At 63.7% G+C, this 57671-nt stretch carries 46 protein-coding genes and 4 tRNA genes; 23 read left to right on the forward strand and 27 right to left on the reverse strand.

Features of this window, described 5'->3' with window-relative positions; translation table 11 throughout:
- Position 1: 1 nt before the first annotated feature.
- The 4 genes from R2R70_RS07760 to R2R70_RS07775 form a co-directional block, all read right to left on the reverse strand.
- Positions 2-73: transfer RNA gene (locus R2R70_RS07760), tRNA-His, on the reverse strand.
- Positions 74-141: 68 nt separating this feature from the next.
- Positions 142-216: transfer RNA gene (locus tag R2R70_RS07765), tRNA-His, on the reverse strand.
- Positions 217-309: 93 nt separating this feature from the next.
- Positions 310-386, reverse strand: a tRNA-Arg gene (locus R2R70_RS07770).
- An 86-nt stretch (positions 387-472) separates the two neighbouring features.
- Positions 473-549 (reverse strand) — tRNA-Pro (locus tag R2R70_RS07775).
- Between the two features lie 604 nt (positions 550-1153).
- On the opposite strand from R2R70_RS07775, the gene folD reads away from it, so the two are divergent.
- Positions 1154-2023 (forward strand): bifunctional methylenetetrahydrofolate dehydrogenase/methenyltetrahydrofolate cyclohydrolase FolD, encoded by an 870-nt coding sequence (gene folD, locus R2R70_RS07780; protein WP_054555494.1) that lies wholly within the window; start codon positions 1154-1156, stop codon positions 2021-2023.
- A gap of 85 nt (positions 2024-2108) precedes the next feature.
- On the forward strand, positions 2109-2819 hold the full coding sequence (gene mtnN, locus R2R70_RS07785) for a 5'-methylthioadenosine/S-adenosylhomocysteine nucleosidase (RefSeq protein WP_303570971.1): 711 nt from the start codon (positions 2109-2111) through the stop codon (positions 2817-2819).
- Positions 2820-2938: 119 nt separating this feature from the next.
- On the opposite strand, the gene cysS is transcribed toward mtnN, so the two are convergent.
- Together cysS and R2R70_RS07795 are read right to left on the reverse strand one after the other, a co-directional pair.
- A complete protein-coding gene (gene cysS / locus R2R70_RS07790; RefSeq protein ID WP_410977881.1) occupies positions 2939-4321 on the reverse strand; it encodes a cysteine--tRNA ligase in 1383 nt (460 codons plus the stop codon).
- Positions 4322-4523: 202 nt separating this feature from the next.
- Positions 4524-6203, reverse strand: coding sequence for a glutamine--tRNA ligase/YqeY domain fusion protein (locus R2R70_RS07795; protein WP_043331306.1), 1680 nt, complete (start codon positions 6201-6203; stop codon positions 4524-4526).
- 238 nt (positions 6204-6441) lie between these two features.
- Between R2R70_RS07795 and R2R70_RS07800 the strand changes: the two genes are divergently transcribed.
- Both R2R70_RS07800 and R2R70_RS07805 read left to right on the forward strand, forming a co-directional pair.
- The gene (locus R2R70_RS07800; protein ID WP_043331309.1) at positions 6442-6936 is read left to right on the forward strand and encodes a peptidylprolyl isomerase; all 495 of its coding nucleotides are present in this window, start codon (positions 6442-6444) and stop codon (positions 6934-6936) included.
- Positions 6937-7088: 152 nt separating this feature from the next.
- Positions 7089-7862: a UDP-2,3-diacylglucosamine diphosphatase gene (locus R2R70_RS07805; protein ID WP_054555497.1), complete on the forward strand. Its 774-nt coding sequence runs from the start codon at positions 7089-7091 to the stop codon at positions 7860-7862.
- Positions 7863-7963: 101 nt separating this feature from the next.
- Here the strand turns inward: R2R70_RS07805 and R2R70_RS07810 are convergent, their stop codons facing one another.
- The 3 genes from R2R70_RS07810 to R2R70_RS07820 form a co-directional block, all read right to left on the reverse strand.
- The gene (locus tag R2R70_RS07810; protein WP_131432499.1) at positions 7964-11878 is read right to left on the reverse strand and encodes an AAA family ATPase; all 3915 of its coding nucleotides are present in this window, start codon (positions 11876-11878) and stop codon (positions 7964-7966) included.
- A 78-nt stretch (positions 11879-11956) separates the two neighbouring features.
- Complete coding sequence (locus tag R2R70_RS07815; protein ID WP_410977742.1) at positions 11957-12778, reverse strand: tRNA-(ms[2]io[6]A)-hydroxylase; 822 nt, start codon at positions 12776-12778, stop codon at positions 11957-11959.
- 7 nt (positions 12779-12785) lie between these two features.
- On the reverse strand, positions 12786-13280 hold the full coding sequence (locus R2R70_RS07820) for a DUF1289 domain-containing protein (RefSeq protein ID WP_410977743.1): 495 nt from the start codon (positions 13278-13280) through the stop codon (positions 12786-12788).
- A 419-nt stretch (positions 13281-13699) separates the two neighbouring features.
- Here R2R70_RS07820 and acnB point away from each other — a divergent pair, with 419 nt between their 5' ends.
- Positions 13700-16303, forward strand: a complete 2604-nt coding sequence (acnB, locus tag R2R70_RS07825) for a bifunctional aconitate hydratase 2/2-methylisocitrate dehydratase (RefSeq protein ID WP_043331313.1) — start codon at positions 13700-13702, stop codon at positions 16301-16303.
- Positions 16304-16462: 159 nt separating this feature from the next.
- On the opposite strand, the gene R2R70_RS07830 is transcribed toward acnB, so the two are convergent.
- Positions 16463-17083: a porin family protein gene (locus R2R70_RS07830; protein WP_107336268.1), complete on the reverse strand. Its 621-nt coding sequence runs from the start codon at positions 17081-17083 to the stop codon at positions 16463-16465.
- 424 nt (positions 17084-17507) lie between these two features.
- Here R2R70_RS07830 and rraA point away from each other — a divergent pair, with 424 nt between their 5' ends.
- Entirely contained in the window at positions 17508-18008 is a 501-nt protein-coding gene (rraA, locus tag R2R70_RS07835; RefSeq protein ID WP_043331314.1) for a ribonuclease E activity regulator RraA, read from the forward strand.
- Positions 18009-18099: 91 nt separating this feature from the next.
- On the opposite strand, the gene R2R70_RS07840 is transcribed toward rraA, so the two are convergent.
- On the reverse strand, positions 18100-19380 hold the full coding sequence (locus R2R70_RS07840; RefSeq protein ID WP_199852301.1) for a cation:dicarboxylate symporter family transporter: 1281 nt from the start codon (positions 19378-19380) through the stop codon (positions 18100-18102).
- Positions 19381-19799: 419 nt separating this feature from the next.
- Positions 19800-22187, reverse strand: coding sequence for a phosphoenolpyruvate synthase (ppsA, locus tag R2R70_RS07845; RefSeq protein WP_043331316.1), 2388 nt, complete (start codon positions 22185-22187; stop codon positions 19800-19802).
- A gap of 395 nt (positions 22188-22582) precedes the next feature.
- Between ppsA and R2R70_RS07850 the strand changes: the two genes are divergently transcribed.
- Together R2R70_RS07850 and R2R70_RS07855 are read left to right on the forward strand one after the other, a co-directional pair.
- Positions 22583-23416 carry a pyruvate, water dikinase regulatory protein gene (locus R2R70_RS07850; protein ID WP_043331317.1) on the forward strand — a complete coding sequence of 278 codons (834 nt, stop codon included), beginning with the start codon at positions 22583-22585 and terminating at the stop codon, positions 23414-23416.
- Between the two features lie 102 nt (positions 23417-23518).
- The gene (locus R2R70_RS07855; protein ID WP_043331318.1) at positions 23519-23806 is read left to right on the forward strand and encodes a pyrimidine/purine nucleoside phosphorylase; all 288 of its coding nucleotides are present in this window, start codon (positions 23519-23521) and stop codon (positions 23804-23806) included.
- Between the two features lie 160 nt (positions 23807-23966).
- On the opposite strand, the gene R2R70_RS07860 is transcribed toward R2R70_RS07855, so the two are convergent.
- The 7 genes from R2R70_RS07860 to R2R70_RS07890 all read right to left on the reverse strand — a co-directional run bounded on the left by R2R70_RS07860 (position 23967) and on the right by R2R70_RS07890 (position 31844).
- Positions 23967-25346 (reverse strand): MATE family efflux transporter, encoded by a 1380-nt coding sequence (locus R2R70_RS07860; RefSeq protein ID WP_410977744.1) that lies wholly within the window; start codon positions 25344-25346, stop codon positions 23967-23969.
- A gap of 120 nt (positions 25347-25466) precedes the next feature.
- Positions 25467-25880 (reverse strand): rhodanese-like domain-containing protein, encoded by a 414-nt coding sequence (locus R2R70_RS07865; RefSeq protein WP_107336265.1) that lies wholly within the window; start codon positions 25878-25880, stop codon positions 25467-25469.
- 63 nt (positions 25881-25943) lie between these two features.
- Positions 25944-26858 (reverse strand): 3-hydroxyisobutyrate dehydrogenase, encoded by a 915-nt coding sequence (gene mmsB / locus R2R70_RS07870; protein WP_107336264.1) that lies wholly within the window; start codon positions 26856-26858, stop codon positions 25944-25946.
- Positions 26859-26943: 85 nt separating this feature from the next.
- Positions 26944-28128: an enoyl-CoA hydratase/isomerase family protein gene (locus tag R2R70_RS07875; RefSeq protein ID WP_410977745.1), complete on the reverse strand. Its 1185-nt coding sequence runs from the start codon at positions 28126-28128 to the stop codon at positions 26944-26946.
- A complete protein-coding gene (locus tag R2R70_RS07880) occupies positions 28125-28943 on the reverse strand; it encodes an enoyl-CoA hydratase (RefSeq protein WP_054555504.1) in 819 nt (272 codons plus the stop codon). The genes R2R70_RS07875 and R2R70_RS07880 overlap by 4 nt, the downstream gene beginning before the upstream one ends.
- A gap of 53 nt (positions 28944-28996) precedes the next feature.
- A complete protein-coding gene (locus R2R70_RS07885) occupies positions 28997-30163 on the reverse strand; it encodes an acyl-CoA dehydrogenase family protein (RefSeq protein ID WP_216059944.1) in 1167 nt (388 codons plus the stop codon).
- An 85-nt stretch (positions 30164-30248) separates the two neighbouring features.
- The gene (locus tag R2R70_RS07890) at positions 30249-31844 is read right to left on the reverse strand and encodes a CoA-acylating methylmalonate-semialdehyde dehydrogenase (protein ID WP_410977746.1); all 1596 of its coding nucleotides are present in this window, start codon (positions 31842-31844) and stop codon (positions 30249-30251) included.
- A 314-nt stretch (positions 31845-32158) separates the two neighbouring features.
- On the opposite strand from R2R70_RS07890, the gene R2R70_RS07895 reads away from it, so the two are divergent.
- The 3 genes from R2R70_RS07895 to R2R70_RS07905 all read left to right on the forward strand — a co-directional run bounded on the left by R2R70_RS07895 (position 32159) and on the right by R2R70_RS07905 (position 35694).
- On the forward strand, positions 32159-32680 hold the full coding sequence (locus tag R2R70_RS07895) for a MerR family transcriptional regulator (RefSeq protein ID WP_410977747.1): 522 nt from the start codon (positions 32159-32161) through the stop codon (positions 32678-32680).
- A 324-nt stretch (positions 32681-33004) separates the two neighbouring features.
- The gene (locus R2R70_RS07900; protein ID WP_410977882.1) at positions 33005-34702 is read left to right on the forward strand and encodes an AMP-binding protein; all 1698 of its coding nucleotides are present in this window, start codon (positions 33005-33007) and stop codon (positions 34700-34702) included.
- The gene (locus tag R2R70_RS07905; protein ID WP_410977748.1) at positions 34699-35694 is read left to right on the forward strand and encodes a methyltransferase domain-containing protein; all 996 of its coding nucleotides are present in this window, start codon (positions 34699-34701) and stop codon (positions 35692-35694) included. Before R2R70_RS07900 ends, R2R70_RS07905 begins: the two co-directional genes overlap by 4 nt.
- A 454-nt stretch (positions 35695-36148) precedes the next feature.
- Here the strand turns inward: R2R70_RS07905 and R2R70_RS07910 are convergent, their stop codons facing one another.
- From R2R70_RS07910 to R2R70_RS07920, 3 genes are read right to left on the reverse strand one after another with little or no spacing between them, the layout of a single operon-like run.
- A complete protein-coding gene (locus tag R2R70_RS07910) occupies positions 36149-37111 on the reverse strand; it encodes a biotin-dependent carboxyltransferase family protein (RefSeq protein WP_410977749.1) in 963 nt (320 codons plus the stop codon).
- Complete coding sequence (locus tag R2R70_RS07915) at positions 37108-37854, reverse strand: 5-oxoprolinase subunit B family protein (protein ID WP_410977750.1); 747 nt, start codon at positions 37852-37854, stop codon at positions 37108-37110. Before R2R70_RS07915 ends, R2R70_RS07910 begins: the two co-directional genes overlap by 4 nt.
- The gene (locus tag R2R70_RS07920; RefSeq protein ID WP_054555509.1) at positions 37854-38621 is read right to left on the reverse strand and encodes a 5-oxoprolinase subunit PxpA; all 768 of its coding nucleotides are present in this window, start codon (positions 38619-38621) and stop codon (positions 37854-37856) included. The genes R2R70_RS07915 and R2R70_RS07920 overlap by 1 nt, the downstream gene beginning before the upstream one ends.
- A gap of 282 nt (positions 38622-38903) precedes the next feature.
- Between R2R70_RS07920 and R2R70_RS07925 the strand changes: the two genes are divergently transcribed.
- From R2R70_RS07925 to R2R70_RS07945, 5 genes are all read left to right on the forward strand, one after another.
- Positions 38904-39344 (forward strand): VOC family protein, encoded by a 441-nt coding sequence (locus tag R2R70_RS07925; RefSeq protein ID WP_054555510.1) that lies wholly within the window; start codon positions 38904-38906, stop codon positions 39342-39344.
- Positions 39345-39476: 132 nt separating this feature from the next.
- A complete protein-coding gene (locus tag R2R70_RS07930; RefSeq protein ID WP_410977751.1) occupies positions 39477-40388 on the forward strand; it encodes a LysR family transcriptional regulator in 912 nt (303 codons plus the stop codon).
- Positions 40389-40612: 224 nt separating this feature from the next.
- Positions 40613-41632 (forward strand): TRAP transporter substrate-binding protein, encoded by a 1020-nt coding sequence (locus R2R70_RS07935; protein WP_410977752.1) that lies wholly within the window; start codon positions 40613-40615, stop codon positions 41630-41632.
- 260 nt (positions 41633-41892) lie between these two features.
- A complete protein-coding gene (locus R2R70_RS07940; RefSeq protein ID WP_043331335.1) occupies positions 41893-42450 on the forward strand; it encodes a TRAP transporter small permease in 558 nt (185 codons plus the stop codon).
- Between the two features lies 1 nt (position 42451).
- Positions 42452-43756: a TRAP transporter large permease gene (locus R2R70_RS07945; protein WP_043331336.1), complete on the forward strand. Its 1305-nt coding sequence runs from the start codon at positions 42452-42454 to the stop codon at positions 43754-43756.
- A gap of 400 nt (positions 43757-44156) precedes the next feature.
- Here R2R70_RS07945 and R2R70_RS07950 read toward each other — a convergent pair whose 3' ends face one another.
- The 3 genes from R2R70_RS07950 to R2R70_RS07960 form a co-directional block, all read right to left on the reverse strand.
- A complete protein-coding gene (locus tag R2R70_RS07950; protein WP_165873989.1) occupies positions 44157-44330 on the reverse strand; it encodes a hypothetical protein in 174 nt (57 codons plus the stop codon).
- A 238-nt stretch (positions 44331-44568) separates the two neighbouring features.
- On the reverse strand, positions 44569-46146 hold the full coding sequence (locus R2R70_RS07955; protein ID WP_410977753.1) for a glycine betaine ABC transporter substrate-binding protein: 1578 nt from the start codon (positions 46144-46146) through the stop codon (positions 44569-44571).
- Complete coding sequence (locus R2R70_RS07960) at positions 46143-46883, reverse strand: ATP-binding cassette domain-containing protein (protein WP_153636301.1); 741 nt, start codon at positions 46881-46883, stop codon at positions 46143-46145. The genes R2R70_RS07955 and R2R70_RS07960 overlap by 4 nt, the downstream gene beginning before the upstream one ends.
- 520 nt (positions 46884-47403) lie before the next feature.
- On the opposite strand from R2R70_RS07960, the gene R2R70_RS07965 reads away from it, so the two are divergent.
- From R2R70_RS07965 to R2R70_RS07990, 6 genes are all read left to right on the forward strand, one after another.
- Entirely contained in the window at positions 47404-48573 is a 1170-nt protein-coding gene (locus R2R70_RS07965) for an isovaleryl-CoA dehydrogenase (RefSeq protein ID WP_410977754.1), read from the forward strand.
- 56 nt (positions 48574-48629) lie between these two features.
- Positions 48630-50237: a carboxyl transferase domain-containing protein gene (locus R2R70_RS07970; protein WP_153636303.1), complete on the forward strand. Its 1608-nt coding sequence runs from the start codon at positions 48630-48632 to the stop codon at positions 50235-50237.
- An 83-nt stretch (positions 50238-50320) separates the two neighbouring features.
- Entirely contained in the window at positions 50321-51160 is an 840-nt protein-coding gene (locus tag R2R70_RS07975) for an enoyl-CoA hydratase-related protein (RefSeq protein ID WP_410977755.1), read from the forward strand.
- Positions 51161-51376: 216 nt separating this feature from the next.
- Complete coding sequence (locus R2R70_RS07980) at positions 51377-53647, forward strand: acetyl/propionyl/methylcrotonyl-CoA carboxylase subunit alpha (protein ID WP_410977756.1); 2271 nt, start codon at positions 51377-51379, stop codon at positions 53645-53647.
- 5 nt (positions 53648-53652) lie between these two features.
- Positions 53653-54579 carry a hydroxymethylglutaryl-CoA lyase gene (locus R2R70_RS07985; RefSeq protein WP_410977757.1) on the forward strand — a complete coding sequence of 309 codons (927 nt, stop codon included), beginning with the start codon at positions 53653-53655 and terminating at the stop codon, positions 54577-54579.
- 234 nt (positions 54580-54813) lie between these two features.
- Positions 54814-55149, forward strand: coding sequence for a zinc ribbon domain-containing protein YjdM (locus R2R70_RS07990; protein ID WP_043331342.1), 336 nt, complete (start codon positions 54814-54816; stop codon positions 55147-55149).
- A gap of 204 nt (positions 55150-55353) precedes the next feature.
- On the opposite strand, the gene R2R70_RS07995 is transcribed toward R2R70_RS07990, so the two are convergent.
- Positions 55354-55722: a hypothetical protein gene (locus R2R70_RS07995; RefSeq protein ID WP_410977758.1), complete on the reverse strand. Its 369-nt coding sequence runs from the start codon at positions 55720-55722 to the stop codon at positions 55354-55356.
- Positions 55723-56188: 466 nt separating this feature from the next.
- Between R2R70_RS07995 and R2R70_RS08000 the strand changes: the two genes are divergently transcribed.
- A complete protein-coding gene (locus R2R70_RS08000) occupies positions 56189-57043 on the forward strand; it encodes an SDR family oxidoreductase (protein WP_410977759.1) in 855 nt (284 codons plus the stop codon).
- A 159-nt stretch (positions 57044-57202) separates the two neighbouring features.
- Here R2R70_RS08000 and trxC read toward each other — a convergent pair whose 3' ends face one another.
- Complete coding sequence (trxC, locus tag R2R70_RS08005; RefSeq protein ID WP_043331344.1) at positions 57203-57640, reverse strand: thioredoxin TrxC; 438 nt, start codon at positions 57638-57640, stop codon at positions 57203-57205.
- Between the last annotated feature and the right edge of the window lie 31 nt (positions 57641-57671).

Below are 57671 nucleotides of genomic sequence, written 5' to 3' on the forward strand. Positions count from 1 at the left end.
GGGTGGATGATGGGGTTCGAACCCACGACCACCGGAGTCACAATCCGGGGCTCTACCACTGAGCTACACCCACCACTTCTGGAGGTTGGACAGAAAGCCTGCCGTCTCCATCTCGTTGATACTGCTCAAGCTGACATGCAATGGGGTGGATGATGGGGTTCGAACCCACGACCACCGGAGTCACAATCCGGGGCTCTACCACTGAGCTACACCCACCACTGCATGAACATCTTCACATCGTCTGGTCGCAGTCATCAGGCTCAATGAAGAGCATTCCGACATCCACTTCGATGACAAACGTCATCTCGATGGCACGCCCAGCAGGACTCGAACCTGCAACCTACGGCTTAGAAGGCCGTTGCTCTATCCGGTTGAGCTATAGGCGCAGAAACTAATGCTGCGAGTCAACCTCCGGACAAAGCCCTGAATACTGTTTCAGAAGACCGAAGCCTTGCGATACGTTGTATTCAAGTGGTCGGGATAGAGGGATTCGAACCCCCGACATCCTGCTCCCAAAGCAGGCGCGCTACCAGACTGCGCTATATCCCGAAACCGTCTTCAACCGACCGTCGAACCCCGTCGATGCGAGGCGTATTCTACCGAACTTTCGTCTGCGGTCAAGCCCTTACGTGAATTCTTTCCAAAAGAATCGTTTGCCCCTCGCGCTGTCATGCCAATGTCATGTCGCGGGCTTTCATCCCTGCAGCCTCCAACATCTCTCCTTGCTGATACAAGGCGCCACGCCTTTCATCGCTTCTGCCACTGACGCAGTGATGACTTGCGACGGCTGAGCGCCGCCGGTGGACTGACTATCGTCTTCACGCTTTCTGCCTCTATGCCATCCGCCCTCTCCCATCTACCCCACCCTTCTCCTTACCCCGCTCTCTGCTTCACCCTTTGTCTCTCCCTTTGCTTCTACCTCTGCTGCGCCTCTACAGAGGGAGCGTCAAGGCGACAACCGCATGACATGACCCCACTCTCGCCTGCCTCCTGGCGCCGTCTTCTGCACTGTCGGGCGCCTGCGAAAGACCTGACGCCCATGACAGCTTTCGACCAAGGTCGTCATTCGGCGTTGACTGGAGGGCAAGGCATGCGAAAATTGGCCATCGTTGTCCCTCCTGCATTTATCGCCCACGAGAAGGAATGATCGCTGATGTCAGCACAACTGATAGATGGCAAGGCCATTGCCGAACGCGTACGCCAACAGGTAGGCCGTCAGGTCGATGCGCGTCGTGATGCCGGTGAACGTATTCCGGGGCTTGCCGTCGTGCTGGTCGGTGAAGACGCGGCGTCCGAGGTCTATGTCCGCAACAAGCACCTCGCCTGCGAGAAGGCTGGCATTCTCTCCACCCAGCACCGCCTGTCCGCTGACACCACTCAGCAGGAACTGGAAGCCCTGGTCGACCAGCTGAATGACGACACCAGCATCGACGGCATCCTGGTGCAGCTGCCGCTGCCGGCGCATCTCGATTCACGCCCGATTCTCGAGCGCATCCGTACCGACAAGGACGTGGACGGCTTCCACCCCTACAACCTCGGTCGTCTGGCGCAGCGCCTGCCGGTAATGCGCCCCTGCACCCCCAAGGGCATCATGACGCTGCTGTCCGAGAGCGGCCTGCAGGTGCGCGGCATGGACGCCACCATCGTGGGCGCCTCCAACATCGTCGGTCGCCCGATGTCACTGGAGCTGATGCTGGCCGGCTGCACCACCACCGTCTGCCACCGCTTCACCAAGGACCTGGAGAGCAAGGTCCGCCAGGCAGACCTCGTCGTGGTCGGCGTCGGCAAGCCGGGCCTGGTCAAGGGTGAGTGGATCAAGGAAGGCGCCATCGTCATCGATGTGGGCATCAACCGCCTCGACAACGGCTCGCTGGTCGGTGACGTGGAGTTCGCCCCGGCAGCGGAGCGCGCAGGCTGGATCACGCCGGTACCGGGCGGCGTCGGCCCGATGACCGTTGCCTCGCTGCTGGAGAACACCCTGTTCGCCGCCGAGCTGCACGATGCCCAGCTGGCCGGCAAGTAAGCACGCACCCTCTCGCTGACACCTCCCCTGGCCGCGGGGCATCGCATGACAGGATGCCCCGCAGGCCCTGCTTCAGGATTTCACCATGCCCCTCAAGACACTTGGCATCATCGGCGCCATGGCCGAGGAAGTCGCCATCCTCGCCGAGCTGCTGGAAGACAGCACCACGACTCAACATGCCGGCTCCACCTTCCACGTCGGCCAGCTGCACGGCCTCAAGATCGTGCTGCTGCAGTCCGGCATCGGCAAGGTCAATGCCGCCGTGGGCGCCTGCCAGCTGATCGAACGCTACCAGCCGGACGCCATCATCAACACCGGTTCCGCTGGGGGCTTCGCGTCTGATCTGGAGATCGGCGACGTGGTCATCTCCAGCGAAGTGCGTCACCACGACGTCGATGCCGTGGTGTTCGGCTACGAATACGGTCAGGTGCCGCAGATGCCGGCCGCCTACCCGTCAGACCCGGCACTGGTGAAGATCGCGCGTGAGTGCGTCGAAGCCCAGGGCGAGATCAAGGCGCGTGAAGGCCTGATCTGCACCGGCGACATCTTCATGGCAGACCCGGAATTGGTCGCGCTGACTCGCTCGCGCTTCCCGGACATGCTGGCCGCCGAGATGGAAGCCGCCGCCATCGCCCAGACCTGCTTCGTCTATGAGATGCCGTTCGTGGTCATCCGTGCGCTGTCTGACATCGCCGGCAAGGACAACAACAGCCAATCCTTCGAGGAATTCCTGCACGTCGCCGCACGTCAGTCCTCGCGCATGGTCGAGGCCATGATCAAGCGCCTCGCCAGCTGATCAGCAGCCGCCCGACGGCGACCCCGCCCGACTGGCCATAAAAAACCGCCGCCCCTCTCGGGGCGGCGGTTTTTTTCGCGGTGACATTTTCGCGGCGACAATGCGTCATGCCAACGGCATCAGCCTTCCAGCACCCAGGTCGTCCCCTCGCGGGAATCCTTGAGGATGATGCCCTGAGCGGCCAGCTCGTCACGGATACGGTCAGCACCCGCGAAATCCTTGGCCTTCTTGGCGGCAGCACGCGCCTCGATCTGCGCCTGGATCTCGTCTTCCGACAACGCCAATGTGGCAGTATCGCCCTTGAGGAAGACCGCCGGGTCCTGGCCGAACAGCCCCAGCAGGCCGCCCAGCGCGGTCAGTTCGAAGGCCAGCGCCGGCGCCTGCTGCGGTGCCTCCTTCTTGGCACGGTTCAGCTCGCGAGCCAGCTCGAACAACACCGACAGCGCACCGGCCGTATTGAAGTCGTCATCCATGGCAGCCACGAAGCGTACCCGCCAGTCGCCTGACACCTCGCCCTGTTCGGGCGTGACGTTCTCCAGCGCATTGTAGAAGCGCTCCAGCGAACGACGCGCCTCATCCAGCGAGTTGGCTTCATAGCTGATCGCACTACGGTAGTGGCTGGCCACCAGCAGATAACGCACCACTTCCGGGTTGTGCTGCTCCAGCACATCACGAATCGTGAAGAAGTTGCCCAGCGACTTGGACATCTTGTCCTGCCCGACACGCACCGCGCCGGCGTGCATCCACACGTTGGCATACTGCTGGCCAGTGGCGGCTTCGGACTGGGCGATCTCGTTCTCGTGATGCGGGAAGGTCAGGTCAGGCCCGCCGCCGTGGATATCGAAGGTGTTGCCCAGGCAGCAGGTCGACATCGCGGAGCACTCGATATGCCAGCCCGGACGGCCCGCGCCCCAGGGAGACGGCCAGCTGGCCTCGCCCGGCTTGGCGGCCTTCCACAGCACGAAGTCGAGCGGATCTTCCTTGGCCTCTTCCACTTCCACGCGCGCGCCGGACTGCATGTCGTCGAGCTGACGGTTGTTGAGCTTGCCGTAGCCCTCGAAACGACGCACACGGTAGTAGACATCACCGTTGCTGGCCGCGTAGGCAAAGCCCTTGTCGACCAGCGTCTCGGTCATCGCGATGATATCGCCGATGTGCGCGGTCGCCCGTGGCTCGCGATCAGGACGCAGGATCCCCAGACGCCCCTCGTCTTCGTGCATCGCCTGGATCATGCGCTCGGTCAGCGCCTCGAAGGCTTCGCCATTCTCGTCGGCACGCTTGAGGATCTTGTCGTCGATATCGGTGATGTTGCGCACATAGGTGACGTCATAGCCACGCGCACGCAGGTAACGCGTGATGATGTCGAAGGCCACCATCACACGCGCATGGCCGATGTGACAGAGGTCATAGACCGTCACGCCACAGACGTACATGCGCACCTTGTTGCCTTCCAATGGCACGAAGGGTGCCTTGGTCCGGCTCAGGGTACTGTAGATGGACAGTGTGCTCGCGGCATCTTCGAGTGAAATCATTCAGTCATCGCCCTTGGCTACTTTGCTGACAGTGCGCTGTCAGCCTTGCGAAATGGAGCGGCCCGCAGGCCGGTCATGCAGCTTCGTCATCGAAGGTACAGGATCAGCCTGCGGGCCGTGAAGCGGGTCAAAAGTCATGCCAGCAGACCTCCCGCAGGAGGCCTGGCTGCCATCAACCCTTCTTCTGGGCCTTGGCCCAACCGTCCTTCAGGCTGACGGTACGGTTGAAGACCAGCGCGCCATCGACGCAGTCATGGCGGTCGGCGACGAAGTAGCCGATACGCTCGAACTGGTAACGCGTTTCCGGCGCGGCATTGCGCAGGCTCGGCTCACCGAAGCCCTTGACGATACTCAGCGAGTTCGGATTGAGATGCTCAAGGAAGTCGACATCCTTGTCACGGTCCGGCTCGGCTTCCAGGAACAGGTTCTCGTACTGACGCACCTCGACCGGCACCGCGTGCTCGGCGCTGACCCAGTGGATGACACCCTTGACCTTGCGGCCTTCCGGGTTCTTGCCGAGGGTATCGAGGTCGACACTGCAACGCAGCTCGACGATCTCGCCGGCCTCATCCTTGATCACTTCATCACAGCGGATGACGTAACCGTTGCGCAGACGCACTTCCTTCTCGGGCGCGAGACGGAAGAACTTCTTCGGCGCGTCTTCCATGAAGTCGTCGGCGTCGATCCACAGCTCACGGGTCAGCGGAATCTGGCGCGTGCCCATGTCGTCACGTGCCGGATGGCCCGGCACCTCGAAGACTTCCTCATGACCTTCCGGCAGGTTGGTCAGCACCACCTTGAGCGGATTGAGCACGCACATGGCCCGCAGCGCGTTGTCTTCCAGGTCGGAACGGATGGCGTGGTGCAGCATGCCGATCTCGACCATGCCGCCATCCGCGCGGCTCACGCCGATCATGTCGCAGAACTTGCGAATGGAAGCGGCCGTGTAGCCACGACGACGCATGCCCGAGATGGTCGGCATGCGCGGGTCATCCCAGCCATCGACGACGCCTTCGTCCACCAGCAGCTTCAGCTTGCGCTTGGAAGTGACGGTGTAATCCAGGTTCAGACGCGCGAACTCGATCTGACGCGGCGTGACCGGTACCGGCAGGTTGGCGAGGAACCACTCATACAGCGGGCGATGGTCCTCGAATTCCAGCGTACAGATGGAATGCGTCACGCCTTCCAGCGCATCGGACTGACCATGCGTGAAATCGTAGGACGGGTAGATCTTCCACTTGTCGCCGGTCTGGTGATGGCTGGCATGACGGATACGATAGAGGATCGGATCACGCAGATTGATGTTGGGCGCCGCCATGTCGATGCGGGCACGCAGCACCTTCTCGCTCTCGCCGAATTCGCCCTTCTTCATGCGCTCGAGCAGATCGAGGTTTTCCTCGGGGCTACGCTCACGGTAAGGGCTCGGGCGACCCGGCTCCTTCAGCGTGCCACGATATTCACGAATCTCGTCCGGCGACAGGTCATCGACATAGGCCTTGCCTTCACGCACCAGGTGCTGGGCCCAGGCATAGAGCTGGTCGAAATAATCGGAAGCGAAGCGCACCTTGCCGGCCCACTCGAAGCCCAACCATTCGACGTCTTCCTTGATGGCGTCGATATAGGCCTGCTCTTCCTTGGCCGGGTTGGTGTCATCGAAGCGCAGGTGACAATCGCCACCGAGCTGCTGCGCCAGACCGAAGTTCAGACAGATCGACTTGGCGTGCCCGATATGCAGGAAGCCGTTGGGCTCCGGCGGGAAACGCGTGACAACCTTATCGGCACGGCCGGCCTCGAGTTCTTCGCGGATCTGGTTAAGCACGAAGTTCGGGGCGCTCTGGGTCTCGGTACTCATGAAGTTTCGCTGCACCTCTGTGTGGTTCCTGGGCGTCGTATTGCGGGTCGTCATGTGGTTGAACGAACGTGCGCAAGGACAACAAGACGGATGATCGGGGCTGCATCCACGCGCCTGCCGCCCGCTCAGGCTTTCGTGTCTGGATGCAAAGCCGCTATTATAGCGCGACGCCCGCAGGCGATGCCATGAAGCCGCGCCTGCCTGACACTTGAGCAAGACAGATGACCGGGAAGCCCGAATGATCGTTCTTCACACCAACTACGGCGATATCACCCTCGAACTCAACCACGAGAAGGCCCCGAAGACCGCGGCCAACTTCGAGCAGTACGTGCGTGAAGGCCACTACAGCAATGTCCTTTTCCACCGCGTCATTCCGGGTTTCATGGTTCAGGGCGGTGGCTTTGACACCGACTTCAACCAGAAGCCGACCAATGGCGTGATCGAGAACGAAGCCGACAACGGCCTCAAGAACGACCGCGGCACCGTGGCCATGGCTCGCACCATGGATCCGCATTCCGCCAGCGCCCAGTTCTTCATCAACGTCAATGACAACGACTTCCTGAACTTCACCAGCAAGACCAGCCAGGGCTGGGGTTACTGCGTGTTCGGCAAGGTCGTCGAAGGCATGGACGTGGTCGAGAAGATCGAAGCGGTCAAGACCACCCGTCGCGACGGCCACGCCGACGTGCCGGCAGAAGACGTGATCATCACCAGCGCTGAAATCACCGAATAAGCGATTTCGCCTGATCACGCCGCAAGGCGTGCCTGCCGCCCGGCCTTGCCTCGTGATCGCGAGTGCCAGGCTGGGCGGTTTGCGTTATGAACTCCCACGGCAGTGCGCCCTTGCGATGCCCTGCTGACCGCCCACCTTCGCGGACCCCGACCATGAACACGACTGCCACCACCCTCTTCATCTCCGACCTGCACCTGCAACCCGACACGCCCGAGATCGCCCAGGGCTTCCTCGACTATCTGGCACGCCTGGCTACCTGCCAGCCTGCCGTCGAGCGTCTGTTCCTGCTGGGTGACATCTTCGAGGTCTGGGTCGGCGATGACTATCGCAACGACTTCACCGACAGCATGAGCGCTGCGCTCAAGCGCATCGCCGAGCGCGGCACCGCGATCTTCTTCATGCACGGCAATCGCGACTTCCTGGTCGGCGAGACCTTCGCGGCCGAGGCCGGCGTGACGCTGCTGCCCGACCCAAGCGTGATCGAGCTGGACGGCGAGCGCGTGCTGCTGATGCACGGCGACAGCATGTGCACCCGCGACGAGGCCTACATGAAGTTCCGCGCCATGACCCGCGACCCTCAGTGGCAGGCGCAGATTCTGGCCATGCCGCTGGAGCAGCGTCTGGCGCTGGCCCAGTCATTGCGCATGCAGTCCGGCGAGACCAACAGCGAGAAGGATGAGGCGATCATGGACGTCACGCCCGAGGAAGTGGTGCGCGAGATGCGTGAGCATGACGTGCGCACGCTGATCCATGGCCATACGCATCGTCCGGCGGTGCATGAACTCGAGATCGATGGCGAGCCGGCGCGCCGCATCGTGCTCGGCGACTGGCGCCCGACTCAGGCCTTCGACATCATCGCCCGTGGCCAGGGGCCGGAGCTGCGTGAATTTGCGCTGCCGCTGGTCGATGCGATCACCCACGGCTGATCGCTTGCACACACCAAAAAGCCCCGCTGCCGATCACGGCAGCGGGGCTTTTTTCTTACGCTCTCACAGTATCAGGCGCTTCGCTGCGCCAGACGCTTCGCTCAGGCCGGTGACGATGCCTTGCGGCGCGCACGCCCCTCGGCAATCTCCACCAGCTGATGCCAGCCCAGTACCGCAGGGGCATCGGCGCTCGGCAGCTCTTCCAGCAATACCTTCAGACGCTGACACCGCTCGGCATCATGGGCATCGACCAGACGCAGCCAGGTGGCAAGCCCCATGGCCTCATGGTGAGTGTTTTCCTGCTCGATGGAGTAGGACAGCCCCTGCTCGATCAGGGAGCGCACCTTCTCCAGCGGCAGCCCCTGAGCACTGCGCAGGCTCGCGACCAGATAGCTGACTTCTGACAGGTAGAAGGAATTGCGCTCCTGGGCGACCAGCAGCACCTTCTCCATGTATTCCTCGGCGGCAGCGTGCTCGCCCAGCGCCATCACGGCGTCCATGTACCACAGGTTGGGCCGCTGATGACGCTCGCGTCCGGTCAGCTCCGCGAACTCGTTCATGCTCGACTGCAGCATGGACAGGCCATCGCGGTCGCCATTCATCGCCCGCGCCCAGCCCAGCACACCATGCGCTGCCATGTGCCACAGGTGAAGGTCCGCTGAACGCGTCACTTCCAGGGCCCGCTCGGCGCGCTGGGTCGCCAGATGGGTGTGGCCCAGCTGGCGATACAGAGAGGTGGAGAACATCAGCGCCATCGCCAGCGAACCGGGCTGACCGATCTGCTCGGCCATGCGAATCGCCGCCTCGGCCTGCTGCTCGGCCTTCACGTAGTCGCAGCGCAGGCACGATGTCCAGCTCTGCAGACAGGAGGCCGCCACCTGCGGGTGATCGCTGAACGGCAGCCATTCAAGCACCATCGGATGGTTGACCGGATCGATCTCATCCAGGTGCTCGCCCGCCACACGCACGCGACCGGCCCAGAACTCGCAGTGGGCACGCGCATAATCGGCCAGGCGACGATAGCGATCATCGGAAAGCTCTTCCGCCAGCTCGCTGAGGCCCGAGGCCAGCGCGAAGGCATCGGCGTGGGCATGACGCTCGCTGCAGCCGACCCACAGGCCCCATTTGACGATGAAGGCCTGCTCGAGGTCCGGCTCGTCGTCCTCGACCAGCGCAGGGCTGCTGAGCAGGTTGCGTGCCTGCACGAAGCTCTCGTGGGCGATGCGTGAGCCATGGCCTTCCAGCGCGAAGCCGGACTGGCCACGTACCGTCAGCAGGCTGACTTCGCGCTCTTCCTGACCATCGACATGCTTGAGGCAGGCCAGGCCGTTGTCCGCCATCTTGAGCGCGGTGCGGTTGGCGCTGATCTTGAGCGCCTCACGCGCCGACAGCTCGAAGTAACGCGCGGCACGGCTGAAGTTCTGCGACTTGCGCAGGTGAACGGCGAAGTAGCCGGGGTGACGACTGATCCAGGCGGGATACTTGTCCTCGATCAGCGCGACCACCTGATGGTGAATCCGGCGCCGCACATCCCGTGGACACGACAGGTAGGCCGCTTCCTGGATCAGCTGATGGGTAAACTGGTAGTCGAATTCACTGTCGCTGCTGCAGGCCTCGATGATCTCCAGGCGCTGCATGTTCTCGATGGCACGCTTGAGGCGGCCCTCCTCGAACTCACAGCTCTGGCGCACGAAGCTCAGCTTGAAGACACGCCCCAATACCGCGGCGGCGTGGGCGACATCACGCCCCTCTTCCAGCTGATCGATACGACTGGAGAGCAGACCGATCAGGCCCTTGGGCAACTCGTCGAGCTGCACCGGACGCCCTTCGCGGCGGTCCATGTCGAGACGCCGGCAGATTTCCTGCAGGTAGAGCGGCACGCCATCGCAGCGCTCGATGAGCTGACTGCGCATGCGCGGACTCAGGTGCAGGCGATAGCGACGTGACAGGTGCGACAGCAGGCGCGAGACCTGCATCGGGTCCAAGCGACCCAACGCGATGTGCTGGTCCCAGTTGAGCTTGACCGCCAAGCTGTCGCGACCGTTGTGGCTCGCGGCCAGCATGAAGCCGATATTGATCGGCAGACGCGCCTGCAGGCCAGCCAGCGCCTTGAGCGACGGCTCGTCGAGCCACTGCAGGTCATCGATCATCATCACCAGCGGACGCAGGCTGGCTGACTTCTCGATCACTAGATGCAGCACGCGCACGACACGTTCGACCGTCTCGCTGGACTGGATCAGCACTTCGTCTTCGGCAGTATCTTCCGCCGTGCCGAGCACCGCATGGAAGGAGCGACGCACTTCCTCGCTGATGCCCTGCAACGCCTCGGAAGACTCGAACAGCTGCTCGACGCTTTCGCGATCGATATTGCCGTCCAGACGCCAGCGAATCAGCGCCGTCACGACACTGTAGGGCTCCAGCTGCGAGAGACGCGTGGTCGGCATCCAGCACAGCCCGACATCCTGGCTCTGCTCCAGCTGACGGAAATTGACCATCAAGGCCGACTTGCCCATGCCGGAGTTGCCACTGACCAGCACGCTCTGGCGCAGGCCGATGCTGGCGCGGGCCAGCGCATCGCGCAGACGACGCAGCTCGCCCTCACGACCGATCAAGGTCGGCAGCGAGGATTCGCGGGTGGCGACACTGCTGCCCAGCACCAACGCACGCAGACGCACGCGACCGTCAGCGGCCAACAGGCGCGAGGTCAAGCGGGGCTGCAGGTCCAGTGCCGGCGGCATGTGCTGACTGGCTTCCTGGGAGATCACCAGCTCGCTGCCTTCGGCGGCGGTCATCAACTCGAGGGAATATTGGGTGACCTGACCCAGTGGGTCGGCCAGCTGACGCTCCGGCAGGTAGATGACCTGACCGGAGTGCAGGCCCGCCGACAGCGAGAAGGCCGGCGGCTTGCCTTCGCCGTCCCACAGCTTGGCGATCTCGTCGGGGATCGCCTTGCTGCAGTGCTCATAGAGCGCGACCAGCTCGGCGAGCTGATGCGCCGGGCCGTGGGTGCCGAAGCATGCCAGGCCCACGCCACCCGTGGCGCCCGGCAGCCAGAAGCCGCCCAGGTGATGACACTGCTGCTCCAGCCAGCGCAGCAGCTCGATCTGCAGCGTCAGACAGGCACGCGCCCAGACGCGGTCACGATGACTGTCCTTGACGCTCAGACGAATGGCCATGACCGACAGCTGACGGTGATCGATTTCCTCTTCGCGCAGCGGCGCGCTGTCCAGCGACAGGGTCCGTGAGATGGCGCCCTGCGGCGTCATGGCGCTCATGGTCTCGCTCTTGCCATCGGACCAGTAGCGCGCCAGTTGCAGGAAGCCGGGGTCCGGCTGCTGACCGGAGAGCGCCAGCTGCTGCAGGAAGGCATTGAACTGCTCATGGGCCGCGGCCGACTGGCCGCCTTCGGCCAGCTGACGCACGAGACGCTCATGGAAGGGGCCGTAACCGGAGAAGCGGCTGACCAGCGTACGCAGCACGTCATCGGGCAGCGGCTCGTCCGTGGCCAGCACCCGCTCGGCGAACTGGATGACGCGCTGACGCCACTCGCCACGCACCTTGATCATCCAGCGCTGGAAGTCAGGGCACTGGGTCAAGGAAAGCTCCTCGACCAGGTCGCCACGATACAGGGTGAGAATCTCCCCCAGGGTGGCGACGGAGGGCGGTGCCAGCAGCAGGCCGTTGAGCTCGTCGAGATCAAGCTCCCAGTGCTCCGGCAGCGAGAGCGCGATGGTCTGGCGCGACACCGTCAACAGATTGTCGGCCTCTTCGCCGAGACTCTGACGCAGACAGTGCAAGGCGTGGCGAAGGTTGGTCCGTCCGGAGGACAGCCCCTGATCCGGCCATAGCAACTCCGCCAACCCGGCACGGGAGACGGCCTGATCATGCAGCAGCAGATGCAGAAGTAGCGCCTTGACCTTGTCGTAGCTGAACTGAGTCAGCGTGTCATCACCCAACGTCAGCTGGAAATGTCCCAGCAGTGCCAGTTGAGCTTGACCAGATGTTTCCTGCGTCATGTGTCATCCATTTCAAAGTCGCGAACGAAACGCCAGCCCTGCCACGGCGCCGGTGATCCCCTGTCCTTGATCCTTGCCTTAGTCTCTCGTGCCTTGATCCATCGCGTCCCGACCCACCCTGGCCGAGGCGCGTGCTGCCCGTCGTGCGCTCGGCTGACCACTGTGGAAGCGGAAGACAGCATCGGGGGTTTCGATCAGCTCTCGTTCCACTTCACGTAGCACCGCGAGACGGGGTTCCAGTGGTTCATTGGTGTATTGCTCCGCCAACATGAGGTAATCCTCATAGTGACGTCCTTCTGACTTAACCAAAGTGCGATAGAACTTTGCAAGCTCTGGTTCCAGATACGGGATGAGGCGCGCGAAGCGCTCACACGACCTTGCCTCTATCAGGGCGCCGATCAGCAGGATGTCCACCAGGCGTTGCGGGTCTTCGTCCCTGACCTGATGGCGCAGGGCTTCGGCATAGCGCGAGGCCTTGATATGCCGATAGACGATGCCCCGCTTCTCCATCAGCCCGACCACCTGCTCGAAGTGCAGCAGCTCTTCGCGCGCCAGCTGTGACATCTTGATCAACAGCAGTGGCCGGTTCACGTAGCGGTACATCAGGCTCATGGCGGTGGAGGCGGCTTTCTTCTCGCACTGCGCATGGTCGATCAGCAACAGCTCCGGATTCTCAAGCGCCGCCTCGACCCAGCTCAGGGGCGTCCTGCAGGGCAGAAAGGCCAGCAGCGACGCCGGCAGCAAGGCATCGGTATCTTCATCGCTTGGCCCCTGCGACGCTGCGATCACGCGCGCCCCAGCCTCACTCTCGCCATACTGCCCAGCATGAACATCATCATGCTGCTTGCTCTGCTCAGGCGCAATCACATTGCGCTCGGTCACGTCTGTCATTGAATTCATTGTCACGTCAGTCTTTTGCCTCGCTCGCTTGCGTCTGCTGCTGACTGACAGGAGACACCTCAACGACGGAGTTCATATCATTATCGGCACGCTTTGCCGCTTCCACCATGATTTCATCGTTTATATGGGCAAAAAGCTGTTCGGGCTCAAGTTCTCGCGCATGGGCCAGTGGTGCGATGCCATAAGCCGACAGGTCCTTGATGCGGGTGCGCCCGACGCGCAGCAGCTCAACGGCGCGTGACAGCGCCGACTGATCGGCACGGAAACGGATGCGATGGCGGGTCAGCTGCTCGGCCAGCATGGCGTCATCGGCGACGCGCAGCCAGCGGGCGGCGACCTGACTGCGCAGCTCGTCCAGTGCCAGCATGCGCTGGGCGCGCTGGTCACTGTCATAGCCGAACCAGGCCAGGATCTCATGATCATGACGCTGGCAGCCGCGACAGACGCTATCGCCGACCGTAGTGGAGCAGACACCTACGCAAGGGGAAAGAATACGGCTCATGTTGCCCTCGGGGGAGGCGGAAAGTGTGATTCGGGGTAACCCCATCATACCGTGCGTACCTGAGAGCCGACAGCATCGCGCCGTCGGTGCCCAAAGGGCCTCGCCTCAGCACCGCGCTGGGCGTCATCAGCGCGTCATCAGGGTTGCCGCATAGTGTTTGCTCAGCGTGATTTCCTGACAATCAGATGAAATATCAGAATGTTATGCCGCAATAGGCGACCAAAGTCTCAGCCCCCGCCACTGGGCGCTCCTTAACATTGTCGACAAAGTTGAGTAGACTCGCATTCGCCCCGTAGCGCCTGATTCGCTCGCAATAAGACGCTTGAATTACCCGCAAGAAGCCTCGAGGTGCCCCGCCCTGCGTCTTCAAGACGACTGGCCCGCGCATTTCGACACGATTACAGATGAGGGTCTCCCACGTGCTTGAAGCCTACCGTCAACAGGTTGAAGAACGCGCCCAGCAGGGCATCCCGGCAAAGCCGCTGACTGCCGAGCAGACCGCAGAGCTGGTCGAACTGCTCAAGAATCCGCAGGCCGGTGAAGAAGAGTTCATCCTCGATCTGTTCACCAATCGCATTCCCCCGGGCGTTGATGAAGCCGCTTACGTCAAGGCTGGCTTCCTGACCGCCATCGTACGTGGCGAAGCCGCTTCTCCGCTGATCGACAAGACACATGCCGTCAAGCTGCTCGGCACCATGCAGGGCGGCTACAACATCGCCACGCTGGTCGAGCTGCTGGACGACGAAAGCCTGGCCAAGGAAGCCGGCGAACAGCTCAAGCACACCCTGCTGATGTTCGACGCCTTCCACGATGTCGCTGACCGCGCCAAGGCCGGCAACGCCGTCGCCCAGGCCGTGCTGCAATCCTGGGCCGATGCCGAATGGTTCCTGTCCAAGCCGGCGCTGGCCGAGAAGATCTCGCTGGCCGTCTTCAAGGTGCCGGGCGAGACCAACACCGATGACCTGTCTCCGGCGCCTGACGCCTGGTCACGTCCGGACATCCCGCTGCACGCCAACGCGATGCTCAAGAACCCGCGTGAAGGCATCAACCCGCAGGAAGATGGCGTCGTCGGCCCGCTGGCCCAGATCGAGGAAGTGAAGGCCAAGGGCTTCCCGGTTGCCTACGTCGGTGACGTGGTCGGCACCGGCTCCTCACGCAAGTCCGCCACCAACTCCGTGCTGTGGTTCTTCGGCGACGACATCCCGTTCGTGCCCAACAAGCGTGCCGGCGGTTTCTGCATCGGCAACAAGATCGCACCGATCTTCTTCAACACCATGGAAGATGCCGGCGCCCTGCCCATCGAGATGGACGTCGAGAAGATGGCCATGGGCGATGTCATCGACATCTACCCGTACGAAGGCAAGGTCTGCCGTCACGACACCGACGAAGTCATCTCCACCTTCTCCCTCAAGACTCAGGTCCTGCTGGACGAAGTGCGTGCTGGCGGCCGTATCCCGCTGATCATCGGTCGCGGTCTGACCGACAAGGCGCGTACCGAGCTGGGTCTGGAGGCGTCTGACGTCTTCCGCCTGCCGGAACAGCCGAAGGACACCGGCAAGGGCTTCACCCTCGCACAGAAGATGGTCGGCAAGGCCTGCAACCTGGAAGGCGTGCGTCCGGGCATGTACTGCGAGCCGAAGATGACCACCGTCGGCTCCCAGGACACCACTGGCCCGATGACCCGCGACGAGCTGAAGGATCTGGCATGTCTGGGCTTCCAGGCCGACCTGGTGATGCAGTCCTTCTGCCACACCGCTGCCTACCCGAAGCCGGTCGACGTCGAGACTCACCACACCCTGCCCGACTTCATCATGAACCGCGGCGGCGTCTCCCTGCGTCCGGGCGACGGCATCATCCACTCGTGGCTGAACCGCATGCTGCTGCCGGACACCGTCGGCACCGGTGGTGATTCCCACACCCGCTTCCCGATGGGCATCTCCTTCCCGGCGGGTTCTGGCCTGGTGGCCTTCGCCGCCGCCACTGGCGTGATGCCGCTGGACATGCCGGAATCCATCCTGGTGCGCTTCAAGGGCGAACGTCGTCCGGGCATCACCCTGCGTGACCTGGTCCACGCCATCCCGCTGTACGCCATCAAGCAGGGCCTGCTGACCGTCGACAAGGCCAACAAGAAGAACGCCTTCTCTGGCCGCATTCTCGAAATCGAAGGTCTGGAAGATCTGACGGCTGAACAGGCATTCGAGCTGTCCGACGCCTCTGCCGAGCGTTCCGCCGCCGGTTGTACCATCACGCTGTCCGACGAGAGCGTGACCGAGTACCTGAAGTCCAACATCACCCTGCTCAAGTGGATGATCGCCAACGGTTACGGCGATGCCCGTACCATCGAGCGTCGTATTGCGGGCATGGAAGAGTGGCTGGCCAACCCGAGCCAGATGCGTGCCGACAAGGACGCCGAATACGCCGAGATCATCGAGATCGACCTCGCAGAGATCGACCAGCCGGTACTGTGCGCGCCGAACGACCCGGACGATGCCCGTCTGCTGTCCGACGTCGCCGGTCAGAAGATCGACGAAGTCTTCATCGGCTCGTGCATGACCAACATCGGTCACTTCCGCGCCGCAGGCAAGCTGCTCGAGAAGCAGCCGGCCGGTAGCCTGAAGACCAAGCTGTGGCTGGCACCGCCGACCAAGATGGACCAGCACCAGCTGACCGAGGAAGGCTACTACGGCATCTACGGCCGTGCCGGCGCGCGCATGGAAATGCCGGGCTGCTCACTGTGCATGGGTAACCAGGCACGTGTGGCTGCCAAGTCCACCGTGGTGTCCACCTCCACGCGCAACTTCCCGAACCGTCTGGGTGACGGCGCCAACGTCTTCCTGGCGTCTGCCGAGCTTGCCGCCATCGCGGCCGTGGTCGGTCGTCTGCCGACCGTCGAGGAATATCAGGGCTACATGGGCGAATTCGATGCCATGGCGGGCGAGATCTATCGCTACCTGAACTTCCATGAGATCGAAGAGTTCCAGAACGCCGCTTCCAACGTGATTCCGGTCACCCAGGAAGCCTGATCAGGCGGAGAGTCATGCGCCACTGCATGACTCTCCTCTGACATCAGCATTGGCGTCATGCCAACTGGCGTCATGCCAGACAATGAAACGGGCCGCCCCTCAAGGGACGGCCCGTTTTTTCATGCCTGCGACAAGCTCAGTAGGCGCAAGCGCACTGCCTCAGAACTTGTAGCCGACCGAGGCGGTGAAGGCATCCACCTGATAATCGCTGTCGAAGTCATAGCGCTCGTACTCGGCACGGATCAGGAACGGGTCCAGATTGACCTGTGCACCGGCACCATAGACCGGATCAAAGCCGTCGTTGTCCTTCAGATCGACACTGGAATTGCCCAGATTGCCATCGACATCGGTTTCCCACTTGGCCATCCCCGCCTTGGCGAACAGCGAGAAGTATTGACCGATGGGCAGGATACCCACCACGTTGACACCGTAGGCCTTGGACTCGAGATCGGTATTGCTGAAGTCATTGCCCTTGAGCTGGACAGTCCCCAAGTCGGTGTAGAAGGCCTCAGTGGCGAAGTACGGATTATACTGATAGCCCACGAAGGCCTTGTAGACGTTGTCATCATCATCCACATCGAAGTCATCGCTGCCGGATTCGATGAAGTCACCGGCCTCATCGGAATCATCATTCTCCAGACTGGAGAAGCCGGTACCGGCACCGATGTAGAGCCCTTCGCTGGCATTGCCAGCCGCCTGAGCATGACCACTGAGCGCCAGAGCGAGAGCGGCGAAGGAAACGGTAGCCAACGGGGCGGCCAGAAGACGTGACTTGCTCATGTATTGCTCCTTGATCCAATGGGCGGCACAGGCAGCTGCCGGCCAGGTACTGACGGCAAGACCGCGCCTGTCATGGGTTGCAGGAGCATCGTGGTAGATATAGAACAGTGTTTCAAGAGTGGCGTTTTGACTACTTGTGACGTCGCAAGCCGGCAACATTGCCTGCCGCTGCCCTTTTGCACCCCTCTCGGCCAATCACCAGCTCGGCTGACTACCAGCCCGGCTGATCACCTAAACGTCTAGCCACCAGTCCGCTTGCCCACCAGCCAGCCTGTCGAGCCACTGGCGTCACTTTGCCGCCAGGCCTTGGTAGAGATGCAAAGCCCTGGCGTATCGGGCATTCTCGGGGTTGTGGCATTGCAGCAATCAAAGCGCTCCGTCCCTCAAGCGGCCTGCCTCGGCCGCCCAGCACAAGGAATCCGACATGACGCATCCCATCTCCACCCCCGACCTCTGCGATGAGTTCCCCGACGTGCAGGTGCTCGAGCCACTGTTCATCAACTACGGCGGCGTCGAGTCCTTCGGCGGCGAAGTCGTGACCATCAAGTGCTTCGAGGACAACTCGCTGGTCAAGGAAGCCGTCGCGGAGCCCGGCGCAGGCCGCGTCCTGGTCGTCGATGCCGGCGGCTCGATGCGCTGCGCCATGCTGGGCGACATGCTCGCCGAGCAGGCCGCCAAGAGTGGCTGGGCCGGCGTGATCATGTATGGCTGCATCCGCGATGTGGATGAGATCCACGCCACCAATCTCGGCGTGCAGGCACTGGGCTGCTACCCGCGCCCCAGCATCAAGCGCGGCGAAGGCCAGCGCGATATCCCGGTCACCTTCGCCGGCGTCACCATCGTGCCGGGCGACTATCTCTACGCCGACAACAATGGCGTCATCACCGCCAAGGAAGCACTGATCCGTACCCAGCCGACTCCCTGAGTCGCCGTCTCGCGCCGCGGTGCGAGCCGCAATGAAAACGCCCCCGCAACCAGGCAGGTTGCGGGGGCGTTTCGCGTTCAAAATCGCGGACTCAGCGAGTGCTGGCAGGCTCAGCGGTCTGTGAGCCGGCTTGAGCACCGGCCTGAGAGGCCGCAGCCGCATCATCGGCACGCGCGAAGCGGTCCACCACGGCGGCGCAGGCAGCGTCACCGGTGATGTTGAGCGCGGTGCGCGTCATGTCGAAGATACGATCCAGCGCGAACAGCAGCGGCAGGCCTTCGATGGGAATACCGGCAGCCAGCAGCACGGCGACCACCAGGAACGACGGCCCCGGCACACCGGCCTGACCGATGGCACCCAGAGTCGCGGTGAACACGATGGCGGCGTAGGCGGAGAAGCCGAGGTCGACATTGAAGACCTGGGCGAAGAACATCGCCACCAGCCCGTAATAGATGGCATTGCCGCTCATGTTGATGGTCGCGCCCAGCGGCAGCACGAAGGCAGAGGTGGCGTTCTTGAGGCCCAGCTCCTTCTCGCAGACTTCCATGTTGACCGGCAGGGTCGCCATGGAGGACGCCGTGGACAGAGCGACGGCCTGCGGCTTCTTCATCGCGGACATGAAGCGACCCAGCGGCACGTCAGAGCCGAACTTGACCACCAGCGGGTAGAACACGAAGCCGTAGATGAGGATGGCGCCCATGTAGACGAGGAACAGCTTCATCACCAGCGTCAGTACATCGAAGCCGAAGGTGCCGACGGCGTCCGCCATCAGGCCGAAGACGCCGATCGGCGCGATCAGCATCACCACGTTGATCATCCACACGAAGGCTTCGATGACGGTGTTGAGACCTTCGATCAGCGGCTTGCCACGCTCACCGGTCTTGGACAGGCCAATGCCGAGGAACAGACAGAACACCAGAATCTGCAGGATATTGGCATCGGTGAGTGCACCGAAGATATTGGTCGGCACCATGCCCAGAATGGTGTCCATCACGCCCGGCACGCTGCCCTTGTCAGCGTAGGCATTGGAGAACATGCCCTTGGCGCTTTCCAGGTCCACTCCACTGCCCGGCTGGAAGACATGCCCCATCACCAGCGCCAGCATCACGGCCACGGCAGAGGTCAGCATGAAGAAGGCGAAGGTGGAGATACCGATCTTGCCGGCAGAAGGGCTGTCGCCCAGATTGGCGGCTCCCGACACGATGGAGACCGCGATCAGCGGCACGACCAGCATCTTGATCAGGTGAATGAACAGCTCACCCAGTGGCGCGAACATCGAGGCGTCTTCGCCCATGTACGCCCCGACACCTGCACCCAGGATCATGGCGATGACTACCTGGACGCCGATGTTTTTCCATAAAGACTGTTTCACGTTACGACTACCTTGGATTGTGTCTGAAAGGTCGGTTGTTGCGTGCCACCGCAGTGCTGGCTACCGGTGAGGCCTGCCGTCATAGTCACCATGAACTCATAGTCACCATGGATTCATTGCCACCATGGATATTGTGGTCAGCGGGGTGGCTGGGATTATAAATGACTGCCTTTTTTACATAAGGTAGAAAGATAATCATTTAGTCGCGCAATCGAGATCATTTTGTTGCCATTTGTTACTAACTGACGTCTTTGTGCTGCTTCCCCCCCCCCATTGGTCTAATACCTGAACTGACCAATCATTCAGGTTTCAGGCACGCAACGAAAAGCGCCCACCGCACATTGAGTGCGATGGGCGCCCTGGGTGACAACGACCGTCTGCGCCTCAGCGCGTCAGGTCACCATCCTGGGAAGCCTGGGTTACACCAGCTCCTTGTCCGCCAGCATGAACCAGGTTTCCAGCACGGAATCCGGGTTGAGGGAGACGCTGTCGATGCCCTCCTCCATCAGCCACTTGGCCAGCTCCGGATGGTCCGACGGGCCCTGACCACAGATGCCGACGTACTTGCCCTGCGCCTTGCAGGCACGGATCGCCATCGACATCAGCTGCTTGACCGCCGGATTACGCTCATCGAAGAGGTGAGCGACGATGCCGGAGTCACGATCCAGCCCCAGGGTCAGCTGGGTCAGGTCGTTGGACCCGATGGAGAAGCCATCGAAGTGCTCGAGGAACTGATCCGCCAGCAGCGCGTTGGTCGGCAGCTCGCACATCATGATGACGCGCAGGCCGTTCTCGCCACGTACCAGACCATTCTCGCCCAGCAGCTTGATGACCTGCTCCGCCTCGCCGGTGGTGCGCACGAAGGGCACCATGATCTCGACGTTGGTCAGCCCCATCTCGTCACGCACGCGCTTGAGGGCACGGCATTCCAGATCGAAGCAGTCGCGGAAGGTATCTGACACGTAGCGCGAGGCGCCACGGAAGCCCAGCATCGGGTTCTCTTCGCCCGGCTCGTACATCTTGCCGCCGATCAGGTTCTCGTACTCGTTGGACTTGAAGTCCGACATGCGCACGATGACCTTCTGCGGATGGAAGGCGGCCGCCAGGGTCGAGATACCCTCGACCAGCTTGTCGACGTAGAAGTCGACCGGGCTTGCGTAGCCGGCGGTGCGCGCATCGATGGTCTGCTGCAGATCGATGGGCAGGGTGGCGTAGTCGAGCAGCGCCTTGGGGTGCACGCCGATCATGCGGTTGATGATGAACTCGAGGCGCGCCAGGCCCACACCGGCATTCGGCAGACGCGAGAAGCTGAAGGCGCGGTCCGGGTTGCCGACGTTCATCATGATCTTGAACGGAATCTCCGGCATCTCATTGACGCTGGTGACGGTGCGATCGAAGTTGAGGATACCGTCATAGACGTGGCCGGTATCGCCTTCGGCGCAGGAGACCGTCACTTCGCGGCCTTCGGCGAGCACCGAGGTCGCGTCGCCACAGCCGACCACGGCCGGAATGCCCAGCTCACGCGCGATGATCGCCGCGTGGCAGGTACGTCCGCCACGGTTGGTGACGATGGCGGAGGCGCGCTTCATGACCGGCTCCCAGTCCGGATCGGTCATGTCGGTGACCAGCACGTCGCCGACCTGCACCTTGTCCATCTGTTCCGGGTTGTCGATCACGCGCACCGCGCCCTGGCCGATACGCTGGCCGATGGCACGTCCGGTGACCAGAGTGCGACCCTTCTCGCGCAGCTGGAAGCGCTCGAGGTTGCCGCCCTCTTCCTGGCTGACGACCGTTTCCGGACGCGCCTGGACGATATAGAGCTTGCCGTCGTCGCCATCACGCGCCCATTCGATATCCATCGGACGCTGGTAGTGCTTCTCGATGATCATGGCCTGGCGCGCCAGGGCCTCGACATCGGCATCGCTGATGCAGAAACGGTGACGGTCCGGCACCGGCACGTCTACGGTCTCGACGGAGCGACCCGCACTGGTGTCGTCGGTGTAGACCATCTTGATCAGCTTGGAGCCCAGATTGCGGCGCAGTACCGCCGGGCGGCCGGCGGCCAGCGTGGTCTTGTGGACGTAGAACTCGTCAGGATTGACCGCGCCCTGCACCACGGTCTCGCCCAGGCCCCAGGAGCCGGTGACGAAGACGGCATCGCGGTAGCCGGATTCGGTGTCCAGGGTGAACATCACGCCGGAAGCGGCCGTCTCGGAGCGCACCATCTTCTGTACGCCGGCAGACAGCGCGACCAGTGAGTGATCGAAGCCCTTGTGCACGCGGTAGGAAATGGCGCGGTCGTTGAACAGTGACGCGAACACCTCGTGAACCGCACGCTTGATGTTGTCGAAGCCTTCGATGTTGAGGAAGGTTTCCTGCTGACCGGCGAAGGAGGCGTCGGGCAGGTCTTCCGCGGTAGCGGAGGAGCGCACGGCGACCTTCAGGTTCGGGTGCCGGGCCTGAAGCTCGGCATAGGCACGTTCCATCTCGGCTTCGAAGGCCGGCGGCAGCGGCGTGTCGATGATCCACTGACGAATCTCGGCACCGACGCGCGCCAGTTCGACCACGTCGTCCACATCGAGGGCATCGAGGGCGGCATTGATACGCTTGTCGAGGCCTTCGTGGGCCAGGAATTCGCGATAGGCATAGGAGGTAGTCGCAAAGCCGCCGGGCACGGTGACACCGGCATCGGCCAGATTGGAGATCATCTCACCGAGCGAGGCGTTCTTGCCGCCAACGCGATCAACATCGTTCATGCCGAGCTGATCGAAATCGACGACGTATTCGGATGTGGCTTGCTGTGACAAGGGAACCCCCTGGTACCAATGGATGGAAACGAATGACCGATGGAGGACGATGAACCGCCTTCCGTTCAGCAATGACGCCACCCTAACAAGCTCTCTCTAGTATTAGCCATTGGTCTAACCGGCTAGTCAGTGGAGGAGGACTACAACCCTGAGCCTGTTTCAGACGTTCTGTCGCCATCGTCGGCGAACATGTCGACAAGCCAGAAACGGCCGCTACAGGAATGTAGTCATGCGGCGCTTTTGTAGAGAACGGGAACACGGGATTTCTCATATCGCGCCACTGGCCCTGTGCCGGATATTGCAAGCTCGACAGTGAACACCGACACTTGGGGTCTTCACGGGGCAACAGCCTGAGCGGGCTGGTGTCTTCGATTCGTTCTTCACGAGTGCCCGTCATGACCCGAACCGCCTTCTTCATTTCCGATGGCACCGGCATCACCGCCGAGACGCTGGGACGCAGTCTGCTCGCCCAGTTCGAGAATACCGACATCCGCATGGTGACCAAGCCCTACATCGATTCGGCCGAAAAGGCGACGGCACTGGTCAAGGCCATCGAGAGCGCGCATGCCAATGACGGCGAGCGCCCGATCATCATCGACACCATCGTCGACCAGAACATCCGCGACATCATCTCCGAATCCTCCGGCTTCAAGGTCGACATCTTCTCGACCTTCCTCAAGCCGCTGGAAGAGGAACTGGACACCCACTCGTCCTACAGCGTCGGCAAGACCCATTCCATCGGGCAGGACGACGTCTACATGAATCGCATCGACTCGGTGCATTTCGCCCTCGACAACGATGATGGCGCGCGCACGCATCAATACGACAAGGCCGACGTCATCCTCATCGGCGTCTCACGCTGCGGCAAGACGCCGACCTCGCTGTATCTGGCGCTGCAGTTCGGTATCCGCGCGGCCAACTACCCGCTGACCGAGGATGATCTGGACGAGTCCGGCACCCTGAAGATGCCCGCCTCACTGGCGCAATATCGTCACAAGCTGTTCGGGCTGACCATCGACCCGCGCCGTCTGGCGGCCATTCGTACCGAGCGTCGCCCCAACAGCCGCTACTGCTCGATCGATCAGTGTCTGCAGGAAGTCGAGCAGACCGAGGCGCTCTTCCGCCGCTCCAAGGTGCCCTACATCGATACCACGCGTTTCTCGATCGAAGAGATCTCGACGCGCATGATCGCCGAGACCGGCCTGGCACGCCGCTTCTCACCGCGCTGATCCCGACGCCAGATCATCACAAGTCGAACACAACAACACACGTCGACCACGTCTAGACACATCGACCACAACAACAGCGCTACTCACCCAGGAAATCCTCCCATGTTCAACACCAACCACTACTTCGACGGCCAGGTGGCCTCCATCGCCTTCCAGAGCGCAGACCTTCCTGCCACGGTCGGCGTGATGGCCATCGGCGAATTCGTGTTCGCCACCAGCCAACGCGAATACATGACCCTGATCAGCGGCGACATGCAGGTACTGCTACCGGGCGCGGAAGAGTGGTATCAGCTCGCCGCCGGTGAAAGCTTCATCGTCGAAGCCAACCAGAGCTTCGAGGTTCGCACTACGGTCGAATCCGCCTATCTGTGCAAGTACGAAGACGCTTAAGGCACTGGAAAACAGCCGCCTAAGGCACTGGGAATAAACCGCCTAAGGCACTGGGCAACAGCCGCCCAAGGCGCTGAAAGCCAGACATGAAAAAGCCGCCGTACCCTCTCGGGTCACGGCGGCTTTTTTTCGTCACGACGACTGTCTCTCGCTACCAGGCTCAGGCGCGCTGCCTGAGGACCGAGCGCAGTGCCAGATAACTGATGCCGCCCATCAACAGGTAACTTGTCGCTACCCCGGCAAAGATGCCGATCACGCCATACAGGGCGCCGCCCAGCCAGGCCAGCGGCACCAGCAAGGCGAACAGACGCACCAGCGAGAGCATCATCGCGCGGCGCGGCTTGTGCAGCGCATTGAGGCTGGAATTGGCGAGAATGATCACGCCCTGGGCCCCGAGGGCGGCGGGAATCAGCCACAGATAGGTGCTGACCAGTCCCGCGACCTCCTGACTCTCGGCGAAGCGCGCCGCGATCCACTCGCCGCCCAGCCCGAGCCCCAACCAGACCACCAGCTGCCAGACGAGAATGAAGCCGAGTATGCCGTGGATGGCTCGCCATACCCGCCGGTGCTGCCCGGCACCATCGTTCTGGCTGATGAAGGGTGACAGCGTCATCGAGAGTGCCAGCACCAGAATCAGCGCCAGTGACTCGATGCGTGAACCGATGCCATAGGCCGCGACGGCGGCATGACCATGCTGACTGACGGTCCGCGTGACCAGCGCCGTGGCGATCGGCGTCATCACGCTGGTCATGGCCGCAGGCAAACCGATGGCCCCCACTTCTCGCCATGAGGTGATCAGACGTGTCAGCGACAGCTGATGCAGATCCAGCCGCGCGCGCAACAATGGCAATGCCAGCAAGCCCAGCGTCATCGCCAACCACGACAGCACCGTGGCCAGCGCCGCCCCCGCCACGCCCATGCCCTGCCAGTCTCCGATGCCGAAGATCAGCAGCGGGTCGAGCAGCGCATTGAGCCCCCCTGCCGCCGCCATCACCAGCGAGGGCACCAGGGTATTGCCCTCGGCGCGCAGCACGCTGCCCAGCACGCGTGGCAGCAACACGAAGGGCGCCCCGAAGTACCACACCTGCATGTAGTCCTGGATGTGCGGCATCAGGGTGTCATCGGCCCCCAGCAGCCCGAACAGCGGCCCGATGCTGACAAGCCCCGCCACGATCATCACGACGCCCAGCAGCAGCCCCAGCAGACTGGCATCCGTGGCCCGCGCCTTGACCGTCTCGAACTCGCCACGCCCGAGCCTGCGCCCCACCACGGCGGTGGTGCCGATGGACAGACCGATGGCGATGCTGATGACGGCAAAGGTCACCGGAAAGGTGAAGGTGACCGCCGCCAGCTCCGCGGTGCCCAGCTGGGCGATGAACCAGGCATCCACCAGGTTGAACAGCATCATGGTGACGATGCCGCCGATCACCGGCCCCGTCATGCGCGCCAGCGTCGAGGCGATCGGGTCGCGCACCAGATCGCGCGTGCCACGCCGAGACGAGGCACGTCTGGGGGTGGCAGGGGTATCAGGGTCAGACATACAGGCTCCGGACAGAAAACGACCCCGACCGGCGAGGCGCCAGCGGGGTCGAACAGTGTAAAGCATCAGCGTGTCAGGTGAGGGGCAACGCTGGATCGCGCCGAGCCTCCCCGCGCTGCGTCAGTTGCCCTGCATGAAGGGCGAGACGACCTCTCCGCCCGCCTCACGCCAGGCCGCGAAGCCGCCACCCAGATGGGCCACCGGCCCGAACCCCATGTCCTTGAGCGACTTGGTGGCCAACGCCGAGCGCAGCCCGCCGGCACAGAACAGCACATAGCGGCCCTCGCGCGCGAAGTCGGCACGGTGATAGGGCGAGGCCGGGTCGACCCAGAACTCCAGCATGCCGCGCGGCGCATGGATGGCGCCGGGGATGCGCCCTTCGCGCTCCAGCTCACGCACATCGCGGATGTCCACCAGCGTCAGCGGCGTGCCGCCGGCGCGGGCCTCTTCCAGCGCCTCGCGCAGCTCGCGGGGCGACAGGGTCTCGATCTCCGTCTCGGCGGCGGCCACCAGCTCACTGACCGGTCGAATCATGGGGTGCTCCTTGCAGATGATGTTGTCCTCGGGGTGCATGCCAGCGGCTGACGGCGTGACAGCTCACGCATCCGCCTCGCCACAGCGATAGAAGCGCTGGATGCTCGAGAAATCGAGACGGCCTGCGCCCTGGGCGGCATGCTGGACGAACAGATTACGCGCCTGGGAGCCCATTGGCACCGCCGATTTCGAGCCCAGCGCCATCTCCCAGGCAAGGCCAAGATCCTTGGTCATCAGATCGACCAGGAAACCACCCTGATAATCATTGGAGGCCGGCGCGGCTTCCATCACGCCAGGCCAGGGATTGTAGACGTTGAGTGCCCAGTTGCCGCCGGATGACTGCTTCATCACCTCCGAGAGCACGGCCGGGTCCAGCCCGTTCTTGACCCCCAGCGCCAGCGCCTCGGCGGTGCCGCTCATCAGGATGCCCAGCAGCATGTTGTTGCAGATCTTGGCGACCTGGCCGCTGCCGGCCGGGCCGGCATGGAACAGATTCTTGCCCATCACTTCCAGCAGCGGCACGGCACGCGCATAGCCGTCGGCCTCGCCGCCGACGATGAAACTCAGCGTACCGGCACGCGCGCCACCGACCCCGCCGGACACCGGGGCATCCATGAAGGTGATGCCACGCTCGGCGGCGTGGCGCGCGACCAGGCGGGCGTCATCCGGCGCGATGGTCGAGGCGTCGATCACCAGCACCGAGGCATCGAGCGTGGCCAGGAGGCCACCCGCACCGTCTTCCTTGTCACCCAGATAGAGCTTTCGCACGTGCTGGCCAGCCGGCAGCATGCTGATCAACACCTCGACACCCTCGGCGACCTCTCCGGGAGATGCCGCACGGGTGGCGCCCGCCTCGACCAGCTCGTTCATGGCCGACTCGACCAGATCGAAGACCCTTACCGCATGGCCAGCCTTGACCAGATTGAGCGCCATGGGACCGCCCATGTTGCCGAGTCCGATGAAACCGATGGATGTCATGGCAATGCTTCCTTGTGAACAGATTCTTGTTGTCATTGGCGTCCGGCGGCATGGCCGCGCCTGCCGCCTGAACTGAAAAGTGCGCTCAGAGGTCCATCAGCGGATGCTCATCCTCTTCCCACAGCGGCGCGAAGAAGCCGTCGATGTATTCCTCGGAGACCTGGGCGATCGAGGCATAGGCCCACTGCGGTTGTTTGTCCTTGTCGATCAGCAGGGCGCGCACCCCTTCGGCAAGCTCGGTGCCCATGCAGCAGCGCACCGACAGGGTCAGCTCGTCGCGGAAGGCCTCCGCCAGCGAGGAATGGCGATGGCGCCCCAGCATGCGAAATACCAGATGCGGTGAACTGGGGCAGCCGGCCAGCAGGCGCTCGCGGTTGGCGTTCAGCCATGCATTGCAGTCACTGCGCGCCTGGGGGTCATCGATGATTCGCTGGCAGGCCTGCTGCACTTCACGCCCGGCGACCAGCTGCTGAAGATGATCGAAGAGCGGCAGCACCTGCCCCGGCGGCGCCAGTTCACGACGCTCGAACTCGCTCAGCACCTGGCTCAGATGACGCGACGGGTGACGGCCGAATTCTCCCTCGCACAGCGCCTGCTTGAGCGCCTCGCGCTGCTCATCGGGAATCAGGCGTGTCGCAAGCCCCAGATCCAGCGCATCGCGGGCATTCAGCTGCGCGCCGGTCGCGCCGAGATATTCTCCGATGCCACGCGGCAGGCGATTGAGCAGCCAGCTGGCACCAACATCCGGGTACAGACCGATGCTGACTTCCGGCATCGCCAGTCGCGAACTCTCGGTGACCACACGCTCACAGCCGCCGGCGAACAGCCCCATGCCGCCGCCCATCACGATGCCGCCACCCCACACCAGCAGCGGCTTGGGGAAGGTATGCAGGCGGTGATCGAGCCGGTATTCGGCGGTGAAGTAGCGGGTGGCGAAGAAATCATCCAGCGCCTCGAGGGGGTCTGCGCCTTCGTTGGCAGGCGCCGTGGTCATCGCCTGATAGAGCGCCACGATATCGCCACCGGCACACAGCGCACGCTCGCCGGCGCCTTCCAGCCACACCATGGCGATGCTGCTGTCCAGCTCCCAGGCATCCAGCTGTGCCTCGATGCGCTCGATCATGGCCAGCGACAGCGCATTCAGCGATCGAGGCGCGTTCAGGCGCACGATTCCCAGCTGCTTGCCGTCGCGGGCGCGACGCGTCTCGAACACCACGGGTGCCTCGACATCGGTCGCGGCCTTGGCGGTGACACCTTCTATCTGGCTCATGAGCGCCCTCCTCCCTTCACCTCTTCCTGACGCGAGACCCACTGCGGGGCGCGCTTCTCGAGAAAGGCACTCACGCCTTCCTTCTGGTTGGGGTCATCGAACAGCTCGACGAACAGCTCGCGCTCCATGCGCAGGCCATCGCTCATGCCGCGATGGCGCGACGACATGATCAACGCCTTGCAGCGTGCCACTGCACTCGGGCTCTGGTTGGCGACGCTCTCGGCAATCGCCAGCGCTCGCTCGAAGCTCTGGCCGGTCTCGACCACCTCTTCGGCCAGCCCGATGCGACCGGCGGTCTCGGCATCCACCTGTTCACCACACAGGATCATGCGCTTGGCCCAGCCTTCGCCGACCAGCCACGGCAGGTGCTGGGTGCCGCCCGCACACGGCAACAGCCCCACCTTGGCCTCCGGCAGCGCCAGCCTGGCCTGCCGCTCGACGATGCGCATGTCACAGGCCAGCGCGCACTCGAGCCCGCCGCCCATCGCGTAGCCATTGACGGCGGCGATCGTCACGCCCGGGAAGTTGGCCAGCCGCTCGAAGGCCAGCCCGAAGCGACGCGCCATGGTGGCGGCGACGCCCTTGTCACCATCGGCGAAGGTCTTGAGATCAGCGCCGGCGGAGAAGAACTTGTCGCCCTCACCGGTGATCACCACCGCACTCACGCTGCCATCGCCCTCCAGCTCGTCGAGCAGCTGCTCCAGCTCGATCAAGGACGCTTCCGTCCAGGTGTTGGCCGGCGGGTTGTTGATGGTGACCCGGGCGATATGACGATCCTTCTCGAGAACGAGGCATGGCCCTTGACTGGATGACATCATGTAACTCCCTGAAAGATGGTAACCAATGACGAATTGAAGTGGAGGCGGCGTTACGCCAGCGACTCGATCATGCCCGGCGTCAGAAGACGACGCGCGATGATCAGACGCATGATCTCGTTGGTGCCTTCCAGAATCTGGTGCACACGGGTGTCACGCACCAGTCGCTCCAACGGGTACTCGCGGATATAACCGTAGCCGCCATGCAGCTGGAGTGCCTGATTGCAGACCTCGAAGCCCATGTCGGTGGCGAAGCGCTTGGCCATCGCACAGTGGGCGCTGGCCTCGGCGTCGCCCTCATCGAGCTTGAAGGCCGCAAGCCGCACCAGGGTGCGCGCCGCGGTCAGTTCGGTGGCCATGTCGGCCAGCTTGAACTGCAGGGCCTGGAACTGGGCCAGTTCGCGCCCGAACTGCTTGCGCTCGCCGAGATAATCCCGCGACAGCTCCAACGCCTTCTGGGCCGCGCCCAGTGAGCAGGTGGCGATGTTGATGCGACCGCCATCCAGCGCCTTCATCGCGAAGCGGAAGCCCTCGCCCTCCTCGCCCAGACGATTGGCCGCCGCAACCCGCACGCGATCGAAGCTCACCAGCCGGGTCGGCTGGCTGTTCCAGCCCATCTTGTCTTCCTTCTTGCCATAGCTGATGCCCTCGGCGTCAGCCGGCACCACGAAGGCCGAGATACCCGCCGCGCCGCTGTCCGGCTCGCCGGTACGCGCCATCACCACCAGCACGTCCGTGGCGCCGGCACCGGAGATGAACATCTTGGAGCCACTCAGATAGTAGTCATCGCCCTCACGCTCGGCACGGGTGCGCAGGCTGGCGGCATCACTGCCGCTGCCCGGCTCAGTCAGGCAGTAGGAACCGAGCTTGTCGCCCGCCACCATCGCCGGCACCCAATGCTCACGGCAGCTGTCCGTGGCGAAACTGGCGATCATCCAGCCCACCATGTTGTGGATGGTGATGTAGGCGGTGGTCGAGATGCAGCCGGTCGCCAGCTGCTCGAGAATGATGGAGCTGTCGAGACGTGGCAGGCCAAGGCCGCCGTGCTCCTCGGGGACGTAAAGTCCCATGAAGCCGGCCTCGCCTGCCTTGCGAAGTGTCTCGATGGGGAAGTGGGCCGTGGCGTCCCACTCGGCGGCATGCGGGGCAAGCTCGGCATCTGCGAAGGCACGCGCCCCCTCCTGGAGGGCACGCTGGTCATCGGTCAGCGAAAAGTTCATGCAGCTGCCTCCTGTTGTCCTTGTTCTGTCGGCCCGGGGCTATCGCCCGGGCCTGTCAAAGCGGCTCAGCGCATCTGAGGAGCCATCAGCGCATCTGGATCGAGAAGTTGGGCTGATTGCCCTCGGCCGGCGCGTCATCGAACCAGCGCGCCGTCACCGTCTTGGTCTCGGTATAGAAGCGCACCGCCTGCTTGCCATAGGCATGCAGATCGCCGAAGAAGCTGCCACGCCAGCCGGTGAAGGAGAAGAACGGCAGCGGCACCGGAATCGGCACGTTGATGCCGACCTGACCGACCGCGATCTCGTTCTGGAAGCGCCGCGCCGCGCCGCCGGAGCGCGTGAAGATGGAGGTGCCGTTGCCGTAGGGGTTGTTGTTGATCAGCTCGATGGCCTCGGACAGATCCGCCGCCTCCATGCAGCACAGCACCGGCCCGAAGATTTCCTCGCGATAGAGCACCATCTCCGGCGTCACCCTGGAGAACAGACACGGCCCCAGCCAGTTGCCATCCGGATAGCCCGCCACCGAGACGCCGCGACCATCCAGCAGCAGCTCGGCGCCTTCCTGCTCGCCCTGCTGGATCCAGCCGGTCACGCGCTCCAGCGCCTGCGGCGAGATCAGCGGCCCGTAGCTGGCGCCCTTGTCATCCCAGGCGCCCGGGCGCACCTCGGCCAGGGCGTCGCGCACCCGCTCGATCAAGGCCTTCGAATCACCGACGAAGACCGCCACCGAGATCGCCATGCAACGCTGACCCGCCGCGCCGACACTGGCACCGACCAGCGCGTTGACCACCTGGTCCGCCGGGGCGTCCGGCATGATCACCATGTGATTCTTGGCCCCGGCGAAGCACTGGGCGCGCTTGAGGTTGTCAGTGGCGGTGCGATAGATGTGCTGCCCCACCGGTACCGAGCCGACGAAGCTGACGGTGCGCGGAATCTCGTGGGCGAGCAGATGATTGACCTGATCGCGCCCGCCCTGCACCACGGTCAGGATGCCCTCGGGGGCACCTGCTTCCATGAACAGCTCCGCCAGCCGCAGCGTGGTCAGCGGCACCTGCTCGGACGGCTTGATCACGAAGGCATTGCCACAGGCGATGGACAGCGGGAACATCCACAGCGGTATCATGGCGGGGAAGTTGAACGGCGTGATGCCCAGGCAGACACCCAGCGACTGGGTCACGGAATAGCTGTCGATGCCGGTGGCGACGTTCTCCACCGTCTCGCCCATCAGCAGGCTGGGAATGTTGGCAGCGTGCTCGACCACCTCGATGCCGCGCCACACATCGCCCTTGGCGTCCTCGAAGGTCTTGCCCAGCTCGTGGGAGATGATCTCGGCCAGCTCGTCATGATGCTGCTTGAGCAGATGCTGATAGCTGAGCATCAGCCGGGCCCGGGTCGGCACCGGCGTGTTGCGCCAGCGCTGGAAGGCCTGCTCGGCGTGGCCCAGCGCTTCATCCAGCTCACTCAGCGGTGACAGGGGCACGTGGGCGATCTCGCCGTTGGTGGCCGGGTTGGTGACGCTCAGGTGCTGATCGGCGCGACTTTCGACAAACTGACCATTGATCAGCTGAGGCAGCACCAGCGGCGCGCTGTCACCGGCGACCACGGCGCGCAGGCGTGACAGCAGCTCCAGTGAACCGGTAGAGGGCGCGGCAGTAGAGGGCGTGAGAGACGTCGAAGACATGGCGTGGCATTCCTGTGGCTGTTGTTATTGGGAGGAAGACAGTGTGTCAACAGAGCCGAAGTCGTCAGGCGAGCCGCCTTGCAGAGCTGAAGACGTTCTGCAGAACCAGGCTGTCCTGCAGAAAACGGCAAGCCGAGACTGTGATCTGATTCAACCTAGCATCTGCTTGGTTGGCTGCAAATACTATTACCCTTTACGTTAACGTAAACAATGCTAGTCTGTAGAAAATTCACGGCCAGACGCCGCTGGCACCCACTGCGCCAAGGAGCATTCCCCTCTCCTTGGCGCGCACAGCATCCGGAGCGGCAGCGCCCATGACAGATACGATGATGACCCCAAGTCCTGACCCCAAATCCCGGGCAACGCCTGATGGCACGACGCACGATATCGGTGTGGAGTCCCTGCTGAGCACCACCAGCACCAGCGACGCCATCCGTCCGACCCAGCGCACCTGGAGCATCGGCGAGCTGGCACGGCACTTCGACGTGACCACGCGCACCATCCGCTTCTACGAGCAGGAAGGTCTGCTGCACCCGGAGCGACGCGGTCAAACGCGCGTCTATCGCGACAAGGACCGCGTGCGTCTCAAGCTGACCCTGCGCGGCAAGCGACTGGGCTTCTCGCTGGCCGAGATTCGTGAAGTGGTCGACCTCTACGACGCCGCCGACGGCGGTGGCGAGAAGCAGCTCACCCGCCTGCTTGGCATCCTGAGCGAAAAGCGTGAGGGCCTTGAACGACAGCTGCGCGATCTCACCGCCATGCAGCGCGAGCTGGATGACGTCGAGACGCGTGCCCGCGAAGCACTCGCCCGCCTGGCCGGCGACAGCGAGAGCTGATTGGAGTCAACAACGCCAGAACCCACTCATGCCAGCAGCAGCTATATAACTGCCGGCTACACAAATGACAGCAACTAGACTGACTGTAGAGAACTGTCTGTCGAAAACTGACCAGCACCTCGCGAGTGCGGGCGACAAGCAGACTGCCGGAGAGCAGCGCGTCGCCCACTGACCTCACGACAAGAAGAGCAAAACGACAACACTGCGTCACCGCCTCCCTGAGGCGGCTCCCCCTGACAAGCCTTGCCTCACCAATAACAACCAAGGACACAGGAAAGCACCATGTCACAGGACGCCATCGCCACACGCCAGCCTGCCAGCGAAATGGCACACGCAAGCCAGTCAGCCAGCTATCTCAGCGCTACCTCCGCCACCCCACTGATGGGAGAAACCATCGGGGATTGCCTCGATCGCATCTGCGCGCGCTGGCCCGAGCGCGATGCCCTGATCAGTCGCCATCAGGGACTGCGCTACACCTGGGCCGAACTGCACGCAGAGGTCGAGCGCGTGGCGCGCGGCCTGCTGGCGATGGGCATCGAGCGCGGCGACCGCGTCGGCATCTGGGCGCCCAATCGCGCCGAATGGACGCTGATCCAGTACGCCACCGCCAAGATCGGCGTGGTGCTGGTCAATCTCAACCCGAGCTATCGTGGCCATGAACTGGCCTACGCCCTCAAGCAATCCGGTGCGGCGACGCTGATCTTCCAGTCTCGCTTCAAGGCGTCCGACTATGTGGCGATCCTCGAGGAGCTGTTCCCTGAGGCCAGGGAGGCCCGCGGCCGTGATGGCATTCACAATGGCGCGCTGCCGGACCTCAGGCGCCTGATCTGCTTCGAGGCCGAGGACGCCCTGCCCGGCATGCTCAACTGGCAGGATGTGCTCAGCGGTGCCGATAGCGTCCCCGTCGAGACACTCAGCGAGCTGCAGGCCAGTCTGACCTTCGATGACCCGATCAATATCCAGTACACCTCAGGCACCACCGGCGCCCCCAAGGGCGCGACCCTCTCGCACCACAACATCCTCAACAACGGCTTCTTCGTCGCCGAGCGCATGAATCTCAGCGAGCACGACAAACTGGTGATGCCGGTACCGCTCTATCACTGCTTCGGCATGGTGATGGGCAATCTGGGCTGTCTGACCCACGGCGCCGCCATCGTCTATCCGGAAGCGGGCTTCGATCCGCTGGCCACCCTGCAGGCGGTCAGCGAGGAGAGCGCCACCGCGATGTTCGGCGTGCCGACGATGTTCATCGCCGAACTCGAACACCCGCGCTTCGCCGAATTCGACCTCACCAGCCTGCGCACCGGCACCATGGCCGGTTCCATCTGCCCCATCGAGGTGATGCGCCAGGTCATCGAGCGCATGCACATGCGCGAGGTCACCATCGCCTACGGCATGACCGAGACCAGCCCGGTCAGCCTGCAGACCACGCGTGAGGCGCCGCTGGACAAGCGTGTCTCCACCGTCGGCACCCTGCACCCACATCTGGAGATCAAGATCATCGACCCTGACAGCGGGCGCGTGGTGCCAGTCGGCGAGAAGGGCGAGCTGTGCACGCGGGGCTACAGCGTGATGCTGGGCTACTGGAACAACCCGGAGGCCACCGCCAAGGCCATCGATGCCGGCCGCTGGATGCATACCGGCGACCTCGCTACGCTGGATGAAGACGGCTACGTGACGATCGTGGGACGTATCAAGGACATGATCATCCGCGGTGGCGAGAACATCTATCCGCGCGAGATCGAGGACTTCCTCTACACCCACCCGGCGGTGTCGGACGTACAGGTGATCGGCGTGCCCGATGAGCGGTATGGCGAGGAAGTGATGGCGTGGGTCAAGCTCAAGGAAGGCGAGCAGCTCGATGAACCGGCGCTCAAGGCGTTCTGCCAGGGACGTATCGCTCACTTCAAGGTGCCGCGCTACATCAAGTTCGTGGAGGAATTCCCGATGACCGTGACCGGCAAGATCCAGAAGTTCAAGATGCGCGAGGCCGCGACGCAAGAACTGGGCCTGGCCAGGTGAGCACCTCACGTGAGGAGGAGGATGACGCCCCCGCCACACGCCACCTGAGCACCGCTCGTCAGCAGGTCGCCCACTATGCGGCGAGTCACCATCATGCGGCCCTCGACGAGGCGCTCGAGACGCTGATCGATGCCCACCCGAGCGGCGCACTGCCGATCATGGCACTGGCCGGGCTGGACCAGCTGCATCTGGGTGGCGTGACAGGCACCCGCGAGCTGCTGGCCCTCGCCCGGCTGGAGCCCCAGTCGCGGGGGCTGGCGATGCTCGAACTCGGCGCAGGGCTTGGCGGGCTGGCACGGCATATTGCCAGCCAGTCGCGCGACGCAGGCGCTGACCACCACATCACCACGCTGGATCTCTCGAGCAGTCTCTGCGAGCTGTCGATCGCCCTCAACCGGGCCACCGGACTGCGCGAGTCGATTCGCGTGCTGGAAGGCGACGCCTGCTACCCCGAGCTGCATCCGGCACTCTCGGGCCGCCGCTTTGATCGCCTCTTCAGCCAGCACCTGCTGGTGCATCTGAGCGACAAGGTCAGCACGCTCACGCAGTGGCATGACTGTCTCGAGCAGGATGGCTATCTCCTGCTGCACGAGCCGGTGCTCAGCGTGCAGGCGCAGGCGTTTGGCGAGCGCCCTGCCCTGCCACTGCCGTGGGCGCTGTCACCGCGTGGCGACCAGCTGGCCAGCTGCGAGGAGCTGCATGAGGCGATGGCCAGCAGTGGCTTCGAGGTCGATGCCCATGTCGAGTTGACCGATCAGGTGCTGAGCTGGCAGGCGCGGCGCATGCGCGAGAGCACCAGCGAGCAGCCCGGTGCCTACCGGGATGATGCGCCTGCGCCCTCGCCGGCCATGCTGGCCGCCCGCGGCCTGACGCCGGAACTGGTGTTCGGCCCGGCCTTTCCCCAGATGCAACGCAACCTGATGCTGGCCCTGGAAGCCGGCTGGCTGGAGGTTCACCTGTGGCGCCTGCGCAAGCGTCCTGCCAGGCAGTGAAAGGCGCGATGAATCAGCAGAACTCATCGCAGGGATGCGGCGAGGAAAAAATTAGGAAACAGCGCTCGCAAATGACTGGCATCCGCCTGCCTCAACCGTTATTCTTGCCAGTACAGTCCCGTTCGGGGGATAAGCCGTTCGTTACCCGTCAGCATGTGAGGGTAATGTGCCCGACATGATGACCGCATTGCTTCGTGTTTCATCGATACCCACGAGTCAGTGCAACGTTTCCCGATGCTCGCGCAACGTTTCTCCGGGAATCTGTTCATCAAGGGCGTGATCTGATCAATCACTCCCAACAGCATCAAAAATTCCCTCACGGGAAAACCGAAAGGGCCTCCACTTGGAGGCCCTTTTTTTGTCTGCACGCTTCGATCCAGTCGCTCAGGTCTGCACGTTCAGATCTAGACGCTCTGGCCTGCAGGCGTCGAGCTGACAGCTTCGCTGAAGCGCATCACGACTGCCAACCGGCCAGCACCTCGAGGTGATCACGACGCGCCTGACCCGGCGTCACGGCCGCCAGTCGCACCCGGGTGCCCGGCACACATTGCCCGAGCTGTGCGCAGGCCAGTGGCGTCAGCGCGCCAAGGCGCGGGTAGCCGCCGATGGTCTGGCGATCATTGAGCAATATGATGGGCTGGCCATCGGCCGGCACCTGCACGGCGCCCAGCGGGATGCCCTCGGACACCATGCCCGCCCCTTCACGCTCGAGACGCGGGCCGGTCAGGCGCACGCCCATGCGATCGGCGCGCCCATCCACCGCCCATTCGCTGTTGAAGGCGCGATAGAGGCTGTCGCCACTGAACTCGGCGATCTGCGCCCCCACGACCAGCGGCAATTCGAACGCCTCGCCTTCCTTGGCGGCCAGCGACTGCTGCCATGCCTGTGCCGAGGCCGGCAGCTCGCGCAGCGACAGCTCATTGCTGGCAGCCGTCAGCACATCACCGCTGGCCAGGGCCCGCCCTTCGCCATCCAGCCCGCCGAGGCCGTCGCGCACCGTGCTGGCGGCACTGCCCAGCACCGGGGCGACATCCAGGCCTCCGGGGAAGGCCAGATAGGCGCGCAGCCCGGCGACGGGACGCTCGAACTTGAGCTGCTGTCCGCTGGTCACCTCGAAGGCCTGACCCGGCGCGAGCGCCTCGCCGTCGAGGGTCGCGGCCAGATCTGCCCCGCACAGCGCCAGAGTGCCGGCCTGTTCGACCTTGAGCAGCAAGCCGCCGCCCATGGTGATCTCGAGCCCCGGCGCATCATGAGCGTTGCCCAGCAGCCAGTTGGCCCAGCCCAGCGATACCCAGTCCGCCGCGCCGCCCTGGGTCACGCCCAGATGACGCACGCCCAGACGGCCAGCGTCCTGCACCAGTGCCAGGGCACCACTGCGCTCGACGCGCAGCGTCGTCTTCGTCTTCACGTCGCTCATGCGCGTTCCTCCAGCGGGGTGACATCGCCGCCCAGGCGAACGAATTCCTCTCGGCTCACGGAGACAAAGCGCACGCGATCACCGGGCATGAAACGGCTGGACGGTTCACCGGCCTCATTGCGCCCGAACAGCGTGATGGCCGTACGGCCCAGAATGTTCCAGCCGCCGGGTGAGCGAGACGGGTAGATGGCGGCCTGACGGTCGGCGATGCCGACGCTGCCGGGGGCGATCTTCTGGCGCGGCGTCTTGAGGCGCGGCGTGGTCAGCGCCTCTTCCAGCACGCCCATGAAGGCGAAACCGGGCGCGAAGCCGAGGGCGAACACGCAGTAGTCATGCGCCCCGTGGCGCTCGATCAGCGCCTCGACGCTGATGCCCAGCCGCGCGGCGATCGGCGCCAACTCCGGCCCGACACTGTCGTCGTACCAGACGGGCACTTCATGCAGCTGGCCCTGCTGGCCACTGCCCGGCGCGAGATCCGCCAGCGCGGCCTGGATGCGGGCACGCGCCTCGCCTTCTTCCAGCGCGGCCACATCGTAGTGCAGCAGCAGCGTGGTGTAGGACGGCACCAGATCGACCAGCGCCGCGCCAAAGGCCTCACGCAGCGCACTGTCGGCGGCCAGCACCCAGGCCATGTTGGATTCCTCGATGCGATCGAACAGCCGGATGATCAACGAGTCCATGCCGACGGTCTCGAGGCGCAGTTGCGGTGACGTGCCACGGCCGTGGCTGTCAGCCCCCGCCATCAGGCACCCGCCAACGTATCGAAGGCTTCACGGATGGCGCGCACCGCGGCCACGGACTCGGCGTTGTCACCGTGCACGCACAGCGTATCGGCGGACAGCACCAGGTCACCGCCGCTGCTGTCGGTCAGCGCTTCACCACGCGCCAGCGTCACGGACTGGGCGATGATCACCTCGCTGTCATGATGCACGGCGCCCGGCTCACGGCGCGACACCAGGTGGCCGCGTGAGTCATAGGCACGGTCGGCGAAGGCCTCGAACCACAGCGTGATGCCCATCTCGTCGGCCAGCGCCTGCATCGGCGCGGGGTTGGCGGTCGCCATCACCATCAGCGGCAGGCTGGCGTCATAGCGCACCACGGCCTGCATGACAGCGCGCAGCAGCGTCGGGTCGGCGGCCATGTCGTTGTAGAGCGCACCATGCGGCTTCACGTACTGGACGCGAGTGCCCTCGGCGCGACAGATGCCATCGAGCGCGCCGATCTGATAGAGCAGCATGTCCTCGACCTCGGCAGGCGAACACGCCATCGAGCGACGGCCGAAGCCTTGCAGGTCCGGGTAGGCCGGGTGCGCACCGATGCGCACGTCATGCTTGACCGCCAGGCGCACGGTGCGGCGCATGATGGTGGGGTCGGAGGCGTGGAAACCACAGGCGATATTGGCGCAGTCGACGAAGGGCATGACCTCTTCATCCAGGCCGATCTTCCAGTTGCCGAAGCTTTCGCCCATATCGCAGTTGAGCAGGGGGAGGGAGGGAGCAGAGCGGGACATAGCGGAACCTCACAGGTCAGATCTTGTGTGTTGTTATGCCTCCACTCTATGTAAGGGGCCGCCTTGGTATCCAATCGTATTTTATGATTCGTCATATCGGTGAAATCTTTCATCATCTTGCGCCATGAAAGCACCGGCCGTGTATCGCTTGCCCGACAGAGCGCGTCATGCTTCTGTCTTGGGCGAGCCGAGCGGTGATTTCAGGGCCTGTCACCCCGCCCACCGCTTGTCTGAAGTCATTCTTTGCTCAGCCGAATCCCCAACAACAACAGGAGTTTCACCATGGCCGTCAGCGACCCGTTCCACCTCGCCATCCAGGTCCGCGATATCGCCGAGGCACGCCGCTTCTATGGCGAGTTTCTGGGCTGCCCCGAGGGCCGCTCGTCCGACAGCTGGGTCGATTTCGACCTCTATGGCCACCAATTCGTCTGTCACCTGAATCCGGCGCTGGCCGACCCGGCAAGCGCCGTCGCTCAGCACCGCAACCCGGTCGATGGCCATGGCGTGCCGGTGCCGCACTTCGGCGTGGTGCTGGAGATGGACGCCTGGCAGGCACTGGCGGACCGCCTCATCGCCGAGGGCGTCACCTTCGAGATCGAGCCCCATATCCGCTTCAAGGGCGAACCCGGCGAACAGGCTACGATGTTCTTCCTCGACCCCACCGGCAATGCGCTGGAATTCAAGGCCTTCAAGGACCGCGAGAGCCAGCTGTTTCGCAAATGACGTGAGCGACCCGCGCAAGCGAATGAGCCCGCGCCCGGCCTGACGCGGGCCATGCCCCGTGATGAAAGCTGACGCCCCGCGCTGCATGCGGCAAGATGGACGGTCTTCACGATTCATCACGGGGCATCTGCCATGTTCGACTTCAAGGAACTCGAGGCCTTCGTCTGGGTGGTCCGGCTTGGCTCGTTCCGCAAGGGCGCGACCAAGCTTCACCTGACCCAGCCCTCCATCTCGGACCGCATCAACCGCCTGGAAGCCACCGTCGGCGAATCCCTGCTGGAACGCGCCACCCGCCCCATCCAGCCCACCCTGCGCGGGCGCGAGTTCTTCGCCCACGCCGAGCGCCTGCTCAGTGGCCGCGACGAAGCCATGCGCCTGTTTCAGGAAGAAGGCGCCTTCTCAGGCACCCTGCGTCTGGGCGTGATCGAGACCATCGCCAACAGCTGGTTCCCCGCCTTCATGCGCCAGCTGGCCGAACGCTATCCCAAGCTGACGCTGGAAATGACCGTCGATATCTCGCCCTCCCTGCATCAGCGTCTGGCCGACAACGATCTCGACATGCTGTTCGCGATGGACAGCGCCGCCATGGGGCCCTACGCCACCCAGACCCCGCTGTGCACCTTCGAGATGGGCATGTTCGCCTCGCCGACCCTCGCCGGGCAGCTGGCCGAGGATAGCGAGCGCTTCGCCTCCACGCCATTCATCTCCTTCAGCAAGCAGGCGCGCCCCTATACCGAGCTGGTCAGCTATCTGTCGGAACAGGGCATCACCCAGCCCAAGGTGCACTGCACCAGCACCCTGATGACCATCCTGCGCATGAGCAGCGAAGGGCTCGGCATCGGCGTACTGCCGGTCGCCACGGTGGAGGATGTCATCAGCCACGGCGAACTGGTGCGCCTGCCACTGAAGACCCCATTGCCGCCAATGGTCTATGAAGCCATCTGGCGCAATGCCAACTATCCCGATTTCTGCGCCAGCGTGGCACGCCTCGGCCGCCAGTGTGCCGAGACCTACTCGCAGCAACACGCGCATTCCGATCCCTGACCAGGCCGCCTGTCATGCGCTGAGTCAGGGTTGATCGCACCCCGCCCCGCATCAGATCAGCGTCAGACCAAGGTCTAACAATATCGTCAAAGGCTTTCATGCGACGACACTGTGAAAGATTTCATCGATACTACGCATCAGAATTAACGATTGGACGGGATGGCCCGTCGCTTGAAGAATGAAATTGTCTGCCGACAACATTCAATAATAATGAGGAACAAGACATGCGTAAGCCCAACGATTCCCTCACTCGCAAGACCCCGACAGTCAAGTCCTTCGCCTGGCTGGCGACAGTGGGTGCCCTGGCCTTCAGTGGCTCGGCACTCGCGGCACAGTGGAACCTCGCCACTCCGTATGGCGATGCCAGCTTCCACACCAAGAACACCAAGCAGTTCGCCGAGGACGTCACCGAGGCCACCGATGGCGAGCTGACCGTGACCGTGCACAGCGGCGGTTCCCTGATCTCCCACGGCGAGATCAAGCCTTCCGTGCGTCGCGGCACCGTCCAGGCCGGTGAGATCTTCCTGTCGATTCTCTCCAACGAATCGCCGGTCTACGAGCTGGACACCCTGCCGGGCGTCGCCTCCAGCTACGAAGAAGCCTTCGCCCTCTGGCAGGCCTCCAAGCCGGACATCACCGAGCTGTTCGCCAAGGAAGGTCTGATGCCGCTGTACGCGGTCGCCTGGCCGGCCCAGGGCATCTACACCGACTTCGACCTCACCGACGTCTCCCAGCTCAAGGGCCTGCGTATCCGCGCGCCCAACATCAACACCCAGCGCTTCGTCGAGAACGTCGGCGGCAAGCCCACCGAGACCGAAGAAGCCGACATCCCCACCGCCTTCAGCACCGGCCGTGTCGACGCGATGATCACCTCCAGCTCCACCGGCAAGTCCATGTCGGCCTGGGATTACGTCAAGCACTACAACGACGCCAAGCTGTGGCTGCCGAAGAACATCGTCTTCGTCAACAAGCGCGCCTTCGATCGTCTCGATGAGAGCACCCAGCAAGCCGTGCTCGATGCCGCCAAGGCCGCCGAGATCCGCGGCTGGGAAGCCAGCAAGGCCGATGCCGACGAGAGCGCCAAGGTGCTGACCGAGAATGGCTTCACCATCAGCGAGCCTGACGCCAAGCTGGCCGAAGACCTGAAGGCCGCCGGTGACAAGCTGTTCCAGGACTGGAAGTCGCGTGCCGGTGAAGAAGGCCAGCAGCTGCTCGAGCGCTACCGCGCAGACCTGGATGCCTGAGATTCGCTCGCAAGCCTGACTGACCGGCGCTGAACGCTGGTCACGTCGCTGAGCGCATCGACCGTGCACTGCCTGAGCAACGTCTGAGCATTGCCTGAGCGCTGCAGATGTCCTGACTGACCCCAGCTGCAGCGTTGCTATCCCGCCACGCGATACGCCACTCGAGACTCCGACACCTGCCGTCCGCCGGCAGGTGACCCACGGACAAGCCTGTGCGCAGCATCGCGCGGCCACCCTCACCTTCCCTGTGAGCGCCCGTCATGACCTATTTCTTCGACAGACTCTATCGCCTCGGTGCGTGGGGTGCGGCGGCCTGCATGCTGCTGATCTGCACCCTCGTCAGCCTGCAAGTCTTCCTGCGCCTGATCGACGCCATCATGGTGATGTTCGGTGCCGAGCGTCTCGGATTCGAGATCTCCGGCGTATCGGAAATGGCTGCCTTCCTGCTGGTCGGCGCCACCTTCCTGAGCCTCGCCTACACCTTCACGCATCACGCCCATATCCGCGTGACGCTGGTCATCAACCGCCTACCGGCCGCCGTGCGCGTATGGATCGAAAGCCTCGCGCTGCTGATCGCACTCGGCCTGAGCGTGTTGATCACCCATGAACTGGTACTGCTGGTCGGCGAGAGCCTCGAGTACCACGACATCTCCTCCGGCCTGCTGGCGCTGCCGCTGTGGATTCCGCAGAGCGTGCTGGTCGCCGGTACCGGCCTGCTGTGCCTGGCGATTCTCGAGACCCTGATCGCCACGCTGCGCACCGCCTTCACCGCGCCCTCAAGCTACGTGGCGCCCGAGCCCGAAGACGGAGCCGAATGACATGCTGACACTCATCCTCGTCACTCTGCTGGCCCTCGCCTTGCTGCTCGGCAGCGGCGTGTGGGTCGCCTTCTCGCTGATCGGCACCGGCTGGATCGTGCTGACATTCTTCTCCACCTTCGAGACCGGCCCGATCCTGGCCTCCGATTTCTGGGGTGCCAGCTACGGCTGGGACCTGACCGCCCTGCCGATGTTCGTGTGGATGGGCGAGATCCTGTTCCGCTCCGGGCTGGCCGACAACATGTTCCGCGCGCTGGCGCCGTGGCTCAATCGCCTGCCGGGCCGTCTGCTGCACTCCAACATCATCGGCAGCGGTCTGTTCGCCGCCGTGTGCGGCTCCTCCGCCGCCACCTGTGCCACCGTCGGCAAGATGACGCTGCCGGAGCTTGAGCGCCGCGGCTACGACAGCAACCTGGCCATCGGTACCCTCGCCAGTGCCTCGACCCTCGGCCTGCTGATTCCGCCTTCGATCATGATGATCGTCTACGGCGTGGTCACCGAGCAGTCCATCTCGCGCCTGTTCATCGCCGGTGTCCTGCCGGGCATGCTGCTGCTGGCACTGTTCATGGGCTATCTGGCGATCTGGTCGAAGGTCGTCGGTGAGCCGCAGGGCCGCGCCGGCCATGACGAGCCGCACATGGGCTTCATGGCCAAGCTGCGCAACAGCGCCCAGCTGATTCCGCTGCTGGCACTGATAGGCGGCATCCTCGGCAGCATCTACGGTGGCCTGGCGTCACCCACCGAAGCGGCCGCGGTCGGCGTGGTACTGTCGCTGATCATCGCGCGCCTCAACGGCCACATGACCGCCGCCACCTTCAAGGAATCGCTGTTCGCGGCGCTGCGCACCTCGTGCATGATCGCCTTCATCATCGCCGGTGCCTCCTTCCTGTCCTCGGCGATGAGCTTCACCCAGATTCCTATGCAGCTGGCCGAAGGCATCGCTACCCTGGGTCTGTCTCCGACCATGCTGCTGGTGGTGCTGACGCTGTTCCTGCTGATCCTGGGCTGCTTCCTCGACGGCATCTCGCTGATCCTGCTGGTGACCTCCATCATCATGCCGGTCATCGAAGCCGCCGGCTTCGACCTGATCTGGTTCGGTATCTACCTGATCATCGTGGTCGAGATGTCACAGATCACCCCGCCGGTCGGCTTCAACCTGTTCGTGATCCAGAGCCTGACCGGCAAGGACATCATCACCATCACCAAGGCGACACTGCCGTTCTTCCTGCTGATGATCTTCTCCATCGTGCTGATGCACGTCTTCCCGGAGATCGTGCTCTATCTTCCGCAGGCCATGAACAACTGATCATCTGACCCCGATGCCATGGATGGCAGCTGGTAGCGCTTCCAGACTCAGGAACCGCAGCTGTCGGCACCTCTATCGGTCGACCCTTGCCTCAAGGGCGCCGAGCGTCACGGCAGACATACGGTGACGTGCTTGCAGACCTCCCCTCGGGGAGGTCTTTTTTATGCCATCTGCCCGGCGCTCGCCGCTCGCAAAGCACTGCGACTGAAAGCATCGCGACTCAAAGCATCGCGACGGAAAGCACCGTCCTCGCACACACAGCCCAGCCCCACACAGCTCAGCTCAGCTCAGCTCAGCTCAGATCGGCACACGGACACGCAACGAACACAAAAAAGCCGCCCCTTCCTTGCCGTGAGGCAGAAAGGGGCGGCTTCTTCGTCAACTTACAGGCGAGGCTAGATCAGGACAGGTGATCCGCCGGTGCGCTGGCCGGGGTGTCGATCATCGCGTGACCTTTGCCACCACCGCCACCGCCGTGACCACCATGGCCGTGGCCATGACCGAACAGACCACAACCACTCAGGGCCAGAGTCGCGGCGACCAGTGCAATCGGAAACAGATTTTTGATACGCATGAATCTCTCCTTCAAAGGGGGGTAGAGGCTGCTGCGGGACCGAGCCGTACAAGATTGCCCGGCATTGTCTACAAACCTGCCTGCAAGCCCTGTCAGCAAGCCCTTACTTTCCCCTTCACATTACTCTGATCGGCGACCAACGTTAAACCTTCGCAGCAGCCTTCCTTTTTTACTGCACGCCTTGTACAAGAGTTGCGACATGATTGTCGTGTAATGTACTACGCCGTTTTTTTCCGGCTCAGCGCGACTTCAAGCCCCGCATATGCGCCGGTATCACCAGGCGCTCGAACAGCTCGAACAGCAGCTCGGCGCAGATGGCCAGCAATGCCGCGGGAATCGCCCCGTAAAGCACCAGATCATAGTCATTGAGCGAAAGCCCGGTGACGATCGGCTCACCCAGACCACCGGCGCCGATGAAGGCTGCCAGCGTCGCGGTGCCGATATTGATGATGGCGGCGGTCTTGATACCGGTGAGCAGATTGGGCGTCGCCAGCGGCAGGATGACGTGACGCAGCTGCTCGCGACGCGTCAGGCCCATGCCACGTGCCACCTTGACCAGCAGCGGGTCCACCGTCAGCAGCGCGGTGATCGCCGCGCGGATGATCGGCAGCAAGGAGTAGACGAACAGCGCGATCACCGCCGGTACCACCCCGATGCCGAACAGCGGAATCATCAGCGCCAGCAGCGCGATGGAGGGAATGGTCTGCAGCAGGCCAGTCACGTAGAGCACCACCCGCGAGACCTTCGGATTGCGATAGACAAGCAGTGACAGCGGCAGACCGACCAGACACGCCAGCAGCAATGCGGAGAGCGTCAACTGCAGGTGCTCGATCAGATTGGTACCCAGCTTGTCCCACTTGGCGCCGCTGACTTCACGCTGCTCGGTGGTGATGCCCTGCTCCTGAATGAAGCGACTGGCGACCTGGGCGAAGCTCTGCTCATCGGTGGAAACGCGGGCGTTGAGCGCCTGCATGCTGTCTTCATCGAGGCTGCCCGCCAGCTGGTTGAGCGCCGCGACGGCATCTTCCGGCAAGGCAGCGTTCACGAAGGGCACCGCCAGATACTCAGGGAAGTAGCCCTTGTCATCGTCGAGCAGCACGAAGTCGAAGCGCTTGATGTCGCCCTCGGTGGAATAGGCATCGGTGGCGTCGATCTTGCTCTCGCGCAGCGCCTGATAGGCGATGCCGTGCTCGATGCCACGCGGCACCTGGGAAAGCCCGTATTCCGCGGCCAACCCCGGCCAGCCATCCGGACGCTTGATGAACTCATGCGACATCGCGACGGACAGATCCGGGTGATCGGCCATATCGCCGATGGTGCTGATGCCCAGCGACTCGGCCTGATCACGGCGCATGCTGACGGCGTAGGTATTGTTGAAGCCCAGCGGCTCGAGCACGCGCAGGCCCTGCTCGCGGCTCAGCTCATCGAGCGTCTCGAGCGGAGGCACGTCATCCAGCTTGAGAATGGCGTGGGCCAGGGTGCCGGTGTATTCGGGATAGACATCCAGCTCGCCTTCCGCCAGCCCCTGATAGGTGATGATGGTCTGCCCCAGCCCCAGACGGCGCTCGACCGTGAAGCCAGCGTCTTCCAGTACCTGCGCGAAGATCTCGCCCAGCAGATGCCCTTCGCGGTCAGCCTTGGAGCCGACCACGATCGGCTTGTCCTCGGGCCATGCCGCGGCTTCCTCTTCCGCGCTGGCAAGCGGGCTGCTCACCAGCGCCCCCAGACTGGCAAGCGCCAGGCCGGCGACCATCAGCGCGCCGGACAGCCCGCGACGCAAGCGTTGCAGGACGGGAGTCGTCATCAGCGTCTTCATGCGCGTGCCTCCAGCAGTCGGGCCACGCGCTCATCCGCTGGCGCCGTGGTGATGGTGTCGGGGCTGGCGGCCTGCAGCACCACGCCGGGCGCCATCACCACCATGTGATCGGACAGGCTCAGCGCCTCGTTCATGTCGTGGGTGACCATCACCACGCTGCGCGGTTCCTCCTGCTGCATGCGCTGGAACTGGGCATGCACCTCGATGCGTGTGATCGGGTCGACGGCCGAGAAGGCCTCATCGAGCAGCAGCAACGGTGGCTCCAGCATCATGGCGCGACACAGCCCGACGCGCTGGGCCTGACCGCCGGAAATCTCGTGGGGATAGCGGGTCAGCAGCGCCATGTCGAGATCCATCATCTGGAACAGACGCGCGATGCGCGCCTTGACGCGCTCGGCGCTCCAGCCTTCGCGGTCAGCAAGAATGGCGACGTTGTCGCGTACGCTGAGATGGGGAAAGAGGCCGATCTGCTGGACGGCATAGCCGATGCGGCGACGCATGACCGGCAGGTTGGCGTAATCGACGGCGGCGCCGAACACCTTCACCTCGCCTTCATCCGGGCGGATCAAGCCGTTGATCAGCTGCAGCAGGGTCGATTTGCCACAGCCACTGGCACCGACCAGGGCGGTGATACGGTCACGCGGCAGTTCAAGATCAATGCCTTCAAACAGGCGCTGACCGGCAAAGCCCTTGTGCAGGCCGCTGAAGCGGACTGCCGGGGCGGTGTCATCACTCATCGAGTAGGTCCTTCTAGGCAGGTGAGCATGAGTCTGGAATGGTGGAAAGCGCTGGCGAGTCAGCGCACTTGCACACTAAAGAGTGCCGGTGACACCAGGCAGGAGACGGGAATGCTCCCCACTGACGCCCTCACGACTTCCTCAATCAACAGTGACTACAGCGTCTCAGCTTATCAAGTCACCTCGGCGATGCCGGAGCAATTTCGTTTCCTGAGCTGACTTTCTCGACTTGAGTTTCTCTACCTGGCACTCCCCTTCTCGAGTCTCCCTGCTGACCTTCTGCCGCAAGCCCTGCGACCTTGGTCAAAGCGCCGCATAATGACCTTTACGTTAACGTCAACTTTGACCTAGAGTAATTTCCATCACACGCCAAGGCGGCCCATGGCGGGCGGACTTGATAAGCCCTTCGTGATAGACCGTTCGCGACAGACCATTCGCGACAGACCGTTTGCCATCAGGTCATCACAGCCCCTGGCGGGCCTTGCTCATCGCGCTTCACCGATCTACAGGATGCCAGATCATGCACAGCCTCTATTCACCGCTGGATTTCGGACTCGACGAGACACACACCCTGCTGCGTGAGCAGGTCAACGCCTTTGCCCGCGACGAGATCGCCCCGCGCGCCGCCGAGATCGATGCCAGCAATGCCTTCCCCGATGACCTGTGGCAGAAGTTCGGCGACATGGGGCTGCTCGGCATCACCGTGCCCGACGAGGACGGCGGCAGCGGCATGGGCTATCTGGCGCACTGCATCGCGATGGAAGAGATCTCGCGTGCCAGCGCCTCGGTGGCACTCTCCTACGGTGCGCATTCCAACCTGTGCGTGAACCAGATCAAGCTCAACGGCACTGCCGAGCAGAAGGCACGTTATCTGCCGAAACTGATGAGTGGCGAGCATGTCGGCGCGCTGGCGATGTCCGAACCCGGCGCCGGCTCTGACGTGGTCTCGATGCAGCTCAAGGCCGAACTGCGCGGCGATCACTACGTGCTCAACGGCAACAAGATGTGGATCACCAACGGTCCGGATGCCCACACCCTGGTGGTGTACGCGAAGACCGACCCGGGCGCCGGCTCAAAGGGCATCACCGCCTTCATCATCGAGCGTGACTTCCCCGGTTTCTCCACCGCCCAGAAGCTCGACAAGCTGGGCATGCGCGGCTCCAACACCTGCGAACTGGTCTTCCAGGACTGCCAGGTGCCGGTGGAGAACGTGCTGGGTGAGGTCAATCGTGGCGTCAAGGTGCTGATGCGCGGGCTCGATTTCGAGCGCACCGTGCTGGCCGCCGGCCCCATCGGCATCATGCAGGCCTGCATGGACATCGTGGTGCCCTACCTGCATGAGCGTCGCCAGTTCGGCCAGGCCATCGGTGAATTCCAGCTGGTGCAGGGCAAGGTCGCCGACATGTACACCACGCTCAATGCCTGTCGCGCCTATCTATATGCGGTCGCCAATGCCTGTGATCGCGGCCAGACCTCACGCAAGGACGCCGCGGGCGTGATTCTCTACTGCGCCGAGAAGGCCACCCAGATGGCGCTGGATGCCATCCAGCTGCTCGGCGGCAACGGCTACATCAACGAGTACGCCACCGGACGCCTGCTGCGTGACGCCAAGCTTTACGAGATCGGCGCCGGCACCAGCGAGATTCGCCGCATGCTGATCGGGCGTGAACTGTTCAACGAGAGCGCCTGATACGTCTCGTCATCCCCTACTCTTTTTCGTACCCCTTCGCCGCTGGAGCTTGCTCGATGGCCATACTGACCTCCCTGATCAATCCGCGCAGTGACCAGTTCCGCGCCAATGAAGCGGCGATGCAGGCCGAGGTCGATCGCCTGCACCAGCTGCTGGAGACCGTCGCGGCCGGTGGCGGTGACAAGGCGCGTGAACGTCACGAGTCGCGCGGCAAGCTGTTCGTGCGCGAACGCATCGACCACCTGATCGATGAAGGCTCGCCCTTCCTCGAACTCTCCGCGCTGGCGGCCCACGACGTCTACGACAGCCCCGTCCCCGGCGCGGGCCTGGTCACCGGCATCGGCCGCGTCAGCGGCGTTGAGTGCGTCATCGTCGCCAACGACGCCACCGTCAAGGGCGGCACCTACTTCCCGATGACGGCCAAGAAGCATCTGCGCGCCCAGGAAATCGCCCGCAAGCATCGCCTGCCCTGTCTCTATCTGGTCGATTCCGGTGGCGCGCATCTGCCCCACCAGGACGAGGTCTTCCCGGACCGCGATCACTTCGGCCGCATCTTCTACAACCAGGCCACGCTGTCTGCCGAGGGTATCCCGCAGATCGCCGTGGTGATGGGGTCATGCACCGCAGGCGGCGCCTATGTGCCGGCGATGGCGGACGAATCCATCATCGTGCGCGAGCAAGGCACCATCTTCCTGGCGGGGCCGCCGCTGGTGAAGGCCGCCACCGGTGAGGACATCAGCGCCGAGGCGCTGGGCGGCGCCGAGGTGCACTGCAAGATCAGCGGCGTGGCCGACCATCTGGCCGACAACGACGCCCATGCCCTGCAACTGGCTCGCCGCGCCGTGTCGCGCCTCAACTGGCAACGCAAGGGCCAGCTCGCGCTGCGTGAATCGCGTCCGCCACGCCTGGATCCGCAGGAGCTCTACGGCATCGTCGGCACCGACCTCAAGAAACCCTACGACGTACGCGAGGTGATCGGCCGCCTGGTGGATGACTCGGACTTCGACGAGTTCAAGCGCGAGTACGGCGAGACGCTGGTCACCGGCTTCGCGCATCTGCATGGCCATCCGGTCGGCATCCTCGCCAACAATGGCGTGCTGTTCTCGGAAAGCGCCCTCAAGGGCGCGCACTTCATCGAGCTGTGCACCCAGCGCCGGATTCCGCTGATCTTTCTGCAGAACATCACCGGCTTCATGGTCGGCTCGCGCTACGAGCACGAAGGCATCGCGAAGCACGGCGCCAAGCTGGTGGCGGCGGTGGCCTGCGCCAGGGTACCCAAGTTCACGGTGCTGATCGGTGGCAGTTTCGGCGCGGGCAACTACGGCATGTGCGGGCGCGCCTATGACCCCAACCTGCTGTTCATGTGGCCCAACTCACGCATCTCGGTGATGGGCGGCGAGCAGGCCGCCAACGTGCTGGCACAGGTCAAGCGCGACCAGCATGCCCGCGAGGGGCGCGAGTGGCCCGCCGAGGAAGAAGAGGCCTTCAAGGCGCCGGTACGCGATCAGTATGAGCGTCAGGGCCACCCGACCTACGCCAGTGCGCGCCTGTGGGATGACGGTGTGATCGACCCGCTGCAGACCCGCGACATCCTCGGGCTGTCACTGGCCGCGGCCATGAATGCCGAGATCGAGGACAGTCGCTTCGGTGTGCTTCGCATGTAACCCGTCAAGCGCCACAACAATCCTTGTGGCCTGCACCGAATACCGATAGTCATCTTCAAGCTAACAGAATGGAAGAAAGCACGATGACAGAGCCGCGCCAATCGAGTCGACTCGAGATAGATCAACACGGCGTCGCCCGCCTCACTCTGCTGCGTCCCGAGGTGCACAACGCCTTCGATGACCTGCTGATTGCGGAGCTGAATCAGCATCTGGAGAGCCTGCACATCAGGGCGAGCCGCGACGAGGTGCGTGTGGTGGTACTGGCCTCCGAGGGCAAGAGCTTCTCTGCCGGCGCCGATCTCAAGTGGATGCAGCGCATGGTCGAGTATTCGCTGGAGGATAACCTCGCCGACTCACGCGAGCTTGCGCGACTGATGCAGCTGCTCGATGAGCTGCCCTGCCCCAGCGTGTGTCGTGTCCAGGGCGCCACCTTCGGCGGTGCCGTCGGCCTGGCGGCCTGCTGCGACATCGTGATTGCCGCCGAGCGGGCGCGCTTCTGTCTCTCCGAAGTGCGCATCGGCCTGGCGCCGGCTGCCATCAGTCCCTACGTGCAGCGCGCCATCGGCTCACGCCAGATGCGCCGTTATGCCCTCAGCGCCGAGGTGATCGATAGTGCCACCGCGCAGCGCATCGGCCTGGTCCATGAGACCTGCCCCGATGAGCTGCTGGAGGCGCGCATCACGGAGATGGTGCAGACCCTGCTGGCCACCTCGCCTGCCGCCAGTCGCGCCACCAAAATGCTGCTCAGCGAGGTGGCTCAGGCCCCAGCCAGCGCCGCGACCCGTGAACGCTGCTGCGAGGTGATCAGCCAGCTGCGCGTCAGCGAACAGGGCCAGGCCGGTCTGGCCGCCTTCTTCGCCGGCACGCCAGCGCCCTGGGTGCCGACCGAGACTCAAACAACCGAGACGTCGAAATCCTCGTGAACACCAGAGGCTTGATGCCGCTGACGGCGTGTCGACGCTCTCGGCGCTGGTCTTCAATCTCAGCCATCAATCTCGGCCATGAGACTCCCAGACTAACTTCTTCCGGACTAACTTCTTCCGGACTAACTTCTTCCGGACTATCTTCTTCCGGACTTTTCTCTTCCGAGCTTTCCTACTCCTGATTCCCCTTGCCACCTTCGCCACAGGACGCTTGCCATGAACGCCAACCGCGAGACAGACCAGACCCTCCCCGCCGGTTGCGGCGAGATCCGCAAGCTGCTGGTCGCCAACCGGGGTGAGATCGCCGTACGCGTGATGCGCACCGCTCGCGCGATGGGCATCCAGACAGTGGCGGTCTACTCCGATGCCGACGCCGATGCCCTGCATGTGCGCGAGGCCGACGAGGCCGTGCGTCTCGGCCCCGCCAGCGCCCGCGAAAGCTATCTGGATATCGACAAGGTGATCGCTGCCGCACGCAAAAGCGGTGCCGATGCCGTGCATCCCGGCTATGGCTTCCTGTCCGAGAACGCCGCCTTCGTCAGCGCGCTGGCCGAGGCCGGCATCATCTTCGTCGGCCCGCCCCAGAGCGCGATCGCCGACATGGGAGACAAGTCCGCCGCCAAGATGCGCATGCAGGCGGCCAATGTGCCGCTGGTGCCCGGCTACCACGGCGAGGACCAGCAGGATGAGCTGTTACAGGCCGAAGCGGACCGCATGGGCTATCCGGTGCTGATCAAGGCCTGCGCCGGCGGTGGTGGCAAGGGCATGCGCGTGGTCGAGAGCGCGCGGGAATTTGCGGCGGCGCTGGCCAGCTGTCGCCGTGAATCCCGCGCCGCCTTCGGTGACGAGCGCATGCTGATCGAGAAATACCTGACCCAGCCGCGCCACGTCGAAGTCCAGGTGTTCTGCGACAGCTACGGCAGCGGTGTCTATCTGTTCGAACGCGATTGCAGTGTCCAGCGTCGCCACCAGAAGGTGCTGGAAGAGGCCCCCGCGCCGGGGCTGACGCCGTCGCTGCGCCGTGAGATGGGCGAGGCCGCCGTGCGGGCAGCGCGCGAGATCGGCTATGTCGGTGCCGGCACCATCGAATTTCTGCTCGACGCGCCGCAGCCGGGCAGCGAAAGACACGGCGCCTTCTACTTCATGGAGATGAACACCCGCCTGCAGGTCGAGCACCCGGTCACCGAGATGATCACAGGCGAAGACCTCGTCGAATGGCAACTGCGCATCGCGCGGGGCGAACGCCTGCCGCGCCAGCAGGATGAACTGACATTGACCGGTCACAGCTTCGAGGCGCGCCTCTACGCCGAAGACCCGGACAACGACTTCCTGCCCGCCACCGGTGTGCTGGAACGTTTCCGGCTGGATCTGGCAGGGGCCGGGCTGAGCGCCCGGCAGGTACGCCTGGACAGCGGCGTCGCCGAGGGCGATGAAGTCTCGATGCATTACGACCCGATGCTGGCCAAGCTGATCAGCTACGGGCCGACTCGTGAACAGGCCCTCGAGACGCTGCTGCGCGCGCTGGCAGCGCTGGAAGTGCGCGGCGTCACCACCAACCGCGCCTTCCTGTCCCGCCTGGCGGGCCATGCTGACTTCCGCGCCGCCGAGCTGGATACCCGTTTCATCGAGCGCCATCACGACAGCCTGTTCCCCTGCGCGACGCTGGACCACGACAGCCTGGCGGCCAGTGCCCTGCTGGCGCTCTCGCGCCTGAATGAGCAAGCCAGCCACGCATCACCTTCGCGCTCCACATCACATCCGAGCCAACTGCCCTGCGCCAGCCCATGGGAGCGCCGCGATGGCTGGCGCAATGGCCTGCCACACCAGGTGCGCCTGTCGCTGTGTCTGCCCGCTGACGCCGATGCCGATGAGCGCAGCGACAAGGTGGCGCATATCATCGCGCGCCGCCCCGTAACGCATGCCTCCTTGGCGAATACGCACACGGCGGGCACGTCGTCCGGGAGCGATTCGCGCGGCGACTGGCAGACTGAAGTGACCACTCACTGCGGCGATGAAAGACAGACCACATGCCATCTCGGCCGACTTACTCGCCTTGAAGGCAACGCCATCGCCGTGACGCTGGATGGCTATCGTCGTCGCTTCCAGGCCAGTCACGCGTCGGCCCGCGGCGGTGAAGTGCTGGTGCTGTCGTCTGCGCAACACAGCCAGTCCGGCAGCACTCCACAGGGGGAATCACGCCTGCTGTGGCGGCGCGCAGATGCCGTGGACCACGCGCGTCACGAGACTCAGGCAACCCTGAATGCGCCGATGAATGGCACCGTAGTCGCGCAGCTGGTCGCGCCGGGCAGCCATGTCCCGCAGGGCACCCCCCTGATGGTGATGGAGGCGATGAAGATGGAGCACACCCTCAATGCCCCCGCCGATGGCGAGGTCGCCCAGTTCCACTTCTCGGCCGGTGACAGCGTGGTCCAGGGCGATGTGCTGCTCGAATTCACGGCCGCGCAGGTCGAGTCGGACAAGGAGTAGTCAGCATGCACTTTCCCCGCAAGGTACGCATCGTCGAGGTCGGCGCACGTGACGGACTTCAGAACGAGTCGGTGCCCGTCGCGACTGCCACCAAGCTTGAGTTGATCCGGCGCCTGAGCGACAGCGGCCTTGCGCATGTCGAGGCCGCCAGCTTCGTCTCGCCCAGGTGGGTGCCGCAGATGGCCGATCACCGCGAGATCATGCTGGCGCTGCGCGACGGCCACGCCAATTCAACAACTGCCAAGTCAGCAACCACTTACTCCGCCCTCACGCCCAACATGAAGGGGCTTGAGGCGGCGCTTGAGTGCGGTGTGCGTGAGGTGGCCGTATTCGGCTCGGCCAGCGAGTCCTTCTCGCAGCGCAACATCAACTGCTCGATCGCCGAATCGCTTGCGCGCTTTGCGCCAGTGGTGGAACACGCCCTCAAGGCAGGCGTGCGTGTGCGCGGCTATGTGTCCTGCGTGCTCGGCTGCCCCTATGAAGGCGAGATAGTCCCCGCCGAGGTGGCCGCCGTCGCCCGCGAGCTCAAGGCCATGGGCTGCTACGAAATCTCGCTTGGCGACACCATCGGCGTCGGCACGCCGCTCAAGGCCAAGCACCTGCTGGAGCAGGTCAGTCGCGAGGTGCCGATCACGCAGCTCGCCGCCCACTTCCACGATACCTACGGCCAGGCGCTCGCCAACCTCTACGCCGTGCTGGAAGAGGGAATCGCGGTGATCGACAGTTCGGTGGCAGGTCTGGGCGGCTGCCCCTACGCCAAGGGCGCCTCGGGCAATGTCGCCAGTGAAGACGTGCTCTATCTGCTTGAGGGCATGGGCATCGAGACGGGGGTGGATCTGGCAGCACTGGCCCGCACCGGTGACTGGATCAGCCGCACGCTTGGGCGGCCGAATTGCTCACGCGTCGGTCAGGCGCTGATGGCGAGTTGTTGAGGGTGGGTGGCTCAAGACCAGTAGTTTGAGACGCTGCCAAGCGAGGCCGCAATGGCGCGCGCTGATTGCGACCAAGGGCCGCACTGGATGGTCGCTGTCATAAAATCGGTGTAGGCTTGCCGCCGTTCGCGCACCGCTTGAGCCCGATGCGCGCCTTCCAACACCATGTCTCGGCCTGAATCTTCGCCCGTCTTCTTAGCGGGTGAAGCGCGAGACAGCTTTCAGGACACCGTGATGAGCGCCCTCCCGAACTGCCCGGCCTGCAATTCCGAATTCACCTACGACGACGGCATGCAGTACGTCTGCCCTGAATGTGCCCATGAGTGGTCCAAGGAAGCCGCCGTCGAGGAAGCCGGCCCGGTATTCCGCGATGCCAACGGCAACGAGCTGGTCGATGGCGACACCGTCACCGTCATCAAGGACCTGAAGATCAAGGGCACCTCCTCCGTCGTCAAGGTCGGCACCAAGGTCAAGAACATCCGCCTGGTGGATGGCGATCACGACATCGACTGCAAGATCGATGGCGTCGGCCCGATGAAGCTCAAGTCGATCTTCGTCAAGAAAGCCTGATCGATCCGCTCGCCTGACACGACGATGCCCCGCCTGCGCTCTGTGCGCGACGGGGCATCGTCGTTTGCGGACTGTCGTTTGCGGACTATCGTTTCCGGCTTGCCGAGGCGCCTTGTTCAGTCCGCTCTGGCTAGCCCTGGCCCGCGCCAATACGCTCCAGTCCTCTCAAGTCCGCTACAGCCCACCACCACAGCAAGTGCTCACTCACTCTTCAGGCGACGTCTTGTCGAGCGGTGTGACCTTGGAAAGGCGTATGCGGCGCTGACCGCCGACCTCGAATTCAAAGCGGCCACTCACCTGGACCTCGCGCCCGATATAGGCACCGATGCGCTCCGGTGGCAGCAGTTCCAGGCGCTGCTGTCCTTCGCCTTCCAGCCAGTAGCGGTTGGGCACGTCTTCGCTGCGCACCCTGCCCTGCACGGCTACCTGCTCGCCCTGCCAGGCCTCGGAGTGTTCCAGCAGCGTCGCCACGCTGGTAGGGCGCGGGCTATTGACGCCATCGCATCCCGTTGTGGCCATCAGCATCACCGCCACGGCCACCATCGCCAGCCAGTGTTGCATCCCCTTGTTCATCTTCATTCCTCGCGCGACTGATACTTCATCGGGAGCTACCCGCTCGCTCATTCACTCGCTTGCGGCTTGAGGGGACTCGGGCAACGGCCCGGCAGTCGAGTTCCTCGCCCCTCGCATCGAATGGCGATATCTCGTGGTCACCCAGACGCACCTGACGCCTGACGTGGACTCATGCACAGTCTGACAGCTGCCACGCGAGGCGATAACTCCCTGACCAATAGAATCAGCCATCAGGATCAGTCCTCAACGCAGGCCGTGAGGCGCCGCGCCACCCGCCAGCCCCATCACGACTCTGAGGCCTGTCATGCTGAGGCATGGTCGCCGCGTGGCGTCTGCGGGCACCGCCCTTGTCTCGCGCGCCCACCGCACCTATATCATTGCCCGCAGGGACTCACCGCGCCATCGACGAGGTATGTGTGAAGCGCTTCGTCACACCGCCCTGCCGGCACCTCATCAGGAGAATGACATGAAGACAGCCAAGGTGGCCTATATCACCGGCGGTGCTCAAGGCATCGGCCGCGGCATCAGCGACTACCTGCTCGCCCACGGCTGGCGCGTGGCCGTGGCGGATATCGATGCCGAGGCAGGCCAGCAATATCGGGAGATGAAGAAGCGACAGGCGAGCGGGCTCGCTGAAGAACCTGCAGCGCCGTCGGGGGATCCTGCAGAATGCTCGGGAGCGCCGCCTGGTGAGCAGCCCGTAGAAGACATCGGTGAGCGCCTGCGCGTATTCACGCTGGATGTGCGTGACGAGAAATCCGTGGCCGCCAGCATCGCGGCTACCTGCGAGGCCTTCGGGCGGCTGGACGCGGTGATCAACAATGCCGCGATCGCTGATCCCTTCCAGGGCAAGCTTGAGGAGCTGTCACTCGAGCGCTGGCATCAGGTACTCGACACCAGCCTGACCAGCAGCTTCCTGACCGCCAAGCATGCGGCGCGTCATCTGCGCGAGACTGGCGGCAGCATCGTCAATCTGGCCTCCAGCCGCGCACTGCAGTCCGAGCCGCACAGCGAAGCCTACGCCGCCAGCAAGGGCGGCATCGTCGCCCTCACCCACGCCATGGCGATGAGCCTCGGGCCGGAGATTCGCGTCAATGCGGTCAGCCCGGGCTGGATCGACGTCAGCGCCCTGCAGAAAAGCGGCGAGGCCGAATCGCTGAGTGACGAAGACCACGCCCAGCATCCCGTCGGGCGCGTCGGCCATGTCGATGACATCGCCGCGCTGGTGGCCTTCCTGATCTCGGACAAGGCCGGCTTCATCACCGGCCAGAATCATGTCGTCGATGGCGGCATGACGCGCAAGATGGTCTATTCCGACTGAGACGACAACGCCGACTGAGACGACAAGGCCGACCGAGACGACAAGGCCGACCGAGACGACAACGCCTGACGCGATTGCACGTCAGGCGTTGTCAGTTCTTGAGCTGCGTCCGGGTTTCCCTGAATGCTCAACTGCGGACTTCTCTCGCGCGGGCCGTGGTCACACCGCGTGCGGTGCCAGCCACTGCTTGAGCTGACCGGCCTGCATCACGCCTGATTCGCGCGCCAGCTCCTTGCCCTGCTTCATCACCAGCAGCGTCGGAATGCTGCGGATGCCGAAACGACCGGCCAGCGCCTGTTGGGCTTCGGTGTCGATCTTGGCGAAACGCACACGGGTGCCCATCTGCGCGGCGACTTCATTGAAGATCGGCCCCATCATCTTGCACGGGCCACACCAGCTGGCCCAGAAGTCGATGACCACCGGCATTTCACTGCGCACCACCAGAGCCTCGAAGTTGTCGCTGGTCAGTTCCAGCGGCTCCTTGGGCAGCACGGCGGCGCTGCACTTGCCGCAGCTGGGGTTGTCATCCAGACGCGCGGTGGCCACACGATTGAGAGCGAGACATTGCGGACAGGCCAGCACGAGGGATTCAGACATGATCAGACTCCAGAGAAATGGGGATGCGGCG

It is taken from the genome of Cobetia sp. SIMBA_158 (assembly GCF_046566945.1).
Taxonomy (GTDB): Bacteria; Pseudomonadota; Gammaproteobacteria; order Pseudomonadales; family Halomonadaceae; genus Cobetia; species Cobetia amphilecti.

Bases quoted from the DNA above. Each gene is read 5' to 3' on its own strand.
- R2R70_RS07940 (WP_043331335.1), top strand. From the start codon at position 41,893: ATGACCTATTTCTTCGACAGACTCTATCGCCTCGGTGCGTGGGGTGCG.
- trxC (WP_043331344.1), bottom strand. From the start codon at position 57,640: ATGTCTGAATCCCTCGTGCTGGCCTGTCCGCAATGTCTCGCTCTCAAT.
- R2R70_RS07810 (WP_131432499.1), bottom strand. From the start codon at position 11,878: ATGACGCAGGAAACATCTGGTCAAGCTCAACTGGCACTGCTGGGACAT.
- R2R70_RS07990 (WP_043331342.1), top strand. From the start codon at position 54,814: ATGAGCGCCCTCCCGAACTGCCCGGCCTGCAATTCCGAATTCACCTAC.
- R2R70_RS07895 (WP_410977747.1), top strand. From the start codon at position 32,159: ATGACAGATACGATGATGACCCCAAGTCCTGACCCCAAATCCCGGGCA.
- R2R70_RS07915 (WP_410977750.1), bottom strand. From the start codon at position 37,854: ATGGCGGGGGCTGACAGCCACGGCCGTGGCACGTCACCGCAACTGCGC.
- R2R70_RS07960 (WP_153636301.1), bottom strand. From the start codon at position 46,883: ATGAGTGATGACACCGCCCCGGCAGTCCGCTTCAGCGGCCTGCACAAG.
- R2R70_RS07875 (WP_410977745.1), bottom strand. From the start codon at position 28,128: ATGAGCCAGATAGAAGGTGTCACCGCCAAGGCCGCGACCGATGTCGAG.
- R2R70_RS07995 (WP_410977758.1), bottom strand. From the start codon at position 55,722: ATGAACAAGGGGATGCAACACTGGCTGGCGATGGTGGCCGTGGCGGTG.
- R2R70_RS07945 (WP_043331336.1), top strand. From the start codon at position 42,452: ATGCTGACACTCATCCTCGTCACTCTGCTGGCCCTCGCCTTGCTGCTC.
- R2R70_RS07860 (WP_410977744.1), bottom strand. From the start codon at position 25,346: ATGTCTGACCCTGATACCCCTGCCACCCCCAGACGTGCCTCGTCTCGG.
- R2R70_RS07985 (WP_410977757.1), top strand. From the start codon at position 53,653: ATGCACTTTCCCCGCAAGGTACGCATCGTCGAGGTCGGCGCACGTGAC.
- R2R70_RS07930 (WP_410977751.1), top strand. From the start codon at position 39,477: ATGTTCGACTTCAAGGAACTCGAGGCCTTCGTCTGGGTGGTCCGGCTT.
- R2R70_RS07920 (WP_054555509.1), bottom strand. From the start codon at position 38,621: ATGTCCCGCTCTGCTCCCTCCCTCCCCCTGCTCAACTGCGATATGGGC.
- mtnN (WP_303570971.1), top strand. From the start codon at position 2,109: ATGCCCCTCAAGACACTTGGCATCATCGGCGCCATGGCCGAGGAAGTC.
- R2R70_RS07800 (WP_043331309.1), top strand. From the start codon at position 6,442: ATGATCGTTCTTCACACCAACTACGGCGATATCACCCTCGAACTCAAC.
- folD (WP_054555494.1), top strand. From the start codon at position 1,154: ATGTCAGCACAACTGATAGATGGCAAGGCCATTGCCGAACGCGTACGC.
- R2R70_RS07970 (WP_153636303.1), top strand. From the start codon at position 48,630: ATGGCCATACTGACCTCCCTGATCAATCCGCGCAGTGACCAGTTCCGC.
- R2R70_RS07900 (WP_410977882.1), top strand. From the start codon at position 33,005: ATGGCACACGCAAGCCAGTCAGCCAGCTATCTCAGCGCTACCTCCGCC.
- R2R70_RS07820 (WP_410977743.1), bottom strand. From the start codon at position 13,280: ATGAGCCGTATTCTTTCCCCTTGCGTAGGTGTCTGCTCCACTACGGTC.
- R2R70_RS07935 (WP_410977752.1), top strand. From the start codon at position 40,613: ATGCGTAAGCCCAACGATTCCCTCACTCGCAAGACCCCGACAGTCAAG.
- R2R70_RS07910 (WP_410977749.1), bottom strand. From the start codon at position 37,111: ATGAGCGACGTGAAGACGAAGACGACGCTGCGCGTCGAGCGCAGTGGT.
- R2R70_RS07955 (WP_410977753.1), bottom strand. From the start codon at position 46,146: ATGAAGACGCTGATGACGACTCCCGTCCTGCAACGCTTGCGTCGCGGG.
- R2R70_RS07880 (WP_054555504.1), bottom strand. From the start codon at position 28,943: ATGTCATCCAGTCAAGGGCCATGCCTCGTTCTCGAGAAGGATCGTCAT.
- mmsB (WP_107336264.1), bottom strand. From the start codon at position 26,858: ATGACATCCATCGGTTTCATCGGACTCGGCAACATGGGCGGTCCCATG.
- R2R70_RS07805 (WP_054555497.1), top strand. From the start codon at position 7,089: ATGAACACGACTGCCACCACCCTCTTCATCTCCGACCTGCACCTGCAA.
- R2R70_RS07850 (WP_043331317.1), top strand. From the start codon at position 22,583: ATGACCCGAACCGCCTTCTTCATTTCCGATGGCACCGGCATCACCGCC.
- R2R70_RS08000 (WP_410977759.1), top strand. From the start codon at position 56,189: ATGAAGACAGCCAAGGTGGCCTATATCACCGGCGGTGCTCAAGGCATC.
- R2R70_RS07975 (WP_410977755.1), top strand. From the start codon at position 50,321: ATGACAGAGCCGCGCCAATCGAGTCGACTCGAGATAGATCAACACGGC.
- R2R70_RS07890 (WP_410977746.1), bottom strand. From the start codon at position 31,844: ATGTCTTCGACGTCTCTCACGCCCTCTACTGCCGCGCCCTCTACCGGT.
- R2R70_RS07950 (WP_165873989.1), bottom strand. From the start codon at position 44,330: ATGCGTATCAAAAATCTGTTTCCGATTGCACTGGTCGCCGCGACTCTG.
- R2R70_RS07815 (WP_410977742.1), bottom strand. From the start codon at position 12,778: ATGAATTCAATGACAGACGTGACCGAGCGCAATGTGATTGCGCCTGAG.
- R2R70_RS07980 (WP_410977756.1), top strand. From the start codon at position 51,377: ATGAACGCCAACCGCGAGACAGACCAGACCCTCCCCGCCGGTTGCGGC.
- R2R70_RS07885 (WP_216059944.1), bottom strand. From the start codon at position 30,163: ATGAACTTTTCGCTGACCGATGACCAGCGTGCCCTCCAGGAGGGGGCG.
- R2R70_RS07795 (WP_043331306.1), bottom strand. From the start codon at position 6,203: ATGAGTACCGAGACCCAGAGCGCCCCGAACTTCGTGCTTAACCAGATC.
- R2R70_RS07865 (WP_107336265.1), bottom strand. From the start codon at position 25,880: ATGATTCGACCGGTCAGTGAGCTGGTGGCCGCCGCCGAGACGGAGATC.
- rraA (WP_043331314.1), top strand. From the start codon at position 17,508: ATGACGCATCCCATCTCCACCCCCGACCTCTGCGATGAGTTCCCCGAC.
- R2R70_RS07830 (WP_107336268.1), bottom strand. From the start codon at position 17,083: ATGAGCAAGTCACGTCTTCTGGCCGCCCCGTTGGCTACCGTTTCCTTC.
- R2R70_RS07965 (WP_410977754.1), top strand. From the start codon at position 47,404: ATGCACAGCCTCTATTCACCGCTGGATTTCGGACTCGACGAGACACAC.
- R2R70_RS07855 (WP_043331318.1), top strand. From the start codon at position 23,519: ATGTTCAACACCAACCACTACTTCGACGGCCAGGTGGCCTCCATCGCC.
- R2R70_RS07925 (WP_054555510.1), top strand. From the start codon at position 38,904: ATGGCCGTCAGCGACCCGTTCCACCTCGCCATCCAGGTCCGCGATATC.